The organism is Aurantibacter crassamenti, assembly GCF_016811105.1.
In the GTDB taxonomy this organism is placed as follows: domain Bacteria; phylum Bacteroidota; class Bacteroidia; order Flavobacteriales; family Flavobacteriaceae; genus Aurantibacter_A; species Aurantibacter_A crassamenti.
In genome coordinates this window covers 1,492,126-1,549,796 of sequence record NZ_JAFBGM010000001.1, presented here as the reverse complement: position 1 = coordinate 1,549,796, position 57,671 = coordinate 1,492,126, and the positions used below count along the sequence as shown (strand labels likewise).

Annotated in this window: 40 protein-coding genes, 4 tRNA genes and 2 rRNA genes (2 of these 46 only partly in view); 18 read left to right on the top strand and 28 right to left on the bottom strand. The window is 37.0% G+C overall.

Translation table 11 applies throughout. From position 1 onward, the window contains the following. Positions 1–523, top strand: partial view of a mandelate racemase/muconate lactonizing enzyme family protein gene (locus JQC67_RS06365; RefSeq protein ID WP_203251995.1) — the 3' end only. Its footprint begins 755 nt before the window's first position; 523 of the gene's 1,278 nt are visible here — the last part of the coding sequence; the start codon falls outside the window, past its left edge; its stop codon occupies positions 521–523. 11 nt (positions 524–534) lie between these two features. On the opposite strand, the gene JQC67_RS06360 is transcribed toward JQC67_RS06365, so the two are convergent. Continuing rightward, positions 535–1,482: an RraA family protein gene (locus tag JQC67_RS06360; protein WP_203251994.1), complete on the bottom strand. Its 948-nt coding sequence runs from the start codon at positions 1,480–1,482 to the stop codon at positions 535–537. A gap of 327 nt (positions 1,483–1,809) precedes the next feature. On the opposite strand from JQC67_RS06360, the gene JQC67_RS06355 reads away from it, so the two are divergent. Further along, positions 1,810–2,757: a sugar phosphate isomerase/epimerase family protein gene (locus tag JQC67_RS06355; protein WP_203251993.1), complete on the top strand. Its 948-nt coding sequence runs from the start codon at positions 1,810–1,812 to the stop codon at positions 2,755–2,757. Continuing rightward, positions 2,687–2,905 (top strand): hypothetical protein, encoded by a 219-nt coding sequence (locus tag JQC67_RS06350; protein WP_203253205.1) that lies wholly within the window; start codon positions 2,687–2,689, stop codon positions 2,903–2,905. Before JQC67_RS06355 ends, JQC67_RS06350 begins: the two co-directional genes overlap by 71 nt. A 256-nt stretch (positions 2,906–3,161) precedes the next feature. On the opposite strand, the gene JQC67_RS06345 is transcribed toward JQC67_RS06350, so the two are convergent. From JQC67_RS06345 to JQC67_RS06310, 8 genes are all read right to left on the bottom strand, one after another. Beyond that, positions 3,162–3,235: transfer RNA gene (locus JQC67_RS06345), tRNA-Arg, on the bottom strand. 35 nt (positions 3,236–3,270) lie between these two features. After that, complete coding sequence (locus JQC67_RS06340; protein ID WP_203251992.1) at positions 3,271–4,701, bottom strand: c-type cytochrome domain-containing protein; 1,431 nt, start codon at positions 4,699–4,701, stop codon at positions 3,271–3,273. 3 nt (positions 4,702–4,704) lie between these two features. Beyond that, positions 4,705–6,165: a DUF1501 domain-containing protein gene (locus JQC67_RS06335; protein WP_203251991.1), complete on the bottom strand. Its 1,461-nt coding sequence runs from the start codon at positions 6,163–6,165 to the stop codon at positions 4,705–4,707. A gap of 3 nt (positions 6,166–6,168) precedes the next feature. Continuing rightward, positions 6,169–8,511 carry a PSD1 and planctomycete cytochrome C domain-containing protein gene (locus tag JQC67_RS06330; protein ID WP_203251990.1) on the bottom strand — a complete coding sequence of 781 codons (2,343 nt, stop codon included), beginning with the start codon at positions 8,509–8,511 and terminating at the stop codon, positions 6,169–6,171. A gap of 203 nt (positions 8,512–8,714) precedes the next feature. Beyond that, entirely contained in the window at positions 8,715–9,905 is a 1,191-nt protein-coding gene (locus tag JQC67_RS06325) for a hypothetical protein (protein WP_203251989.1), read from the bottom strand. Beyond that, positions 9,902–10,435, bottom strand: coding sequence for a YceI family protein (locus JQC67_RS06320; protein ID WP_203251988.1), 534 nt, complete (start codon positions 10,433–10,435; stop codon positions 9,902–9,904). The genes JQC67_RS06325 and JQC67_RS06320 overlap by 4 nt, the downstream gene beginning before the upstream one ends. Before the next feature lie 14 nt (positions 10,436–10,449). Next, positions 10,450–11,781, bottom strand: coding sequence for a Gfo/Idh/MocA family protein (locus JQC67_RS06315; RefSeq protein WP_203251987.1), 1,332 nt, complete (start codon positions 11,779–11,781; stop codon positions 10,450–10,452). Beyond that, positions 11,774–12,838, bottom strand: coding sequence for a formylglycine-generating enzyme family protein (locus tag JQC67_RS06310; protein WP_203251986.1), 1,065 nt, complete (start codon positions 12,836–12,838; stop codon positions 11,774–11,776). The genes JQC67_RS06315 and JQC67_RS06310 overlap by 8 nt, the downstream gene beginning before the upstream one ends. Positions 12,839–13,008: 170 nt before the next feature. Between JQC67_RS06310 and JQC67_RS06305 the strand changes: the two genes are divergently transcribed. Then, on the top strand, positions 13,009–13,689 hold the full coding sequence (locus tag JQC67_RS06305; protein ID WP_203251985.1) for a head GIN domain-containing protein: 681 nt from the start codon (positions 13,009–13,011) through the stop codon (positions 13,687–13,689). A 72-nt stretch (positions 13,690–13,761) separates the two neighbouring features. Here the strand turns inward: JQC67_RS06305 and JQC67_RS06300 are convergent. From JQC67_RS06300 to nhaD, 6 genes are all read right to left on the bottom strand, one after another. Then, positions 13,762–13,836, bottom strand: a tRNA-Val gene (locus JQC67_RS06300). A gap of 73 nt (positions 13,837–13,909) precedes the next feature. Continuing rightward, positions 13,910–15,121: a bifunctional folylpolyglutamate synthase/dihydrofolate synthase gene (locus JQC67_RS06295; RefSeq protein ID WP_203251984.1), complete on the bottom strand. Its 1,212-nt coding sequence runs from the start codon at positions 15,119–15,121 to the stop codon at positions 13,910–13,912. Further along, positions 15,118–16,062, bottom strand: a complete 945-nt coding sequence (locus tag JQC67_RS06290) for an energy transducer TonB (protein ID WP_203251983.1) — start codon at positions 16,060–16,062, stop codon at positions 15,118–15,120. Before JQC67_RS06290 ends, JQC67_RS06295 begins: the two co-directional genes overlap by 4 nt. 104 nt (positions 16,063–16,166) lie before the next feature. Beyond that, entirely contained in the window at positions 16,167–16,553 is a 387-nt protein-coding gene (locus JQC67_RS06285) for an ExbD/TolR family protein (RefSeq protein WP_203251982.1), read from the bottom strand. Between the two features lie 9 nt (positions 16,554–16,562). Then, positions 16,563–17,255: a MotA/TolQ/ExbB proton channel family protein gene (locus JQC67_RS06280; protein WP_203251981.1), complete on the bottom strand. Its 693-nt coding sequence runs from the start codon at positions 17,253–17,255 to the stop codon at positions 16,563–16,565. A gap of 50 nt (positions 17,256–17,305) precedes the next feature. After that, complete coding sequence (gene nhaD / locus JQC67_RS06275; RefSeq protein ID WP_203251980.1) at positions 17,306–18,643, bottom strand: sodium:proton antiporter NhaD; 1,338 nt, start codon at positions 18,641–18,643, stop codon at positions 17,306–17,308. 313 nt (positions 18,644–18,956) lie between these two features. Here nhaD and JQC67_RS06270 point away from each other — a divergent pair, with 313 nt between their 5' ends. The 4 genes from JQC67_RS06270 to JQC67_RS06255 all read left to right on the top strand — a co-directional run bounded on the left by JQC67_RS06270 (position 18,957) and on the right by JQC67_RS06255 (position 29,196). After that, on the top strand, positions 18,957–20,099 hold the full coding sequence (locus JQC67_RS06270; RefSeq protein WP_203251979.1) for an acyl-CoA dehydrogenase family protein: 1,143 nt from the start codon (positions 18,957–18,959) through the stop codon (positions 20,097–20,099). A 205-nt stretch (positions 20,100–20,304) separates the two neighbouring features. Then, positions 20,305–24,813 carry a glutamate synthase large subunit gene (gene gltB, locus JQC67_RS06265; protein ID WP_203251978.1) on the top strand — a complete coding sequence of 1,503 codons (4,509 nt, stop codon included), beginning with the start codon at positions 20,305–20,307 and terminating at the stop codon, positions 24,811–24,813. 7 nt (positions 24,814–24,820) lie between these two features. After that, positions 24,821–26,287 (top strand): glutamate synthase subunit beta, encoded by a 1,467-nt coding sequence (locus JQC67_RS06260; protein WP_203251977.1) that lies wholly within the window; start codon positions 24,821–24,823, stop codon positions 26,285–26,287. A gap of 95 nt (positions 26,288–26,382) precedes the next feature. Further along, positions 26,383–29,196: a TonB-dependent receptor gene (locus JQC67_RS06255; RefSeq protein ID WP_203251976.1), complete on the top strand. Its 2,814-nt coding sequence runs from the start codon at positions 26,383–26,385 to the stop codon at positions 29,194–29,196. Positions 29,197–29,198: 2 nt separating this feature from the next. Here the strand turns inward: JQC67_RS06255 and JQC67_RS06250 are convergent, their stop codons facing one another. The 4 genes from JQC67_RS06250 to JQC67_RS06235 all read right to left on the bottom strand — a co-directional run bounded on the left by JQC67_RS06250 (position 29,199) and on the right by JQC67_RS06235 (position 33,721). Continuing rightward, positions 29,199–30,314 carry a ThuA domain-containing protein gene (locus JQC67_RS06250; protein WP_203251975.1) on the bottom strand — a complete coding sequence of 372 codons (1,116 nt, stop codon included), beginning with the start codon at positions 30,312–30,314 and terminating at the stop codon, positions 29,199–29,201. A gap of 73 nt (positions 30,315–30,387) precedes the next feature. Beyond that, positions 30,388–31,227: a sugar phosphate isomerase/epimerase family protein gene (locus tag JQC67_RS06245; protein ID WP_203251974.1), complete on the bottom strand. Its 840-nt coding sequence runs from the start codon at positions 31,225–31,227 to the stop codon at positions 30,388–30,390. A gap of 113 nt (positions 31,228–31,340) precedes the next feature. Continuing rightward, positions 31,341–32,591, bottom strand: coding sequence for an MFS transporter (locus tag JQC67_RS06240; protein WP_203251973.1), 1,251 nt, complete (start codon positions 32,589–32,591; stop codon positions 31,341–31,343). 245 nt (positions 32,592–32,836) lie between these two features. Next, the gene (locus JQC67_RS06235) at positions 32,837–33,721 is read right to left on the bottom strand and encodes an AraC family transcriptional regulator (RefSeq protein WP_203251972.1); all 885 of its coding nucleotides are present in this window, start codon (positions 33,719–33,721) and stop codon (positions 32,837–32,839) included. Positions 33,722–34,153: 432 nt separating this feature from the next. On the opposite strand from JQC67_RS06235, the gene JQC67_RS06230 reads away from it, so the two are divergent. The 10 genes from JQC67_RS06230 to JQC67_RS06185 all read left to right on the top strand — a co-directional run bounded on the left by JQC67_RS06230 (position 34,154) and on the right by JQC67_RS06185 (position 48,752). Further along, positions 34,154–35,203, top strand: a complete 1,050-nt coding sequence (locus JQC67_RS06230; protein ID WP_203251971.1) for a sugar phosphate isomerase/epimerase family protein — start codon at positions 34,154–34,156, stop codon at positions 35,201–35,203. A gap of 74 nt (positions 35,204–35,277) precedes the next feature. Then, positions 35,278–36,426 (top strand): Gfo/Idh/MocA family protein, encoded by a 1,149-nt coding sequence (locus tag JQC67_RS06225; RefSeq protein ID WP_203251970.1) that lies wholly within the window; start codon positions 35,278–35,280, stop codon positions 36,424–36,426. A gap of 56 nt (positions 36,427–36,482) precedes the next feature. Next, complete coding sequence (locus JQC67_RS06220; protein ID WP_203251969.1) at positions 36,483–37,595, top strand: zinc-dependent alcohol dehydrogenase; 1,113 nt, start codon at positions 36,483–36,485, stop codon at positions 37,593–37,595. A 54-nt stretch (positions 37,596–37,649) separates the two neighbouring features. Further along, positions 37,650–38,669: an NAD-dependent epimerase/dehydratase family protein gene (locus JQC67_RS06215; RefSeq protein WP_203251968.1), complete on the top strand. Its 1,020-nt coding sequence runs from the start codon at positions 37,650–37,652 to the stop codon at positions 38,667–38,669. Between the two features lie 60 nt (positions 38,670–38,729). Further along, a complete protein-coding gene (locus JQC67_RS06210) occupies positions 38,730–39,698 on the top strand; it encodes a Gfo/Idh/MocA family protein (RefSeq protein ID WP_203251967.1) in 969 nt (322 codons plus the stop codon). A 32-nt stretch (positions 39,699–39,730) separates the two neighbouring features. After that, the gene (locus JQC67_RS06205) at positions 39,731–42,880 is read left to right on the top strand and encodes a PVC-type heme-binding CxxCH protein (protein ID WP_238934500.1); all 3,150 of its coding nucleotides are present in this window, start codon (positions 39,731–39,733) and stop codon (positions 42,878–42,880) included. A 28-nt stretch (positions 42,881–42,908) separates the two neighbouring features. After that, positions 42,909–44,123, top strand: a complete 1,215-nt coding sequence (locus JQC67_RS06200; RefSeq protein WP_203251966.1) for a Tm-1-like ATP-binding domain-containing protein — start codon at positions 42,909–42,911, stop codon at positions 44,121–44,123. A 16-nt stretch (positions 44,124–44,139) separates the two neighbouring features. Beyond that, a complete protein-coding gene (locus JQC67_RS06195) occupies positions 44,140–45,009 on the top strand; it encodes a phosphoenolpyruvate hydrolase family protein (protein ID WP_203251965.1) in 870 nt (289 codons plus the stop codon). A 3-nt stretch (positions 45,010–45,012) separates the two neighbouring features. Continuing rightward, positions 45,013–45,414, top strand: a complete 402-nt coding sequence (locus tag JQC67_RS06190) for a cupin domain-containing protein (RefSeq protein ID WP_203251964.1) — start codon at positions 45,013–45,015, stop codon at positions 45,412–45,414. Between the two features lie 23 nt (positions 45,415–45,437). Further along, the gene (locus JQC67_RS06185) at positions 45,438–48,752 is read left to right on the top strand and encodes a PVC-type heme-binding CxxCH protein (RefSeq protein ID WP_203251963.1); all 3,315 of its coding nucleotides are present in this window, start codon (positions 45,438–45,440) and stop codon (positions 48,750–48,752) included. Between the two features lie 35 nt (positions 48,753–48,787). Here JQC67_RS06185 and JQC67_RS06180 read toward each other — a convergent pair whose 3' ends face one another. From JQC67_RS06180 to JQC67_RS06140, 9 genes are all read right to left on the bottom strand, one after another. Continuing rightward, complete coding sequence (locus JQC67_RS06180) at positions 48,788–50,206, bottom strand: sodium:solute symporter family protein (RefSeq protein WP_203251962.1); 1,419 nt, start codon at positions 50,204–50,206, stop codon at positions 48,788–48,790. Continuing rightward, positions 50,196–50,417, bottom strand: coding sequence for a hypothetical protein (locus JQC67_RS06175; RefSeq protein ID WP_203251961.1), 222 nt, complete (start codon positions 50,415–50,417; stop codon positions 50,196–50,198). The genes JQC67_RS06180 and JQC67_RS06175 overlap by 11 nt, the downstream gene beginning before the upstream one ends. A gap of 7 nt (positions 50,418–50,424) precedes the next feature. Further along, positions 50,425–51,195, bottom strand: a complete 771-nt coding sequence (locus JQC67_RS06170; protein WP_203251960.1) for a 3-ketoacyl-ACP reductase — start codon at positions 51,193–51,195, stop codon at positions 50,425–50,427. Next, positions 51,192–52,634 carry an oxidoreductase gene (locus tag JQC67_RS06165; protein WP_203251959.1) on the bottom strand — a complete coding sequence of 481 codons (1,443 nt, stop codon included), beginning with the start codon at positions 52,632–52,634 and terminating at the stop codon, positions 51,192–51,194. Before JQC67_RS06165 ends, JQC67_RS06170 begins: the two co-directional genes overlap by 4 nt. Then, on the bottom strand, positions 52,634–54,019 hold the full coding sequence (locus JQC67_RS06160; protein WP_203251958.1) for a glycoside hydrolase family 88 protein: 1,386 nt from the start codon (positions 54,017–54,019) through the stop codon (positions 52,634–52,636). The genes JQC67_RS06165 and JQC67_RS06160 overlap by 1 nt, the downstream gene beginning before the upstream one ends. Before the next feature lie 141 nt (positions 54,020–54,160). Beyond that, positions 54,161–54,272, bottom strand: a 5S ribosomal RNA gene (gene rrf, locus JQC67_RS06155). A gap of 145 nt (positions 54,273–54,417) precedes the next feature. After that, positions 54,418–57,257, bottom strand: a 23S ribosomal RNA gene (locus JQC67_RS06150). A gap of 200 nt (positions 57,258–57,457) precedes the next feature. Continuing rightward, positions 57,458–57,534 (bottom strand) — tRNA-Ala (locus JQC67_RS06145). 131 nt (positions 57,535–57,665) lie between these two features. Continuing rightward, positions 57,666–57,671: transfer RNA gene (locus JQC67_RS06140), tRNA-Ile, on the bottom strand (it continues 68 nt past the right edge of the window).

The following is a 57,671-nucleotide window of genomic DNA, read 5'->3' as shown; positions in this document are numbered from 1 at the left end:
TGAACGGGTTGCAAAAGTATTAGAACCTTTAAACATGATGTGGTTGGAAGAGCCAATTCCTGCAGAAAATGTAGAAGCCTATAAAAAGATTACTGAGTCGACCAGCACGCCAATTTGTGCTGGCGAAAATCACTATTTAGCTCATGGTTTCAGACCATTATTAGAGGCAGGAGCAGTTGATGCTATCATGCCCGATCTTCAAAAAGCAGGAGGTCTAGGCGAAGGTCAACGCATTGCAAATCTGGCTAACTTGTATTACGTGCCATTTGCTCCGCACATGGTGGCTTCATATTTAGGCGCCATGGCTTCTTGTCATGTATGTGCTTCGGTTCCTAACTTTATGATCTTGGAATGGCAGATATATTTCCACAAAGATCCTAAATTCAAAGAAATCGTAAGTTATGACGGCCCCATGGTAGAAAATGGTTTTATTACTCTTTCTGAAAAACCAGGAATTGGCGTTGAAATTAATGAAGAAGGGATGCGAAAATATGCTGATAAAAACGTTCCTTTTTTTAAATAAAAAGGAACTATTTACCAAGTTCGTGTTTTAAGCAATTCTTTGATTTGCTCTTTTGAAACTGGAAGTTCGTCTATATGAGCATTCAGCCATTGCGAAAAATCTTTTTCGATTTCATCGGACCATCTAGTGTCAATTTGACCGGGTGTATATTTTTGCTCACGCAATCGCAAATGGCCAAACATATCACGTAGACGAACTACTTCAGAAGTTTTTACAACTTTTTCTGCTAAATGCGGTGGAATAAATATAACACCACCATCTCGTCCGAGAACTACATCACCTGGCATCACTGTCGCCATACCTATTCGTGTTGGAGTATTAATACCTACCAAAGTTGTATTCAAATCACCATCAGGATTATTCAGATGATGTGAAGGATGATACGTTCGAAAGAATGATGTAAATGAACCAATTTCCTTTAAGCCATCAATGTCTCTTATAGCGCCATCATAAACAATACCGTTACCAGTCTTAGCAAAAATTGAGTTACCTAAATTATCACCTATGGTGGGGCCATCTACATGTGCACCAAATTGATCAACAACATAAACATCGCCCTTAATTAGCATATCAATAGTCCAAGCATTTTGAGATTTTATACGGCCATCTTCGTTATGACCTCTTTCATCAATAACCCTATGAATATCTGGTCTACCTGGCATAAAAATGGCGGTTACCGCTCTCCCAACTAAAACACTATCCGGATTTATAGTATGCCAATCTTCCGCATATTGGTATTTAAAATTTGCACCTTTCAATACCGACCAAGCTTCTTCGAGAGTAACCCCTTTCATTCGTTTTAAAATATCATCTGACACATACGGACGACCATTTTCGGTACGCTCCCCTTTCCATTCAGGAGTCAAAAAAACAAGCTCATCTTTAGAAATTTCTTGTGAATACGTTGAAAAAGTAAAAAATAAAAAGAGTAAAGCAAAAGCTGGTTTACGTAATATCATGACATAGTTTTATTAAAGTACATTTTGAGTTTTACATTCAAAATACACTTATTAATTGCACAATTAAAATACTAAAAAATCAGAAGAAATTTCACTGATATAGTGCTTATTTTAAGCGTTTAATACAAAAAATAGTTATACTCTTAACAATTGTTTTTCAAGCTGTTTTTCCATATTTTTAAATAATCTTCCTTCACATCTTGAAGATAATAGTTTAGTCGGCTCAAAAACTCTCACCGACTTATTATGCGATAAGTAAATTGAGCTTTATTCAAATATAAATATTCATAAAGCAGTAGAAAATAAAAACACGAAACCAATCTAATCATGAAATCTAATACGCGAAGAAAATTTCTTAAAAATGCCGCCATTCTGCCCATTGGCATGACCTTAGAAAATGTACCATCTCAAAACACAAACGAATCAAAAAAAATTCATTCAGCTGCTTCAAATGCCAAAATCAAATTAAGCCTTAATGCATGGTCATATAACGTACCACTATACAAGCATATAAATGGCGAAGAAGGTGGGATGAGCCTTTTTGATATGTTAGATGAGTGTGCCCGACTAGACTTCGATGCTGTAGACCCAACAGGATATTTTTTTCCTGGCTATCCAGAAGTGCCAAAAACCAAATTTATAAACGAATTTAAACGAAGAGCTTTTCAACTAGGTCTCGCAATTAGTGGTACAGGAATTAGAAACGATTTTGCATCGGCAGATAAAGTTAAAAGAAATGCTGATATAGCCTTAGCTAAACGATGGATTGAAGCAGCAGCACAAATGGGTGCCCCGGTTTTGCGTGTCTTTGCAGGTACGCAGCCTAAAGAACATACTTGGGAAGAAACGGCAAGCTGGATGTCGGATGCATTAGCTGAATGTGCAGAACATGGTGAAAAACATGGTGTATTTGTAGGGGTACAAAATCATGGAGGCATGCTAAAAAGTGCTGATGAAGTTTTAAAAATTTTAAACATGGTTCAATCTGATTGGTTGGGTACAATTGTCGATACTGGTTATTTTTTGACTTCGGATCCGTATGACGACATTAAACGAGTAATTCCACATGCTGTGAATTGGCAAGTGAAAGAATTACTAAAAGACAGAAAGGGTAGTGAAATTGACTTGAATAAACTGGTCGAAATTATTCGTGCATCCAACTATAGGGGCTACGTGCCTATTGAAACGCTACCGATGATTGGTGATGAAGATAATTATGATGCATATGCCCGAGTACCTGAATTTCTTGACAAATTACGCAAGGCGGTTAAGTAAATTATTAAACGGCGGTCATGATGATGAGAAAGCTGCAATAAACATTAATATCTATCAATGGTATATTGACAATAATGTTGATATTATTCAAACCGACAGACCAGAATTATTAATAAACTTTCTCAGAAGTAAAGGTTTGCATAATTAATACACAAAGATTGCTATTCTGCATTATAGCATCTAAAAAGTAAAGCATAAAAAAACCGTTCATAAATTGAACGGTTTTTTTGTTTATTAAGTGATGGCACTAGGATTATATATCCTAACAGCAATCTCCTTTGCAAATAAGAAACAATATACTTTCGTATTTGTTTTTAGTTTTATAAAAAGATTTTGAACAAGTTCAATCTTTGTATAAAACTAAAGAACCATCCACTAAGAGGCGGATGGTTTCTTGAGTGAAGTGATGGCACTAGGATTCGAACCTAGGACCGCCTGCTTAGAAGGCAGGTGCTCTATCCAGCTGAGCTATGCCACCATTTTTCAAATGTGGGTGCAAATTTAGTAAAAATTCTAGATTTTCGGCACCGAATCTTTAGCTATAAAAAAAGTTTCTACTTCTTGGTCAATTCCATCACTTATATAGATGGCTGGATTTTCAATTTTAAGATTATTTATTGCCCCTTTTGTAAACGCACTTCTCCCTATATAAAGGCTTTTCAAGCTAGGTAAGCTTGAAAGTGATTCTAAGCTTTTATCTGTTATGTTTGTTTCAAAAACTTTTAAAAAATTTAAACTGCTAAGTGTATTTAGTACTAAAATTTCAGCATCACCTACAGGAGTTTTGTCAATTTCTAACCTTTCAAGGTTTTTACAAGTTGCTACAAACTCCATTTCTTCCATTGACAATGGCAGACTGCTTAAATCAAGTTCAACTATATTTTCTGCCACGCGTTTTAAATTCGTAACTAAGCTAGCGTCATATGTTGGTGGTTTAAACACATCAACACTTAATGCATTTACATTACTCGCAATTCGGCGGATGGTCAAATAATCTGACGAAATATTTTGCAAGGTACTATCAGCTATTTCAGGCAATTTTTTCCATTTCTCTGCTCGATCAGGCTGCATTAGACCAGTTATTAAACCTGCAAGTGATTCTGATTTTGGCAATTGTTCAAATCTTAAAGTATCTGAAGCCCCCAATGCTATCCAACGCTCTAGGATTTGAATTTCATTAGAATTTAATTGCTTTTTGCCTTCAGGAGGCATATGTTCTTCATCTTCTAATGACAAATGCAATCTTTTAATAAATTCACTTTCATCTACATTTCCCGGTATAACAGTATTCCCTACTTCACCTCCAGCCATAATTCCGTCTAAAGATGTTAATAACAATTCACCTTTTTTCTTATTCGGATTATGACATGAGACACATTTATCATCTAATATTCGACTTACAACATCCTTATAAATCAATGGATTTTCTGGAATTTTCTCTTGCCTTTTCTCTATAGGTAGCGCTAAGAAATCTTCACCATGCGTAACCATTCCACCATAATGACCAGTAAACAACACAAAACCAATGATAACAACTTGTATAACTTTAAGAATAATTTGATTATTGATTGTAATGCCATCCAACCAAAACCAGAATGCTGCTGACAATGCCAATGCCCCACCTAACCATTGATGCCACTGTAACAAATCACCTTTTACGCCTGATTCCTTCCCAAGAAAAAAACCAGAAATGGCTGTTATCAATGTTAAAAGCACCGTTACTGTAAACAATAGATTTGGTATTTTCTTATTAGCTAATCCTAAGAAAACACAAATAGATAAGAGCACTATTGGAAAATGTAACACCAGAGGATGCCATCGACCAACCCATGCTACTAGTCGTGGTAGTACGATATATGAATCAAAAATCAAACAAAAAATCAGAAACAGCGAAAGGCCAAAAATGACATAATCAACCCATTTATTCTTAGCGAAATCTATCATTAGTTATGCTAAAAGATCTTTAATAACATTACCTGCAACATCAGTCAAACGAAAACGCCGCCCTTGATATTTGTATATAAGTTGTTCATGATTAACACCCATTGTGTGCATTAATGTGGCGTGAAAATCATTTATGTGAACAGGATTTTCTACTACATTATAACCAAAATCATCTGTTTGACCATAATTGAGTCCGGGTTTAATTCCGCCACCAGCCATCCAAATACTAAAGGCTCTTGGGTGATGATCTCTACCATAATTTTCAGGATCAAACTTACCTTGAGCGTAGTTACTTCTGCCAAATTCTCCGCCCCATACTACTAAGGTATCATCTAACATACCGCGTTGTTTTAAATCTAAAATAAGAGCTGCTGAAGCTTGATCTACGTCTTTAGCTTGACCTTTCATTTCGTTATGTAAATTACCATGCTGATCCCAACCTTGATGGTACAATTGTATAAATCGCACACCATTTTCTGCCAGTCTACGTGCCTGTAACGCATTTGCGGCATATGTACCAGGCACTTGACAATCTTCACCGTACAAATCTATTATTGATTGAGGTTCTTTAGAAATATCCATCACATCAGGCACCGACATTTGCATGCGATACGCCATTTCATATTGTGCAATTCGAGATTCTATTTCATCATCACCAGTATCTACATGATGCAGTTTATTCAATGAAGATACATGATCTAATAAATGACGTTTATCAGAACGCGACAGTCCGTCTGGATCATTTAAATAGAGTACTGGATCTTTCCCAGAACGCAAAAGCACCCCTTGATGTTTAGAATCTAAAAATCCGCTTGACCATAATTTTGAATACAAGCCTTGGCTATTTCCCTTACCACGCGAGGTTAGCACAACAAATGAGGGTAAATTCTTGTTTTCACTTCCTAAACCATAACTCATCCAAGAACCCATACTTGGTCTGCCTGATATTTGACTTCCGGTTTGAAAAAATGTGATGGCAGGGTCATGATTTATAGCTTCTGTATGCATACTTCGCACCACAGTAATTTCATCTGCTATTTTTGCTATATGTGGAAAGAAATCACTAATCCAAGTTTGACTTTCACCGTGTTGTTTGAAACCAACTTTAGGCGGCATGAGGGGAAACTTATCTTGCCCCGAAGTCATACCTGTTAATCGCTGACCATTTCTAATTGAATCGGGTAAATCTTCACCCATACGTTCACGCAAAACTGGTTTATAGTCAAATGTTTCGAACTGAGATGGTGCACCCGCTTGAAATAAATAGATAACTCTTTTCGCTTTGGGCGCATAATGTGGAATACCCAAAGGTTGTGATAAAATATTGTCAGTTGACCCCTTAAATAAATCTGGAATCAACAACGAACCCAAGGCCAATGAGCCCACACCAACACTCAATTGCGAAAAAAAATGTCGCCGGTTAACTTTTAATGGATCTTCAGATTTGTTTTTATCCTTCTTCATAATCTATTCTTTGGTTATGGTTTCATCTAAATTATAAATTACCTGAGCAGTTAACATCAAGGCAGCTGTTTTTGCTGGGTCAACTTTTAATTGCTCATATTCGCCCAATGATGCTAATTTTTCAGCATCCTCTAAATCATTTGTATAGACCTCAACGGCATCATAATAATATTTGTTCAAAGTCAACAATTCTTCTTCTTTGGGCGAACGAACTAATATTCGCTGAAACAACTCTTTCACCACCTCTGGATTATCTTCTTTTTCAACAAGCGAACGCTGTGCCAAAACTCGAGCTGCTTCTAAAACCTGTATATCGTTTTGTAGGGCTAGTGCTTGCAGTGGTGTATTGGTTTTTTGTCTTCTAACTTCGCAAAAGTCACGATTAGGTGCATCAAAAATTGTCATTGTTGGTGGGGGCAATGTCCGTTTCCAGAGCGTATACAATGATCGTCGATATAGGTCTTCGCCTTGATCCTGAACATACCGTGTTAAGACTCCCCTATTTTCACCAGCATTGGTTTCAGCCCATAGACCATCAGGCTGATAAGGCCTAACACTTGGCCCACCTACTTCGGTATTCAACAAACCACTTGTTGCTAAAATATAATCACGAATCATTTCACCACTCATTCTAAATCGCGAGGCTCTTGCTAAGAACTTATTTTCAGGATCTGACAGTTCTAAATCGGGTCTCAAAATAGATTGCTGCTGATAGGTAGCTGATAGCATTATTTTTTTTAACAAATACTGAATGTCCCAGTTATGCTCCATAAAATCTACCGCGAGCCAATCTAAAAGTTCTGGATGAGTGGGCAAACTACCTTGCACTCCAAAATCTTCTGAAGTCTCCACAATTCCAGTACCGAAAAGCATGGCCCAAACTCTATTTACAAAAACCCGAGCGGTTAATGGATTGTTTTTATCTACTATCCACTTTGCTAAACCTAATCTGTTTTTTGGCAGTTCTTCTGAAAAAGGATATATGATTTCAGGTGCATTGGGTAGCACCGAATCTGCAGGTTGATCATACTCTCCCCTATTTAAAATAAATGCTGTTCTAGGTGCTGAATCATTCATCACCATCACATTTACCTGCTCGCCTTCATCTAAATTGACAAAATCAAGCACACCACTCACCTCTTTCTCTGTCAATGTAAGATAAGGGGGATCCGCAAAAAACTTTCTATTCTTTGCCTGTACGGCATCCATTTGCAAGCCTTTTTCATTTACCTGATTGAAAAATGAAAAGAATTCAAAATAGTTCTCTTGCGATAATGCATCGTATTTATGATCATGGCAACGAGCACATTCTAAGGTAAGCCCTAGAATTCCCTTACCTAGGGTATTGGTCCGATCCAAAACATAATTGGTTCGGTATTCTTCTTGAATCACACCACCCTCTTGTGTTATGGGGTGATTTCTATTAAAACCAGTGGCCAATATTTGTTCTAAGTTTGCATCAGGCAGTAAATCGCCAGCTAACTGCCAGGTCAAAAATTCATCATAGGGTAAATTCTCATTGAAAGCATGTATGACCCAATCACGCCAGGGCCACATTGTTCTATAACTATCATCTTGATAGCCATGAGAATCTGCATACCGCGCCACATCTAACCAAGTTTGTGTCATGCGTTCACCATACGCTGGTGAAGCAAAAAATAGGTCAACAGCTTTCGAAATTATTTCTTCTTCAGGTAATGCTAATAGTTCTTTTGTCTGTTCTAATTTAGGAGGAAGACCAGTTAGGTCTAAACTAATACGCCTTATCAATATTTCCTTTCCTGCTCTTTCAGAAGGCTCAATTCCCTTCTCATTAAGCTTTTTAAGAATAAAGCCGTCAATTTCATTTTGCACCCACTCTGCAGCCTCTATTTTAGGAATCTCTTTTTTCTTAGGAGGAAGATATGCCCAGTGCTTTTCAAATTTAGCTCCCTGATCAATCCATTTTTCTATTAATCTCTTTTCATATGAATTCAGACTCAACTTTGAATCAGCCGGAGGCATTATCTTGTCATTATCATCTGTAATTATAAGTTGATACGCCTTACTTTTATTTGGATTTCCCGAGACAAAAGCATGTTGACCTGGACTTTCTTTTAATTCTTTAAATGCAGCCTCTTCTGTATCAAGCCTTAACTTCGCCTTTCGTTTATTAGCATCGGGGCCGTGACAGGTATAACAGTTATCTGATAATATTGGCTTTATATGAAAATTGTAATCGACTTGCTCTGGAAGTTCAATATTTGCATAGGAGTCTTCAGCTGAATTAAAAACTCCTGAATTAATCGAATAAATCAGTAAAATTAAGACACCCAAAATGGTTACTAAAGCAACGATTTTTTTCATACAATTTAAATAAGTTGTACAAAGCTATACTTCTCAGTGTTCTGAAATTTCCTTTATTTTGCTAAAAGACGACACTTAATTGTCAATTACATAAATATTCAACACTAAAATTGACTATTTATGAATATCTAGAAAAGATTTAACCTTCTATTGTTCCCTTTAATGTAGTGAATTTTAAAATAACTTGAGAAGAAATAGCTAGTCTAACCTGGCAATACTTCAACCTTTAGCGGATTTTGTAAACAGTTGTAATAATGTAAAATTTCCTTTTCTGGATTATCTGGATCTACCGAGAAAACTAAATATGCATTTTTCTCATAGTATTTACTACCTATAGGAAATGTTTGAATTGTATCTGATAAAACACGATTCCAATATCTACCATTATTTGAAGACCTAGTTATCTTAGTATAGGGATTATGCACTGGCGAGGGCTTGCCATCTACATTTGTATTATCATAGCTCAAACGAATTGAACCAAAACCATAGCCTTTTTCTGCATTATAAAAAGCCAACCATTTTGTATCATCAGCCATATGATCCTCTTCTAAAACGTTCAACTCATCTGAATACATATTTAATTGTGCTACTGAACCATCTTTCTGAGCATATATAAGGTGCGTATAAAGACTATCCATAGTCATTTCGTCATTGCGTAACAGATTTAGTTCCACCTCTTGTTCAACAGTCATGGTAGACTCAAATAAAAAATAAGGCAAGTCAGCATAAAATTCATATCTACCTTCAATTTTAATTTCAGGAACGCTATCAGTTACACCTGATCGTTCTTTTACCACCCGATATGATTCATTCTTCACAAGGTTTTTCGAACCTGCTTTTAAATCTTCTAAATTGAAATAATAATCTGAGCTAGTTTTTGAAAAATTAGGCGCCCAATGCATCGCAATATGGCCTCTTTTCAATAATTGATTATCAAAATTTTTCAATTGAATACCGTTTACTTGACCACCTCGTTTATCATCTTCGCTACTAAAAGTAGCTTTATAAAATTCATTCTCAACAGCAAGATTATCTTCTGAAAGTTTCAGTTGATTGGTTTGAGAACTTGGTTTTTTCTCTTGAATACTTACACTAAACTTTTTGGTTTGATTAGCTGCGATTGCTACTGGAAATACAATAGTATATTCAAATTGTTTATCATTCTGAATTAAATTCACCTTATCAGTCGAAATCACAGAACCATCCTCAACATTTGTAATCATCAAGCTTTCATTCTCAGATAACTCACGACCTAAATCAACGTTAGCATTTATATATTCTAATTGACGTTCAAAACCTGCTGTTTCAGAGATGACAATTGCTGGTATGTTCTTTGTTTTTGAACAGCTCGTAAACAATACTGCTAAAACAAATAATTTATAAATTGAATTCATTCTTTCGTAAAAACTAAATTAAACTTTACCGTCACATCTGGACCGACAATCACTTGGCCAAACATGGCAGTTGGTGGCTCAATTTCATAATCTTTAAGTGCTAGACCATGTTCACCAGTTATACTAATTTTATCAGTAGACACATCAAGTTTTCCAGTTATTTCTACTTTTTGAGAATTCCCGCCAATAGTCAATGTACCTACCAAAGTTGATTTATCTTTAACTTCAATTAAGTTGAATAAAACCTGTGGATGCGAATCTTTTTGCAACGCTGCGTGCATTTTTTTATCCATTGTAGCACCACGTTCACTTTTAATATCAGCAACCGCAACTTGGAAATCTATTTCTTTAGGAGAATCTGCATCCGCCTTTAAACTTCCTTTTAAAGTGTTCGCAGTTACCGTCCAATCATGCACCGTAGAAGTACCATCAATGGTAAGTTTACTATTGTTTGACAAAGTATAAGAGTCTTGGGCAAACCCTGTAATTGTTACACCAAGAACTAAAAGTATGAGAACTATTTTTTTCATTTTTCTTTTTTAATTTACAAAACTGGTATTCCGGGTTTCGGAATTACATAATTACCATCTTCTAGTGGGGCATTGGGCATTTTCATATCCCAAGAGAGCTCTGAAGGCACAATGCTTAAATTAGAAGCCTTCGCATCTTCTAATTCAATAATCTTGCCAGATTCAATAGCCATTCTTCCCATTATAGTGGTCATCGTACTTTCTGCACCATATTCAGTATTATTTACATAGGGCTTATCTCCTAACACTGCACCTACAAAAACGTCTTGTTCAATCTGCGATGAAGATGGATCATCTTTATCACGGTAACGCCAAAGTGAATTCCCTTTTAAATCAACTATTTGAAAACGTTCATCAGCCCTAGCTTTAGAACCCTGAATATTAAAGCCCATTCTATTGGTACAATTATCCATTTGTCTGCATTGTACATGAAATTTCGTACCATCAGCATACTCATATTCAACATAGTGATGATCGAATATTTCGCCATGGTCAGGACCATTTAGCACAGCCCTACCTCCCATTCCGCTTGCCTTAATTGGGTAATCTTGCTTAATCCAATTCACCACATCAATTTGGTGTATCGCTTGCCCAGCAAGTTGACCACCCCACAGCCAATTGAAATAATGCCAATTACTAATTTGATATTCTAATTCAGTTTGATTTGGTTTTCTTGGGTGCACAGTTGCAATACCAACATTATAATACACATCCATAGAAAGCACATCTCCAATATCACCTGCATGAATTTTAGCCACCATTTCATTAAGTGCTATTTCATATCGAGACTGCAAGCCAACTACAACGTTTAATTTCTTCTCTGTTGCGGCCTTACCTACTTCTATTATTTTTCGATATCCAGGGCCATCAACTGCCAATGGTTTTTCCATAAACACATGCTTCCCTGACGCTATGGCATATTCGAAGTGTTCAGGTCTAAAACCTGGTGGCGTAGCTAAAATCACCGCATCACACTCATCTATAACATGCTTATATGCCTCAAGACCTAAAAATTGACGCTCGCGGGGTACATCTACTTGTGATGTAAAATCATTAGACACTCTTTGAAAACTATTATCAAGCTCATGTTGAAAAACATCTCCCATGGCCACAAGCTGCACCGATTTTGATGCTGTTAATGCTTGAAAAATTGCTCCTGTACCACGACCGCCGCAGCCCACTAGGCCTAATTTTATTTTTTGTTGCCCTAAAACATTAGCATTTGAAAAAGCAGGAAGGTGACTGAACACCATACTTGCAGCAACTGTTTTAGATGTTTGTTTTATAAATTTTCTGCGTGGATTCGTCTTCATAAATTCTTTTTCTTTATTCAAAAATCTATTCATCTAAAACTGTTTGCCAGAACTTTTTCTGATCTTCAGGTGAGGGCTGCACTTTTGGACTAACCAAACGGAAACCAACAAAATTACTATCTGTAAACCACCAGAAACTTTTAGGAATCTGTGGGTCTCTTTTTTGCAACTTTTTACTAGATGCCGTTCTTGCTGCTGAACGTAATTTATCTGGATCATCATCCCAAGAACCACCTCTAATTACACGCGGATGAATTACCATTGGTGTAATCCAAGGATTTTTTTCTTCTGAATTTGCATAAGCATCTGCTTTGTATTCATCCAGTGTCCATTCTGCAACATTACCATGCATATCATAAAGACCCCAAGCATTCGGAAGCTTGGTTCCTACTTTTGCTGACTTATTATTCGAATTTTTATAGTATACGGCATACTTATCCAATTCTTCTAAAGAATCACCAAATGAATATGCTGTTGTACTACCTGCTCTAGCCGCATATTCCCATTCAGCCTCTGTAGGTAATCTATAAAATTTTCCAGTTACTGTACTCAACCATTTACAGAATACAAGTGTTGAATATGTTGACATACTTATGGCCGGAAAACCTTGTTTACCCATACCGTAAGAAGGATCTTCATAGGGTGGACTTGGTCTACTAATTGCATCAATTTTAACTACTTTCTCATTATCTAGCTTAACAAAAAGCTCTTGATTTTGTTTAAAGAAAAGCTCAAAAACATCCCAAGTCACTTCATACTTTCCAATATAAAAACCGTCTAAGGCAACTTGATGTAATGGACCTTCATCAGATTTTCTATTGGCCTCACTTTCTGGACTACCCATAGTAAAACTTCCTGAAGGTATTTCTACCATTTCAAAAGCTACTTCTGTTTCAGGAACTTTTTGCGTATATCCTTCAAGCGCGGCACTTTCAACAGTAGGTTTTACTACACTTTCTGGCGTAATAGTTTTTGTAGATTTACAGGAGATAAATAATAACAATAACAGACCTGTGAGATAGAAATTATTTGAATTTTTGAAAGTTGATTTTTGAAGGTCATCTGTCACGACCCATTTCTTTTTTATCATCAAAATTTATTTAATAATTATAGTTTGTGAAACAAGGGTTTAAGATATGCAATACAGACATAATGTGAAAATTTAAATCAACTATCCATATATTTAATCGACAAAAAAGCATATCACTAAATAACATTACTTTTGAATGCTATTATTTGAACAAATAAACTCCATTAAATATGAAAAATATAATATTATTCTGCGCAATACTAATTACTTCCTTCTCAACAAGAGCACAAAAAAACATAACTACTGACCTTGAAAAATTCACCGAATTAAAAGCATTTGACCAAATACAAGTCACCATTATAAAGAGCGACAAAAACCAAGTAATTTTAACAGGCGAAGATATAAGTGACGTGAACATTGACAACAACAAGGGGCTCTTAAAAATAAAGATGGACTTTGAAAACCATATGGATGGTGGAGATATTAAAGCAACCTTATATTACACTGAAAATTTAGTGCTTTTAGATGCCAATGAGAATGCGAAAATATTCTCAGAAGGCACTTTCAAAGGAAAAGATGTGAAAATTGCTGCTCAAGAAGGTGGAGATATTGAAATGAATGTTGATATAGAAACCCTTTACGTGAAATCAACTTCTGGTAGCGAAATAATTTTAAAAGGAACAGCAAAAACGCAAGAAGTAGTTGCCAATGCAGGTGGTAAAGCTTACAACAAAGATTTAAGCACTGAACAAACTAAAGTTACAGTAAATGCCGGAGGCACTGCAGAAATTAAAGCTTCACAAAAAGCAGATGCTAAAGTTCGCGCTGGAGGCTCCATAACTATTTATGGAAATCCGAAGGAAGTCAATAAAGACAAAGTTTTTGGCGGAAAGATTAAAGTGATTGAATAAATCAAGTTTTCCAATTTGTTTAAAAAGTAAAAATCCCGATAGAAAATTTTCTATCGGGATTTTTTATTTAAGTGGGCAATGAGGGATTCGAACCCCCGACCCCCTCGGTGTAAACGAGGTGCTCTGAACCAACTGAGCTAATTGCCCTTTCGCTTAATTAGCTTAAGAGGGTGCAAATATAAACTAGTTTTTGAGATGCCAAAAGAAAAAAATGAAAATATCATATAACTTCTGCTACAACAAAGGTACTTCCACCCACAAAAATGCAATCATCTACTGATACATTGCGCTTTGCACAACTAAAAGCCTCGATTACAGAATTAAATATTTTTCCATTGAGTCCATATTTTTCAGCCATTTCTTGCAATAAATATGCATCAAGACCTCTTTGAATCATTGGTTTTGCAAAATAATACGTCGCATTGTTTGGAAAAAGTGGAAGAATTAATTCTAAATCTTTTTCTTTCACAAAGCCTAAAACAATATGTAGTTCATTGCACTTATGCTGCTTAAGCTGATTCATTACCAATGACAATCCTTCTTTATTGTGTGCCGTATCACAGATTATGGCCGGATTTTCAGACAACACCTGCCAGCGACCCATTAATCCGGTATTAGCAATCACATTAACCAATCCCTTTTCAATATGACTTTCTGTAATATTAAACCCCTTTAATTCTTTAATTGTTGCAACAACACCTTTTACGTTTTTCGATTGATAGTTACCTAACAATGAAGTTTCGTATTCTTTTTTAATTATTGAATCGGCAAAAACAACACTCGTTTTTCTTTCTTTGGCTATGGATTCAAATGTTGCTGAAATCTCATTTTGAAATTCTGAAACTACAACAGGAATTTCCTCCTTAATAATTCCAGCCTTTTCAATCGCTATTTTCTCTAAAGTATCACCTAACATATCTACATGGTCAAAACCAATGTTAGTGATTAATGATACTTCAGGTCTAATAATATTAGTTGAGTCTAGTCTGCCTCCTAATCCAACTTCTATAATAGCAATATCTACCGTTTTCTGTGCAAAAAAATCAAAAGCCATACCCACGGTCATCTCAAAAAATGAAAGTTGGTTTGATTCTAAAAAATCTTTGTGTTTGGCAATGAAATTAATTACAAAATCTTTATCAGCAGACCTACCATTTATTCGAATACGTTCTCGAAAATCTTTTAAGTGGGGTGAAGTATATAGCCCAACACTATAGCCTGCTTCTTGAAGAACAGAAGCCAACATATGACTACTTGAACCTTTGCCGTTAGTGCCAGCAACATGAATACTTTTAAATTTCTTTTCAGGATTGCCCAAATAATTAGCAAAAGCGATGCTTTTATCTAGTTTAGCATTAAAAGCACTTTTACCTTTTTGCTGATACATTGGAAGCTGAGCAAACATCCAATCTAAGGTTTCTTGATAGGTCACTCTCCTAACTTAAAATTCACTACTACAAAACCAACTTGTTGACTTGGCGCGTTTGAATCTAAATTCCATTTATGCTTAAACGCTGTCTTTTTAGCGGGCTCTAATAAGCAAGCGCTTGTATTAGTTGTACCCTTAACACCTGGCGTGGCACTAATAACATTACCATTTTTATCCACAACAATTTTCACCACTACTCTACCAGCTTCATTACACTGTTGTGCTACTTTACCGCGACTGACCAATGATCTACCGTTTAAGCCATAGCCACCTGTACCACTTCCAGAACCTGGACTTCCATAATAACTTGTAGCATAGGGATCACCATCAGGCGAACCTTTATCTCCGGCTCTATTATCTTCACCTTCAGAACCAGATGCATTACCATCAGATTTATTTAAGCCACCCATTAATTCATCGAGCTTCTTCTTTTTGGCTTCCTGTTCTTTTCTTGCCTTTTCTTCAGCATCTCGCTTCTGTTGTGCAATTTTAGCAGCTTTTGCTTTTTCTCTTTTTAGAGCTTCTTCTTTTTGCTTTTGGGCTAATTTGGCTGCATTATCAGCTTTTATCTTTGCTTCTTTAGCCTGCTTGATTTTTATCGCTTCCTCACTTTCTTGCGTGAGTACTTTCTCTGAAGGCGCTTCTTTTTCAGCAACCGCTTCAGGTTCTTCTTCCACAACTTCTTCAACTACTTCCTCAACAACCTCTTCTTGTTTCGTTGGTTCAACTGGGGGAGTGTCTAAAGGTTCTGATCTGATTTTTTCTTTAGGCTGTACGTTGCCCATACCATAATCTGTAGTTCCGAAGTTTACAGAAATTCCCATTTCTTCAGGTGGATCCATATAGGTCATCCCTATATAAAATAGAAAAAGCACAAGCACACTCAACAAAGCTGTTGTTAATGTAAATGATTTTTTCTTGTGTCTCGTATCTAATATAGGCATGCGACCAATTTATTTTATCAATTTCAAATCAAAAATACTGCCAAAATAAATAAGGCATTAAAAAATTGTAGCGTGTAGGTAGGATGTGGGCGTAAACTTATAACTTAATTGGGTCGAACAGCTAATATTACTTTGTAATTATTTCGATTAGCAATATCCATGACATTAACAGCTTCCTTAATAGCAACACTTTCTTCTGCCCTAAGAATTATTGTTGGCTTGTCTTGACCTTGCAATGCCTTTTTCAATTCAACTTCAATATAGTCTCCGTTAATTCTTTCATTATTTACAAAATACTGCAGATTTTTATCAATACTTACTGATACATTCTGAGTATTTGTAGATTTCCCCTTTGCCTTTGGTAAAAGTAAATCTAAGGCATTAGGTGAATTCGCTGTTAACATGAAGAATATTAATAGCAGAAAAACGATATCAGTCATTGACGACATACTAAAATCTGGACTGACCTTATTTCTTCCTTTCAATTTCATAAACAGCTACTAAAGTGGTTCGTTCAAAAGGTCTAAAAATTCAACTGCGTTGGCTTCCATTTTATGAACAACCTTATCTGTTCTATTTACCAAGTGATTATAACCTATATAAGCAATAATACCTACTATTAGACCAGCAACAGTTGTTGTCATCGCTGTATAAATACCTGAAGCCAATGAGCCCATTTCTGCCTGACCACCACTGGTTGCCATTTCATGAAAGGCTAAAATCATACCAATTACAGTTCCTAAGAATCCAATCATTGGTGCAGCACCTGCAACAGTAGCCAAAACACTAATGTTTTTTTCAAGCTTATACACTTCTAAAGTACCTGCATTTTCAATTGCTGTATTTATATCATCTAAAGGTTTACCAATTCTAGAAACACCTTTTTCAGTCAACCTCGCTACGGGAGAATCAGTTTGTGCACACAACATTTTTGCTGCATCAAGCTTACCTGTAGTAACATAATCACGAATTTGATTCATGAAATTCTTATCTATTTTAGAAGCCGCTTTAATAGCAAAAAGCCTTTCAAAATAAATGTAACAAGCAACAAAAAGCAAAATGAACAGCACACCAATAATTAGTATACTACCAGTACCTCCACTGAAGATTAAATCGATAACCGAAAGTGTTTTTTCTTCGGATAATGCCTCACCCATTGCTGGGTCTTGAGTTAGGTCTTGAAAAATTGACATATATATTCCCTTTGATTAGTTGCTTTAATAACGGTTGTTTATCGATTAAATTATGCGTTTAATATGAAATCTCTCAAGAAAACAAAAGTTATTGCACCAGCAACAAAACCAATCAGCGCCAACCAAGCTATTTTCTTAAGATACCAAAAGAAATCTATCTTCTCCATTCCCATAGCTACAACTCCCGCAGCAGAACCAATAATTAACATACTACCTCCCGTACCAGCAGAATAGGCAATAAAATGCCATAGCGGACTATCCATTGGCTCAGAGAACATACCTAAACTTGCAGCCACCAATGGCACATTATCAATAACCGCAGAACCAACGCCAAATAACATAACAACTATATCCGTATTCGGAATTGCTTCATTTAAACTTTCTGCATAATGAAATAAAATACCCAAAGATTCTAATGCCGCAACCGCCAATAATATCCCCAAGAAAAATAGAATACTTGGTAATTCAATTTTTGATAATGAACTATGCACAGGACTGTGATGCCCAACTGAATCATCACCTTCACCATCAACATTTGACATCGTAAATTTCGAATTACTATAGATTTCAGCAAAAGTTGCCACCACAGCTAAAGACAACATCATACCAACATAAGGTGGTAAATGTGTTACTGTTTTAAAAAATGGAACAAACACAATTGCACCTAAGCCTAAATAAAGCATTGTGGCGCCGTACTTAGATTTTGATTCTTCAAGCTTACTTACGTCACTTTCTATATTACCCTTAAAGGCCTTAAAACGACTCGCTATCAACACAGGCACCACCATACAAACTATCGACGGTATTAATACGTGCTCAATTAATTGCAAAGCAGAAACTTTGTTGGCAATCCACAACATTGTAGTGGTAACATCACCAATTGGCGACCAGGCACCACCAGCATTTGCGGTGATAATTATCATACCAGCAAACCACAATCTTGTTTCGCGATCATTAATTACTTTTTGAAGTATTGTAATTAAAACAATTGTAGCCGTTAAATTATCTATAATGGCAGATAATATAAATGCCAAAATGGAAAACAACCATAATAATTTACGTTTACTTTTTGTCTTAATAAATCCTTTTATGGTAGCAAAACCGTCAAAATAATCTATAATCTCAACAATAGTCATCGCACCTAGTAAGAACACTAAAATCTCTGCTGTTTTACCCAGATGATGCAACAATATTTCTTCTAAATGGGTTGGTTCAAGCTGCCTAAGCTCAGTATTAACATTAAAAACATCCATATGAGTCAATGCAATAATTGCCCATAGCAAAGCCATCATAGCTAATGCAGGAATCAGTTTATCAATTTTTAGATTGTGCTCAAGTGTAATTGCAAGATATCCCGCTAGAAATACGATGATAATAATGGTCTCCATAATTCAAATTTAAGTTTTGTTGTAAGTTCTGTTTGTAATAAAAAAAATCTCCTATTTAGCTAAAATTAGTCTAATTCTGATATTCGCTAAATATATTCAAATTTGCCATTCTAATTGTAGAAGATTGGTCTTTTAATAATAAATTATAATTCATGGTTTACTAAAAAGGTTTTTGACGCCTCTTACTTTTCAAAAAAAAGACCAAGGCTGCAGTAAGCAAATATAAAAATTATCTTAGATCAAGTGATCAAATAACTAATAATTGGCAATTGCCTTGTATCTTTGTTAGATACCACTTTAAATCATTACAAATATGGATTTTTCACTTACCGAAGAACAATTAATGATCCAACAAGCGGCAAGAGACTTTGCCCTAACAGAGCTTTTACCTGAAGTTATTGAGCGCGATGAGGCGCAGCGATTTCCGAAAGAAGAAGTTAAAAAAATGGGAGAACTTGGATTTCTAGGAATGATGGTTGATTCAAAATACGGAGGAAGCAGTTTAGATACTATTTCTTATGTTTTGGTGATGGAAGAACTTTCTAAAATTGATGCTTCTGCTTCGGTTGTGGTATCCGTTAATAATTCATTGGTATGCTGGGGATTAGAAGCTTATGGAACTGAAGCGCAAAAAGAAAAATATTTAACACGTTTAGCCACAGGCGAAATAATTGGTGCTTTTTGCCTTTCAGAACCAGAAGCTGGTAGCGATGCTACATCACAAAAAACGACAGCAATTGATAAGGGCGACCACTATATTTTAAATGGCACTAAAAATTGGATTACCAATGGTGGAACAGCTGAAGTATACTTAGTTATCGCCCAAACAGATAGAGAAAAAGGCCATAAAGGCATTAATGTTCTTATTGTTGAAAAGGGGATGGAAGGTTTTGAAATAGGACCAAAAGAAAACAAACTTGGCATAAGAGGTAGCGACACCCATTCATTAAATTTTAACGATGTAAAAGTTCCTAAAGAAAATAGAATTGGTGAGGATGGTTTCGGTTTCAAATTTGCAATGAAAACTCTAGCTGGCGGTAGAATTGGTATTGCAGCCCAAGCTTTAGGAATAGCTGCGGGCGCTTATGAATTAGCCAAAAAATATTCAAAAGAACGAAAATCATTTGGCACTGAAATAGCTAACCACCAAGCTATAGCATTTAAATTAGCTGACATGCATACCCAAATAGAAGCAGCCCGACATTTGGTTTACAAGGCCGCATGGGACAAAGATCAAGGTAAAGATTACGACCTTTCAGGCGCCATGGCAAAATTATATGCCTCACAAGTAGCAATGGACACAACCATTGAAGCCGTACAGGTTCATGGTGGCAATGGTTTTGTAAAAGAGTATCACGTTGAGCGATTAATGCGCGATGCCAAAATCACCCAAATTTATGAGGGTACTAGCGAAATTCAGAAAATTGTAATCTCAAGAAGTATATTGCGTGATTAAAAAGAGTTACTTGCAAGAATAAAGGTTTTGATAATCCTTTTTAAGTTTTACCCATTATCAATATCTCAATTTAATAGGGTTAAAATTTAGATATTTCATTTATTTTAAGCTTTTATCACCAGCCTTGCTTTTTTTATTCGATTATCGCCAAACTATTGCTGATAATTCAGCAAAATTGATATTTTTGATTAAATACCTCAATAACATGACGTTGAAAAAACAGGGGCTTTATTCGCCCGAATTTGAGCACGATAACTGCGGAGCAGGATTCATTTGCAGCCTAAAAGGAAATAAATCAAACGATATAATCCACAAAGCACTTGAAATTCTAGATAAACTAGAACACAGAGGCGCGGTTAGTGCTGATGGAAAAACAGGTGATGGCGCTGGAATACTTGTAGATATTCCACATGAATTTTTTCAAGAGACTTGTAATTTTGAACTTCCAGCTGCAGGAGAATATGCGGTTGGAAATATTTTCTTGCCTCAAAAAGAAAATCAAAGAAATTTCTGTGTTTCTATATTTGAAGAAAATATTAAAAAACAAGGCCTAAAACTTTTAGGTTGGCGTGATGTACCTGTGAACCGTTCGGTTCCAGGACGAATTGCCATGGAAACAGAACCGTACGTTAAGCAACTTTTTATTGCTAAAAGTTCTGACGATCAATCTTATTTTGATTTCAATCTAAAATTATATGTAGTTAGAAAGACAACCGAGCATAGTATCAACGCTTCTAAAATGTCGGAAAGCAAATTCTTCTACGTACCAAGCCTTTCAACTAAAATTATAATTTTTAAAGGGCTTTTAATGCCTAAAGACATTAGTCTTTACTATAAAGACTTAATGGACCCAAGAGTAGTAACACGTTTAGCATTGGTTCATCAACGCTTTTCAACAAACACATTCCCTACGTGGGATCTTGCACAACCATTTAGATACATGTGTCACAACGGAGAAATCAATACTCTTCGGGGCAATGTTTCTCGAATGAAATCTCGTGAAGAACTTTTAAAAAGCGACTTGTTTGGTGACGAAATAAAAAATATTTTACCGGTAATTCTTCCTGCTAAATCAGATTCTGCAACTATGGATATGGTTGTTGAATTATTACTTATGACTGGCAGATCTTTACCAGAAGTCATGATGATACTTGTTCCAGAAGCATGGGAGAAAAACCCTGAAATGTCTGCAGCGAAAAAGGCTTTCTATGAGTACCATTCATGTATGATGGAACCATGGGATGGACCTGCATCTATTCCTTTTACTGATGGAAATTATATTGGTGCTGTTTTAGACCGTAACGGTTTACGTCCTTCTCGTTACTCTGTAACTAAAGATGGTTACGTTATTATGTCTTCTGAAGTTGGTGTAGTAGACATAGAACCTGAAAACGTTGAAATGCACGGTCGTTTAGAACCTGGCAAAATGTTTTTAGTAAATATGGAGGAAGGTCGAATCATTAATGATGAAGAGATCAAAGAAGAAATTGCACAAAGAAATCCATATAAAAAATGGCTTGATAAAAACTTGGTGCATCTAGCAGACATTCCGTATAATGACTGTCCGTTATTTTTAGGTGAGGCATCATTAGAAAAAAGAAAATCAGCCTTTGGTTACACCCTAGAAGATATCAATACGATAATACTTCCGATGGGCAAAAGTGCCAAAGAACCTATTGGCTCAATGGGGTCAGACACTCCTATTGCTGTTTTATCAGAAAGACCTCAACTGATTTATAATTATTTTCAACAATTATTCGCTCAGGTAACAAATCCACCTTTAGATGGTATCCGCGAAGAAATGATTACTGATATTAGTTTAACTTTAGGTCAGGATCGCAATATTTTTGAATCTACTGAATTACATTGTCGAAAATTAAAAATTAAAAATCCTGTTATTTCTAAAGAGGATTTAGATAAAATCAAGAACTACGATGTTAGTCCTGATTATAAAGTTGTATCTATTCCTATTCTTTATCAAATTAAAAAAGGATTAAATGGTTTGGAAGATGCTTTAGCTAGCATTCTAGATCAAGCATCAAAAGCCATTGATGATGATGCCAACATTATTATATTATCAGACCGTAATTTAAGTAAAGGCCTAGCACCAATTCCGGCACTTTTAGCATGTTCATTTGTAAATAGTGGATTACAGAAACTTGGCAAACGTTCTCAGTTGAGTATCATTATTGAATCAGCAGAACCTAGAGAAGTGCATCATTTCTGTCTTTTATTTGGTTTTGGCGCAAGTGCTATAAACCCATATTTGGTAAATGAAATTATTGCTGAGCAAATTGAAGAGCATGATATAACAGAATACTCTTTTGAGGATGCTGTTCAGAACTACAACAAAGCAATTGGCAAAGGTATTCTTAAGGTGATGAACAAAATAGGAATTTCAACTTTGAATTCTTATCGTGGCTCACAACTTTTTGAATGTATTGGTATCAACACCAAAGTTGTGGATAAATATTTTCCGACTACTCCGACAAGAATTCAGGGTATTGGACTTTATGAAATAGAAAAAGAAATTGCCAAAAGACATCAAAAAGCTTTTACTGAAACAGAAATTGAAGCAGAGCTTGATTTAGAAGTTGGCGGTGAATACCGATGGAGACGTGATGGTGAAAAACACATGTTCAACCCATTAACTATTGCCAAGTTACAAAAGGCGGTACGTGGTAACGAACCAGACACCTATAAAGAATATGCTAACATGATTAATGAGCAATCTAAAAACTTGCTTACTATTCGTGGTTTGTTTGAATTCTCTAATTATGACCCAATTCCAATAGACGAAGTAGAACCTTGGACCGAAATCGTTAAACGATTTAAAACCGGAGCCATGTCTTACGGGTCTATTAGTAAAGAAGCGCATGAAAACTTAGCCATTGCAATGAACCGTATTGGCGGTAAGAGCAATTCAGGTGAAGGTGGTGAAGACGCTGAACGCTTTTATAAGAATGCTTCTGGTGATTGGAAAAACAGTGCAATTAAACAAGTAGCATCAGGTAGATTTGGAGTTACCTCTAATTACCTAACCAATGCTAAAGAAATACAAATTAAAATGGCACAAGGTGCCAAACCTGGAGAAGGTGGACAGTTACCTGGACCAAAAGTAAATCCGGCAATTGCCAAAACAAGAAATTCAACACCATACGTTGGATTAATATCACCTCCTCCACACCATGATATTTATTCTATTGAAGATTTATCACAGTTGATTTATGATTTAAAATCAGCAAATAGAGAAGCAAGAGTTAATGTTAAACTTGTTTCTGAAGTTGGCGTTGGTACCGTTGCAGCTGGTGTTTCTAAAGCAAAAGCAGATGTGGTTTTAGTATCTGGTTTTGATGGTGGAACAGGAGCTTCTCCTTTGACTTCACTTAAGCATGCAGGACTTCCTTGGGAGCTTGGTATTGCTGAAGCACAGCAAACTTTAGTAATGAACGATTTAAGAAATAGAATTGTTCTTGAATGTGATGGCCAGCTAAAAACTGGTCGTGATGTTGCTGTTGCTTGTCTTTTAGGCGCTGAAGAATTTGGTTTTGCAACAGCACCGTTGGTAGCTTCTGGTTGTATAATGATGCGTGTATGTCATTTAAATACCTGCCCAGTAGGTATTGCAACTCAAAACCCTGAACTGCGTAAAAAATTCGCAGGCAAACCAGAACATGTAGTTAATTACATGTACTTTGTAGCCCAAGAGTTAAGAGAAATTATGGCGCAACTCGGTTTCAGAACTATAAATGAAATGGTTGGTCAAGTTCAAAAATTAGATCGCAAAAAAGCCATTGAACATTATAAAGCTTCTGGTATTGACTTGAGTCCTATTTTACATCAAATTGATGTTCCGGCAGGCACAAAATTATACAACACCAAAAAGCAGAAACACAATATTGAAAAATCAATTGAATTTGATATTATTAAAAAAGCGAATCCATCTTTATTTAGAAAAGAAAAGCTAACGCTTGATTATCCAATAAAGAATACAGATCGTGCAGTTGGTGCAATTATCAGTAATGAGATTTCTAAAACCTACGGAGCGGAAGGTTTGCCTATAAATACGCTTAAAATTAATTTTAAGGGATCAGCGGGTCAAAGTTTTGGAGCATTTGCAACAAGAGGCTTAACTCTAACGGTATACGGAAACACGAATGATTACTTAGGTAAAGGCCTTTGCGGTGCAAAACTAATTATCAAGGTGCCGGAAAAAGCAACTTTTGTACCTGAGGATAATGTTATTACCGGAAACGTTGCGTTATATGGTGCCACGGCAGGTAGAGCTTATATCAATGGTAAGGCTGGTGAACGTTTTTGTGTGAGAAATTCAGGCGCAAAGACAGTAGTAGAAGGTATTGGTGATCATGGTTGTGAATATATGACCGGTGGTGTTGCTGTGATACTTGGCGAGGTTGGTAGAAATTTTGGCGCAGGTATGAGTGGTGGTATTGCCTATGTATTTGACCCAAACAAGACCTTTGAAAAGAACTGTAATAAAGAGTCTTTAAATCTATTGCCGGTTGAAGAGCAAGAAGACATCAAACAATTGAAAGAATTAATCGAAAGCCATTATAATTATACAATGAGCCCATTAGCTCAACGTATCTTGGAAAACTGGGAGAAAAGTTTACCTAAGTTCGTGAAAGTATTCCCTGAAGAATACAGACAAGCACTTATTAGAATGGAAGAAGAAAAATTACAAAGCATATAGTCGAGACATGGGAAAGATAACAGGATTTTTAGAATTTGAAAGAAAGATCGAAGGCTATGAGCCAGTCGAAGAGCGTGTCAAAAACTACAATGAATTCACAAAACCGCTCAAAGAAAAAGATTTAAAAGATCAAGGCGCTAGATGCATGGATTGTGGTATTCCTTTTTGCCATAGTGGTTGTCCCTTAGGCAATTTGATTCCCGATTTCAACGATGCGGTTTATCGTGGGAAATGGGAAAAGGCAGCAGCCATTTTACATTCAACAAACAATTTTCCTGAATTTACAGGTAGACTTTGCCCTGCACCTTGTGAAGAAGCTTGCGTACTAGGTATCAATGAAGACCCTGTAACTATTGAGAATATTGAAAAAAATATTGTAGAAACTGCCTTTGAAAAAGGATGGATTACAGCAAAACCACCCAAAGAACGCACAGACAAAAAAGTTGCAGTAATTGGATCAGGACCTTCAGGCTTAGCTGCTGCACAACAATTGAACCGCGCAGGACACACTGTAACTGTTTTTGAAAGAGACGAAAAAGCTGGTGGATTATTACGCTATGGAATTCCAGATTTTAAAATGGAAAAACATGTAATTGACAGAAGATTAAAAGTCTTAGAAGAAGAAGGCATAATATTCAAATGCGGCGTACATATTGGAGTTGATATCAAAGCTGATGCATTGAAAAATGACTTTGATGCTATTGTTTTATGCGGTGGCGCAACGGTTCGAAGAAACCTACCTATTGAAGGAGCTGATTTGAACGGTGTTGTGCAAGCAATGGATTTTCTACCTCAAAATAATAGACGTGTTGACGGAGTGAAAAAGTTCGACAAGGAAATTATGGCTACCGATAAAGATGTTGTGGTAATAGGTGGTGGTGATACAGGCTCTGACTGTATCGGAACCTCTATCCGTCATGGGGCAAAATCGGTTTCAAATTTTGAAATCATGCCAATGTCAACAACAACAAGACCTAAAGATCAACCTTGGCCTTTCTGGCCAATGCGCTTGCGTACTAGCTCATCACACAAAGAAGGTGCTGATCGATTTTTTAGCATCTCAACCAAAAAATTTATTGGAGATAAAGACGGCAATTTAAAAGGCCTAATTACTTCAGAAATTGAATGGATTAAAGAAGCTGGCAAGCGACCTATGCTTAAAGAAGTTGAAGGCACTGAAAAAGAATGGAAGTGTGAATTAGCACTATTAGCATTAGGTTTTACTGGATCTGAAATGACAATTGCAGAACAACTAGGGCTTGAAGCTGATCCTAGAACCAATATTAAAGCATCTGAACAAGACTACAAAACAAATGTAGCTGGTGTTTTTGCCGCAGGTGACCAAAGACGAGGACAATCATTAATCGTTTGGGCCATTTCAGAAGGACGACAAGCAGCGCATCATGTTGATTCTTATTTAATGGGATCCTCACATTTACCTTTAAAAGGAGAAGGTGATTTACCAAGAGTTTAAATAACTAATATCTGTTCATTAGGAGTTTTTTTTACTTGCAAAGTATAAATCTTATTAAATAAGCACGTTATATTTGCAGTTCCAAACAACTTTTGATGAACAAATATTACGCAATACTGTTTATAACAGTATTTTCTATTGTTAGTAATTCACTGTATTCGCAAATCACAATTAGTGGTGAGCTGAAAGACAATCAAGGCAACCCATTAGCTGGGGCTAACGTAAACCTATCCCCCACTAACCAGAATACAATTTCTAATATGCAGGGTGCATTTGAAATACCCGGCATAAATTCTGGCACTTATGAAATTACTATTTCGTATATCGGCATTAAAACTCATAAAGAAATTTTAGAGGTCACAAATGAAAACATATCATTAACAACGACCTTGTTTGATGACCCATTAAATCTGCAAAATGTTGTTGTTACAGGTAATTTTGACCCAAGACTTCAACTTCAATCTAGTACAGCAGTTACAACACTTGACGCGAAAGCAATTCGGCAAACCACTCAAAGAGGTACTGCAGATTTGCTACAAGCAATTCCAGGCACGTTTACCGACCCATCCGCTGGTGAAGTTTTTACCAAAGTATATTCCAGAGGTATTTCAGCATCAGCAGAAGATGACATGGGTTGGTATTATATTTCTTTACAAGAAGATGGCTTACCTGTTAGCCTTGTTCAACATTCGTACTACGGGCCCGATTTATTTCACAGAGTAGACATCACTACAACCAAACTAGAAGCGGTTAGAGGTGGCAATGCTTCAATAACCGCCTTAAACGGACCAGGAGGCATTTATAACTTCATTTCACAGACAAAAAGAGAAAATTTTGGCGGAGAAATTCAACTTCAAGGTGGAGTTCAAGGTGAAAGTAATTTAAGCTCAAGAATTGATGGTACTATTGGAGGCTCATTTGGCAACAACTGGTATTACAACATCGGAGGCCACTATAGAAATGACGAAGGCGCACGTAATACAGATTACACTTTTAGTAAAGGTGGCCAAGTAAAATTCAATCTTTTAAAAGAACACAGCAAAGGCTACATAAAGTTTTATGGTAAAATTTTAGATGATTTCACTAATAGATATACCGGTGTTGCCGCAATTAACTGGGAACAGCCTGAGGCAGCGTTTGGTCAAAACTTCAGATCTACAGCCCTAATGATGCCTGCTTTTAGCGCAAATGTACCCGATGGAAGACGTGTTGACTCAGGCGCTACAAATAACTTTGATCCTTCGCAAGGTGCTCATGCGCAAGACCACGCTTTCGGCGTAGACTTATTACACGACTTAGGCAATGATTGGTCTGTTCGTTTTAATTTAAAACATTCCGACAAAAGCGCAAATTGGCAAACTGCTATTAGCAACTCATTTGTTTCTTTAAGTAACCCTCTAGCCTATTTTATTACAGGAGCTCAATTTCCTGTAGGACAAATTGTTTTCAATGATGCAGTAACTCAAAATGAAGTTGCACGTGTTGACAATAGTGGAATTTTAATAGGACAACCTTTTAACTACATTTCAGGCAACCTACCTAATGATGCAATTATGGGAACAGCCTCTTGGTTAAAACAAAATGAATCTGACGAATGGATGAATCAAATTACAATTCGAAAGAAGGCTGAAATGCATGATCTTAATATAGGTTTTGCTGGTGGCTTGTCTTCAACATCACTATACACACAAGGTAATTTTGGTTTTGTAACATATGAACCCAATCCCAGAATGTTACACGTAACATTACAAAACCCAGATCAACCAATTATTGAGCTATCCGACAAAAATGGCTTAAGTAATTATGGGGGGTTATTTTTTGACAATTCACGTGCAGATGTTACACAACTAGCTTTTTTCGCTAATGACAACTGGAAGCTAAATGAACGCGTATATGTTGATTTAGGGGTGCGATATGAAACTATATCACACAAAGGAAGTAAAGACCAATCTGCTCCATTAGAACGATCAGGCGGAGTTGATGGTAATCCTCTAACTGATTACGACAATGGTTTACTAATACCAACGGGTGAACAAGATAGTTTTGATTTCAACTACAATTACGTATCATATTCAGGAGCTATAAACTATAAAGTAACCGATAATGCAGCCCTATTTGCTCGATACTCTTCAGGAAACAAGGCACCAGAACTAAATTATTATTTCAACAATTTCTCAAATGTACCCATTAATAAAGCTGGTGAAGTACAAAAAATAAACCAGGCCGAAATAGGTGTTAAATTATCTAAAAACAATTTCTCTGCTACCGCAACTGCATTTTACAGCACACTTACCAATATTGGCGTAGCTGACTTTGCATTTGATGGAGACTCAAATAGTGTATTTTACACACCGATTCAGTTTAACGACTCAAGAACTATTGGTGTAGAATGGGAAAGCGCTTATTCGGTAACCTCCAATTTAACCTTTAGATTTAATGGTACCCTTCAAAATGGAAAAGCCACCAAATGGACGGTATACAACTCCGCTGGCTCAATAGATACTGCCGACGATAGCACCGTTGATTATTCAGACAACAAATTACCTTTCAACCCTAATCTTATGTTTAATTTAGGTGCTGAATATGACAATGAAGTTTTTAATGGATTTTTCAGATGGCAATATATGGGCGAGCGCGAAGGCAATATTGCGAATGCTTTTCAATTATCAGCATACAGTATTTTCAATCTTGGTTTAGGTTTTAATGTTAGCGAAAATGTTACTCTCAATCTATTAGTAAACAATCTTTTTAATTCTGATGGTTTGGCTAACTTTTTTGGAGCCAATGAATTTGGTGCTAGTGCAAATCAGGTAACCAAAGAATCTATATCTGAAAATCCAGATGCCAGTTTTGTAGTTGTACCAGTACTACCAATTAGCTCTATGATAAGAGTTGGCTATCGGTTTTAAAACTATTCTAAATCAGAAATTTTTAAATTTTTATCTAACCAATATTCATTGGTTTGGAATCCATATGCTGATGGTTTAAAATCACCAACCAAATCAACATTAGCCTTTTCAGGCACTGTTTCACCCATAGTCCAAAAAACACTATTTACTATTAATCGACGAACACTTTCATTTAACATATCAGTTGCTGCTCCAATTGTAGAAGTAAAAGCTTTACCTTTTTTTCCTCCTGGTAGCTGATAACTTTTTGTCCATGAAATTGGCATAAGTACATCGTTCACTTTCAAGCCTGTGTTATTTTCTGTAGCCAATTCAGTATCTGAAGATTTCATACCAAAAAGTACATCATCTTCATTATATTCACCTGCTCTATTAATAATTTGACCTAAAATAATAGGCGCACTATCATCAGGTAATGGTAGGCGCACCCCATACACATCTGTAGGACCCCAAATTTCTCCACTTACAATTCCGTTTGTTATCGGATGTGCTTCCGCTCCTTTAGCAAAAACACCTCTTGTACTTTGATGTTTGTGATGCCCATGATGGGTTTGCCAGTTTTCACCTAAAACTAATCTTCCAAAACCGTCAGTCCATTCGGCTAAATCACCTTTATAATAATTGCCGTAATTTTTAAATAAAGAAACATCTTCTTCTTTAAAATTAAAGGCATGGGTTGCTGTTCTTAAGCCAACTACTGGTTTCCCTGATTTCAAATAATCATCAATGTGCTGCATTTGATCATCAGGCAAAGCTCTAAAACGTGTTAAAATCACCATCATGTCAGCAGAATCAAGAGCGTCTAGACCTGGAATATTATTCACATAATTTGAATTTACTATACCTGGTTTAGCAGGATCTTGAGCAAATAGAACTGTACATTTAAAACCATGATGTTTTGAGAGAATCTTTGCTAATTGCGGTAACGCTTCTTCAGAACGATATTCTTCATCACCAGAAATAAGCACAATGTGTTTTGAATCATCACTACTACCTTCATAATTCAACCATTGTTTTGGAGCCTCAACCTCTGTAACAACTTCTTTTTGTTCTGACTTTTGTTCTTTACACGCAAATAGTGTTGCACATAATAATATCAGCAAATATGTATTTTTCATTTTAAGCTTTTTTGTTCTTTTATTCTATTGAAATTATAAAGCACTATTTTATACACGCATCAGATACGAGAAATTAAATCCCCATTCCCTCTTTAATTAACTGTAGTCCTTTGGTATAAATTTCTTCTGAATCAGAGTAATTACGCCAAACATTAATTGCATTCGCAAATTCAGGAATGATGGTGCTAAAAGCTTCAATGGTCAACCATCCATCATAATTAATTTCCTTTATTGTTGGAAAAACATCATTCCACTGTACTTGTCCACTACCAGGTGTACCTCGATCATTTTCACTAATATGAATATGTTTCAAAACAGGTGCAATTGTTTTTAAAGCACTAGATTGACTTTTTTCTTCTATATTACTATGATGGGTATCATACATTGCTCCCAAATTAGGATGATCAACTGCCTCTACCATCTTTTTCAAATCAGCCATAGTATTATACAAATAACACTCAAACCTATTTACGGCTTCTGGCGCGAGAATTATATTTGAATGCTCTGCATACTCTGCTGCCTTTCTTAACATCTCAGCACTCCATTGTTTCTCTTCTATAGTTGGAGGTTGTCTTGTGAAATAGGCAAATGTAGAATGAAAAGGACCACATATCACTTCAACATTCGCAGCTGCGGCTACATCAATTGACCATTTAAGTTTATCTAAACCAGCTGCCCTATACTTTTTATCAGCACTTGCTATATTTTCTTCAGGTGCCAAGGCTGCAACAGCGGTCACACCCATTTTTGTATCAGCAAAATACCTGCCTAATTTTGAATAATGAGCTTCATTGCCTTCACCTAAAAATAATTCAACTCCATCATAGCCCGTTTTCTTTAAAGTATCTACAATGGGAAAATGTTCTTCTGTTACATGATTTGTCCAGAGTAACATATTCATACCAATTTTCATATATAATCATTTAGTCATATTCTTGATAGCCAAGAATTAATTAAACCTTACTAGTAAAACCAAACAATCCCCTCCTAGTTTAGGTAGGGGATTGTTTATAATCAAATAAATTATTAATGTGCAGCTGCAGTTGCTACATCATCACTTTTTTTGTTTTTCATCCAGAAATAAAGTATTGTAAAGAGAACTATAAGTATTGCTGGAAATAACACCATTGTACCCATGGTTTCCTGTCCAGCAACTAATTCCAACTCATCACCAGTTAAACCTTGCGCAGAAGCAGCGGCTCTATCTGAATCAATCCAACCACCAATTATGGATTGAAAAATTGATGTAGAAAACATACCTATCGCACCTATAACTGACATACCTAATGCCCCACTTTTAGGAGTTTTAGTTGCCACCAAACCAATCATATTTGGCCAAAAATAAGCAATACCCAAAGCAAAAATAATGGCTGCAACATATGCCATACCTCCTGTTTGCGTACTAAATAAGTAAATACCAATAGTTGCCAAAATAGCTGACCCTAATAGCACACCTGTCTGATCAAATTTCTTAACCATATCTCCTCCAAAATACCTTGCAACAGCCATTAAACCTGCCGTTAAAGCAAGAATTAGCATTGGTTGTGCTCCGCTTTTAGATAATATTAAACTAACCCATTGATTAGGTCCGAATTCAGAAATTGCGGTTAGAGCCATACATGCAGCAATAAAAAGAAAGAGCGGTGTAAACATTGCTTTTATGTTGCCACTTAATGTAGCTGCCTCTTGTACTTTAGCTTTAGGCCAAGACTGGCCGTAAAATAAATAAGCATAAATAATAGCTGGTATTAATAAGATCCAAACTTGATTTTGCCCAATTATTCCAATATTCGTCATTAAGCCTGACAATAAACTACCAACAGCAATACCACCGGGGAACCACATATGAAAGCGATTCAACATCTTACTCATCTTATTACCCTGATAAGCATCTGCTATCATAGGATTACAAGCTGCCTCAGTACATCCATTACCTAAACCAATAAGCAGATTCGCAACTAAAAGACCAATATAATTGCCTGAAAATATGAGCATTAAAATACCAACTGCATGAGCAAGAAATGCAAATTGCATTATTATCTTACCTCCAATTTTGTGATATATTAGTCCCCCAATAACCATAGAAATTGGGAAGCCTAAGAACCACATCGAACTTATTAAACCAGCTTGTTCTCCTGAGAGAGCTAGTTCTGTTTTTAATTGATCTAATATTCCAGCAGCAATACTAAATGAAAAGGCGGTAGTAATTAAAGCGAAACAACTTCCATAAAAGAGTCTGTTCGCATTTGAAGCACCTACAGTTGCATTTGTTTCCATAATTTTAAATTTTAATAAGGTTTTTAACTTTGGTATATCTAGTTGTTTGAGCCTATAAGTTTACTATTTTTTTTGAGATAATTATAATTTATATCTAAAATCATTATTAAATCACTCATTAGCAATGGCTTGTTTTAAAAATACGGCAAAAAAACTACCAATAAAACCATAACTACACAAAACTATAGTAAAAGGCTCTTTCAAGATTCCTATATTTTGTAAAAAGATGACACTTTTTTGTCTTATTAGGATAGACTTGATTTAATATTTAAAAACAATCTTCGATATTCATGCGGACTCATATCAGTAATCGCTTTAAATTGTCTGTTAAAATTTGAGAGCGCATTAAAACCACATTCATAACTAATTTGCGATATATTAAGGTTGTCTTCTAAAAGTAGTTTACGTGAATGCCCTATTCGAATCTCATTAACAAAACGTGTGAAAGTTTTGTTTGCACGCGGCTTAAAATACCTACAAAATGACGTAGTTGTCATATTCAACAACATTGCAGCTTCTTCTAATGAAATTTTTGTTTTAAAATTATTCATTACATATTCATAAATCAACCGCATTTTCTCTGCATCATCACCTTTGAATACATTTGTATAACCAGGACTAGCTAACAAATTGTATTCTTCACTAGTGGCTAGAACATCAAGTATTTCTAATAATTTAATAATTCGTTGAAACCCTCTTTCGTTTGATAAATGCTCAAGCAAACTTCTTATTTTTTTTCGCGTTTCTCCGTAAAACTCTATACCCCTGCTAGCGTTTTCTACCAATTTTTTAAGATTATAAAATTCTTCTCTATCCAAAAGTGATTCACTGAAAAGCTCTTGATCAAAATAAATAACTAATCCCCTGGTAGACAAGGTGCTATTTTTTTCAAAATACAAATCATCACTACGCCATAAATGAGGTAGACTTGGCCCTGTAATCACCAAATCACCTTCTTCAAAACTATGAACGTTATCACCAATAAAACGAGTTCCTTTGCCTTCAACAATAAAAGATATTTGATACTCAGAATGAAAATGCCATTGTGGATTGAAATAGGGACCAACAATATCCTTAAAGATAAAAGTCTCTTTTGTGGTAAGCGTTTTTTCAATATTTGGACTACTCATAAATTTCCATTTAAATAACAAAACATCCAAATATATGACAAAAAAGTATCATCATTTAGCAAGATAAAGGAAATATCAAAACACTTAGTAGTATAGTTTTGTACAGCTATATTTTAATTGTCTAATTTTAATGAAACAATTTTAAGAATAGTGCATAAAAAGTGAGAATAAATTTAGATATTGACAGGTGAAATCACTTAAAAAATGCACAGGTATTTAAATTCATTTAACCTTGAATTAAAAATAAGCGGAAGCACATTTTTCATTCAAATTATAATTACTTAGTAAAGTTTATTGCTTTGCACATAAAGGTTACTTTGACAAAGCGTTTGTTACGAATTTTATACTAAACCATTTTCAGAACAACATCGAACCGCAATATAAGCGGACAAGTATTTTTAAAGAATTAAGTAATAATTAAAAACAACTGTTATGCCAGATAACAATTATCCAAAACTTCATAATGCTTCATGGCCAGGCGTGGTTGGTAAAGGTCCAGACTCTGAACCGCCTATTGATTTAGACACCATACTCGAATTGACAGCAAATGCCGAGGTCAATGGTAAAAAATTTGACGGAATCGATTTATTCTTAGCAGACCCTCACGTGAGCATTGATTCGTCTGACGACGATTTAAAAAAGTTAGTAGACAAAGTAAGTTCTTACAATTTAGAAATTGGAAGCTTCGTAGCTCCAATATGGGCCGGTACTGGCGGGGGTTCTGCAATGGGCTCTACTGAAGACCGAAAGAATTTTGTAACACAAGTGAGAAAGGCTTGTGAAATAGGTAAAAAATTACGTGATATTGGAATTCGTCCTAATGGAATAATTCGTATTGACTCTTCTATAGATCCTGAAACTTGGGCAAAAGACGAGGTTGCCAACACCAAATTAATTGCGCAAACCTTTCGTGAAGCTTGTGATGTAGCCGCAGGTTACGGAGAATCATTAGCGGCTGAAGGTGAAATTTGCTGGGGCGGAATGCACGGATGGAAAACAATGTTGACTACCTTAGAAACTGTTGACAGACCCAATATTGGTTTTCAAGCAGATATGGCACATACCCTTTTGTATTTATTAGGATACAACAAAGAAGATGAGCGAATATTGCCACAAGATTTTGATTGGAACGATAGGGCAACATTAACTGAAGGATTAAAAACCTTGACGGCTGCACTCCGACCATGGACTATCGATTTTCATGTAGCCCAAAACGACGGTACTGTTTTCGGCGCAGGTTCACATGACAAAACGGGTAGACATTGCCAAGCTACTGACCCGAATGGTAAGTTAGATATCGCTGTAGATGCCGGACATTGGCTAAGAGATGAAAACGGAATATTAACCAAAAAGTTTAAACACATTTGTTGGGATGGATGCATGTTTCCGAATGATGTAATGATGCAACCTAAAACTTGGAATGATATTTTAGGAGCATTGTTAAAAGTTCGTGAGTTACACGGATGGTATGAAGCAGAATAATTGTCTAAAAAATAAGTACAGAATACATTTTAGCACGATTCACGCCCAGGCATGAATTACAATATAATTATAAGATGAAGAAAGAATTAAGAATAGGCTTAGTAGGTTATGGCTTTATGGGTCGAACTCACTCAAACGCTTACAAAAGAGTAGGAGATTTTTTTCCTGATTTAAAATACAAACCTGTTTTAAAAGCAGTTTGCGCAAGAAACAAAGAACGCGTGCAAGCCTTTGCTGATCAATGGGGTTATGAATCTATAGAAACTGATTGGCGCACTTTAATTGCTCGTGATGATATTGACGCAATAGATATTTGCACACCTAACAATATGCACGCAGAAATTGCAATTGCAGCTGCTGAAGCAGGTAAAATGGTACTTTGCGAAAAACCTTTAGCCAGAACGGTTGCTGAAGCGCAACCGATGGTTGATGCAATTGAAAAAGCGGGAGTTCCGAATACTGTATATTTTAATTACCGAAGAATACCAGCCGTAACACTGGCAAAGCAAATGATTGATGCTGGTAAATTGGGTAAAATCTTCCACTTCCGTTCTAACTTTTTACAAGACTGGACCATTAGTCCAGAATTACCACAAGGTGGCGAAGGCCTTTGGCGTTTAGATAATGACGCTGCTGGCTCTGGTGTAACTGGAGATTTATTAGCCCATTGTATTGATACCGCAATGTGGTTGAATGGAGGAATTACAGATGTTTCTGCAATGACCGAAACCTTTATTAAAGAAAGAATTCATACCGGTACTGGCGAAAAACAAAAAGTCACTATTGATGATGCATGTCTATTTCATTGCCATTTTGACAATGGTTCACTAGGCCTTTTTGAATCAACAAGATATGCGCGTGGTCATAAAGCCTTATTTACATTTGAAATAAATGGCGAACATGCATCTATAAAATGGAACTTGCACGATCTTTCTCGTTTAGAATATTTTGACCATAGAGATGAATCACAAGAAAGAGGATGGCGTACCATTCATGTAACTGATGGTGATCACCCATATATGGACAAGTGGTGGGTTCCAGGACTTTCAATAGGTTACGAACATAGTTTCGTACACCAAATCGCTGATTTCTTAAAAAACTTAGGAGAAGGCAAACCATGTTCACCAACATTTAGAGAAGCTCAAGAAACACAAAAAGTATGTGAAGCAGTATTAAATTCTGCCGCATCAAAGAGTTGGAAAGACACTGGTGTGAATTGGTAATATCCAATAAGATTTCTAAAGAGTAAGCATTCAAGAACAAACAACGATTAGAAAGAATGAGTGAAACAATAAAAGGCTTTTGCCTTCAAGGAAAAGAAAAAATATATCCGAACTCAGGTGTATCAGTTACAAGCAATGCTGAAGTTGTAACAATGGATATCCCTGAATTAAAAGAAGGTGAAATACTAGCAAAACCGCTATACACAGGCATTTGCGGATCTGATAATAGTGCCACAATTGCAAAAGCTAATTTTGATTGGGTACAACGCCCAAGGGTAATCGGACATGAGTTTAGTGCAGAAGTTTTAGAACTAGGCCCTGGTGATCACGGCGATGTGAAAGTAGGTGATATTTTCACACCCCTTGCAATGTTAGGTTGCCAAGAAGAAGATTGCCCAGCATGCAGTGTATCAAAATGGAATCTTTGTGCGAAAAAAGAAATCATAGGTTTTCATAGAAATGGAGGATTCGGTCAACGTGTAGTTCTTGAATCTGATCGCGTTGTTCATTTGTTAGATGGATTAACCCCAGCACAAGGTGCTCTTGTAGAGCCTCTGTCAATAATTACAAATGCTTTGTATAATAAATGTAGTATCAAACCTGGTCAAGATGTTGTCGTAACTGGTTGTGGTATTATTGGATTAATGTCTGCGGAAGTTGCACGAGCTTCAGGTGCGCGAGTTGCTGTTACTGGTCTTGCCCACGATAGAGATATCCGGTTGAAAAAAGCTAAAGAAAGAGGATTTATTACGCTAGAAGTATCTCCAGAAAATTCACTTACTGCTCAATTACAAAATGGAATAACTGATGCAGATGGTATTCCATTTGGTACCAACGGAAAAGTTGATTTAGTGATAGAATGTTCAGGCGTGCCGCCAGTACTTAGTGAGGCAATTGAAGTGGTTCGACCTGAAGGTGACATTTGTGTAATTGCAACTTACGGACAAGAAGTAGCAATTAACGCAACACATTTGACTAGAACTTCTTTAAATATGCGTGGATCTATGGGTTCTTGTAGAGAAGATTATATGTCTGCCATGAAATTGATGGTGACTGGCGTATTTCCTGCAGAGCATTATACAGACCTTTATGAATTTGAAAATGTCACAAAAGCCTTTGAAGATTCTATAAAAGCCTTAAACATGAAGGCCGTCGTAAAAATGAATTAGTACCAAGTTCAATAATTAAAAAGTCTAAATTCAAAAGACTATTATCTTATCAATATGAACAAAATTTTCATCACTGGCGGAACAGGTTGTATTGGCTCTGTCACTATATATAAACTTTTACAATCTGAACACGTAGATAAAATTGTAGTTGCTTCTCGCTCAAATAACGCTGAGCCACTAAAACTATGGCTTGGTAAAGATTTAGACCCGCGCATTGAATTTGTAACGCTTGATGTTTCTAATTATTCAGAAATAAAAAGAGTTCTATTAGAAGTAGACCCAACACATATTATTCACCTAGGAGCTTATCAAAGTCCAGATTGTTCTAACGACCATATTGGTGGCATGGAAATTAATACTGGTGGCACCATGGCTTTGTTTGATGCTGCGGAAAAGCTTACCAATTTAAAACGATTTGTATTCGCTAGCTCGGCTGCCGTTTATGGCATGCGATCTATGTACCCTCAAGAAACTATTTCAGAAGATGTACAACTTGCACCACCAAATCACTACGGAATCTGGAAATTAGCAGGTGAGCATCTAGCACGTTTGTTCTATGATAACACTAAAGTACCGACTGTATGCTTGCGAATAAATACTACTTATGGAAAAGGTCGAGATAAAGGAAAAACATCTGCACCAACAAACGCACTAAAAGCCATTGTTTTAGGAGCTAAGAAAAAAGAGCTAATGCCTTTCGCAATGCCCTATCAAGGTAGAGAAAATTATCATTTTGTAGAAGATGTAGGAGCACAATTCGCAGCTGTAACTACACAGGATTTTGAAGGTTTTGGCGCATTTAACATTCAAGGGGAAACTATTCCTATTCAGTCGTATTTAGACTTAGCTAAACAAGAAGCTATAGCCTTAGGTTTGGGTGATTATGTTTCACTTTCAATAGTAGAAAATGCACCACCTAATCTTTTTGTTTGTGACCTAGACCACACAAAAATAGCGAGTACTTTTTCTAACCTCCCTTTGTGTAAAATATCAGAAGGAATTAGAAATTCTCTTATTGAATTTAAAGCTATGGCCGAAAAAGGTGCCTTAGAATATTCAAAACCTGCGTCGTAGATTGAGATTAAATTTTATAGAAACTAAATATTTCTGACCAAATTAATAGTTACAAAACAAATGAAGACCATAGGAATAGGATTTATTGGCGCGGGAGACATTGCTGATTTGCATGCAGAGGCAATAAATGACTTACAGGGAGCTGAGCTTATTGGAATTTGGAATAGGACTACCTCAAAAGCCGAAGTAAAGGCTGCAAAATTTGGATGTGATGTTTATTCAACCGTTGACGAATTATTAGCAGATCCAAAGATTGATGCTGTCTTCATTTTAACGAATATGGAAACGCACTGCGAGTACACTATAAAAGCAGCTTCATACGGAAAACATATTTTAGTTGAAAAACCAGCAGCTTCAAGTATTGCTGAACTTAATAAAATGCAAGATGCCATTGACAAAGCTGGTGTTACTTGTATGCCAGTACATAATTATATTTATGAACCCGGAATCATGCGTGCAAAACAGATGATTGAATCTGGTAAACTGGGCGATATAACTCAGTTTTACATGATGTATAATATTCATCATGCAGATGAAATTCGCGCAAGATATCCTGGAGTAATTCGACAAATATTAACGCATCATAGTTACACCATGCTCTACTTAGCTGGCAACCCGAAAACCATATCCTGTTTAAAAAACACAGTAGACGACACCTTGGCTCCACAAGAAAATATAGCCATGGCTACAATTCAAATGCAAAATGGCACCTTAAGTCACTTATGTGCAAGTTTTGCAAATGACGACCATTCAGGAGATCCGTGGAGCTGCATTATAAAAGTTATTGGAACAAAAGGAAGCACGCGATATAGTTATAGAGATTTTGTAATCAACGCTAGAAATGGCGCACATTCGCAAACCTATCAATGTTACCCTGAATCAATAAAAAATACCGCTACTCATTTTATAAACCAAGTTTTACGACAAGGTGAAAAACCACTATCGAGTATTGAAGATGCGATAACTTGTCAAAAAATTATTGAAGCTTGTGAACAATCTGTAGAACAAGGAATACATGTACAATTTTAATGAATAATGTCACTTTTAGGATGATAGAAAATATGAAGAATTTTTTTAGAGTGTTATTTGTAGTAGCCATTTTAAACATTAGCTGCACCAATAAAAAAGAAGGTGCAATCAAAATACAGAAGGACGACCACATTGTACTTATTGGCAACAACCTTGCTTCTAGAATGTTGAATTTTGGACATTTTGAAACTGAAATGCAATTACGATACCCTGACAGTACTTTGTTTATTCGTAATATGGCTGACCCGGGTAACACCCCAGGCTTTCGTCCACATTCTTCACGTAAAGAACCTTGGGCATATCCAGGAGCCGAGAAGTTTCATACAGAATTAGCCAACAAATCAGGTAGTATTGGTTTTTTCCCTACAGAAGATGAATGGTTAACCGATTTAAAAGCCGACGTTGTTATTGCTTTTTTTGGATATAACGAATCGTTTAAAGGTGAGGCTGGATTAGAAAATTATAAAAATGAATTGCAAGGTTTTATTGCTCACACTAAATCTCAAAAATACAATGGAAAAACCGCTCCAAGATTAGCTTTGGTATCGCCTATTGCATTCGAAGATTTGTCCTCTAAAATGGATTTACCAAATGGTATTGAAGAAAACAAAAACTTAAAGCTTTATACTGAGGCTATGCGTGAAATAGCAGCCAAAGAGAATATAGCTTTCTTAGATGCTTTTACACCAAGTAAAGATTGGTACGATACAGAATCTGAAGATATAACTGCAGATGGTTTTCAATTGAATGACTTAGGCTATCAAAAATTTGCAAAGCTATTAGCAGATTCTTTTTTCGGAGAAGAAAATGCAGTTGATTCCAATAGAAAAATAGTACATGACGCCGTAGCTGAAAAGAATTGGTATTGGCACAATGTAATTAAATTACCCAATGGCGTTCATGCTTGGGGAAGAAGATACGATCCTTTCGGACCTGATAATTACCCTTACGAGAAAGAAAAAATCAGTCAAATGGTCAAAATTAGAGATACCGCTATTTGGGAGGCTAATCTTGGCAGAACGATGGATTTAGCTACAGCAGATGAAAATACAAGAACGCTGCCTCCAGTAAAATCAAATTACGATGATGGCATGGGTGATGTAGAACAAGGATATATTACCGGTGAAGCATCCATAGATAAATTTACAGTTGCAAAAGGTTACAAAGTTGAACTATTCGCCTCTGAAGAAGAATTCCCAGATTTAGCAAACCCTAATCAAATGTCCTTTGATAATAAAGGGAGGCTTTGGGTAGGTGTTATGCCAACATATCCTGCATACAAACCAGGTGATAGCAAACCCAATGACAAGCTAATTATTTTGGAGGATACGGATAATGATGGAAAAGCTGATAAGCAAACAACATTTGTTGATGATTTATATCTAACTATTGGTTTTGAATTTGCTCCTGAAGGTGTTTATGTTTCACAAGGTACCAATCTTGTTTTATTAAAAGACACCGATGGTGATGATAAAGCAGATGAAAGAGAAATAATATTAAGCGGATTTGATGATCATGATACGCACCATACCGCTGGCGCTTTCGCTGCCGACCCATCAGGTGCAATTTATATGGGTGAAGGTGTTTTTCTACATACTAATATTGAAACTGCTTATGGTCCCGTTCGTGCAACTAATGGTGGGTTTTATCGCTATAGTCCACAACGTCACCATTTAGAACGCACTGCTCAATTACCTATACCAAATCCATGGGGAATTGCTTTTGACGAATGGGGACAACCATTTTTTGCTGATACTTCAGGACCAGACATGACCTGGATGACTCCTGGATCAATTTTACCACGTTATGGACAAGCTTCGCCTAAACCTAAAAACCTAATTGAAGATGCCCATAGAGTTCGCCCAACATCTGGATTAGAGTTTATTTCAAGTCGTCATTTTCCTGAAGAAGTTCAAGGTGATATTATCATTAATAATACTATCGGATTTTTAGGCACCAAACAACATACTATTGTTGATGACCCAAATAGCTCAGGTTACATTAGTCGTCACCGTCTAGATTTAATCCGCAGCAGTGATACTAATTTCAGACCCGTTGATATGGAGTTCGCTCCCGATGGATCATTATATGTAATTGACTGGCAAAATATTTTAGTTGGTCATATGCAGCATAATGCTCGTGATCCATTACGTGATCATGTACATGGTAGAATTTATAGAATAACCTATCCTTCAAGACCTCTAGTAGCGCCAGCAAAAATTGTAAATGCAAGCATCGAAGAGTTATTAGAAAATTTAAAACTGCCAGAATTTCGCTCACGTTACCGAACAAAGCGAGAGTTACGAGCAAGAGACGTTTCAGATGTATTGTCTAAAACAAAACTATGGGTTGAAGGCTTAGATAAAAACGACCCAAAATATGACCATTATATTTTAGAGGCTTTGTGGGTAACTTGGGGACTTGATGCTGTTGACAAAGACATTTTACAACAAGTTTTAAATGCTAAAGATTTTAGAGCACGTACGGCCGCTGTAAAAGTATTGCGTTACTCAGGACATCAAATTCCAAATCAAGCAGATTTACTTATGGCAGCAGCCAAAGATGAAAATCCTCGTGTTCGACTTGAGGCTTTTGTAGCTGCATCATGGCTTGAGAAAGAAATTGGTCTACCTATTATTGAAACTGCAGGTGAAATGCCATTAGATAAATGGATGGAAAAACCTTATGAAGCTGCAATTGCACATATTAATGATGTGAATGTCGGTCAAGACCCAGAAACTAAAGGAACAAAAACTGACTTAAAAGGTGCAGAAAAAGAACTATTCGTAAAAGGTGAAGAAATTTATAATCGTGAAGGTTTCTGTGTTACTTGTCACCAACCTGATGGTAAAGGTTTGAGCGCATCGCAGTTTCCTCCTTTGACTAAATCAGAATGGGTTACAGGCAATGAAGAACGACTAATAAAACTTACGTTGCATGGTTTAATGGGACCTTTTGAATTACAAGGCAAATCGTATTCAGGACAAGTTCCTATGACACCTTTCGGAGGAATGTTAAACGATAATGAAGTTGCTTCTGTACTAACATTTGTTCGAAATGCTTTTGATAACAAAGCATCTGCCATTTCACCTGAAAAAGTAAAAGAGGTTCGTGAAGCTACTAAAGACAAAGAAGGTTTCTACACGCCTGCTGAGTTACTAAAAATGCATCCGATGAATTGATTTTCTAATATTTTTTTTAAAATAATTAATGTCTAAAAGCGTACTCATTGTTGGTTGTTACGACACTAAAGGTGAAGATTTCAGTTATCTTCATTCATGTCTAATAAAAACTGGTCTTGAAGTACTAACGCTGAACACGGGAATTTTCGATTCCCAAGCAACTTTTAAAATAGATTTTGATTCAGACGATGTAGCAAAAGCTGGTGGTTCAAATATAATGCAACTACGTAAAGCTATAAAGCGAAGCGAAGCCCTCGATATAATGGGTGCTGGTGCTGCTAAAATTATCACCAAACTCTGCTCTGAAAAAAATATAGACGGAATTATTGGAATGGGTGGCGGTGGTGGTACATACATGGCCATAACCGCCATGCAGGCAGTTCCTTTTGGAATTCCGAAATTATGCTTAAGCACATTGGCAACCAAAGATTTATCTCAGGTCATTGGCGCCAAAGACATCACTTTAATGCCCTCATTAGTAGATATTAATGGCTTAAATTCAATAAGCAGAATCTTGATTCAACAAGCTGCAGGAGCTATTTCCGGAATGATTAAGTCCACTTTAACTGACCCAAAAACCAATTCTGGAACTATTGCTATTAGCGTTTTTGGTAATACTTCATTATGTGCAGAACGATGTACCGAACTATTAAAGGCGAAAAACTATGATGTACTTTCATTTCATGCCGTAGGAACTGGAGGTAAAACTATGGAGTCTTTAACATTAGATGGTTGTTTTGATGCCATTCTAGATTTGACAACCACTGAATTAGCAGATGATTTGTGCGGCGGAATTTGTAGTGCTGGGCCTAATCGATTAGAATCAGCAGCCAAGATTGGAATTCCCCAAGTAGTAGCACCTGGCTGTTTAGACATGGTAAATTTTGGAGCATTAGATACCGTACCGCAGAAGTATAAAAATAGACACTTATTTAGTTGGGCTCCAGATGTCACATTAATGCGAACAAATGAAGAGGAGAATGAAATATTAGGCAAAACTTTTGCAGAAAAACTAAATAAATCAACTGCCCCAGTTACGGTAATATTACCCTTAGGAGGCACTTCCAAAATTAGTGCTGCAAAAGGCGCTTTCTGTCGCCCTGACATAGATGCAGTTTTATTCAACTCAATAAAGAAAAATCTTAATGAAAAGATTCAGGTTATAGAGGTTGAAGCAAATATAAATACAATTGATTTTGCTGAACATGCTATAAAATCAATGCTAGAACTATTAGAAAAATAATCTAAAAAAATAGATAATGCCAAATCAATGGACAGGAATAGGTAACCCCTACACCAAACAAGAAGTTAGAGATCGCTTACAAGCCACTTTAGACAAAAACAAGGCAATAATTGCCGCTGGAGCCGGAACTGGCATTAGCGCCAAATTTATTGAAAAGGGAGGTGCCGACTTGCTTATTATTTATAATTCAGGAAGATTTAGAATGTCAGGACATGGATCTACTGCAGGAATGATGGCCTATGGTGATGCAAATGCTGTGGCTATGGAAATTGGCGAGTTTGAAGTGCTTCCTGTAGTTGAAGAGATTCCGGTTATCTGCGGAGTTCATGGCAGTGACCCCCGTAGAAGAATGTGGCATTTTTTAGGAAAAGTTAAGGATATGGGGTTTTCTGGTGTCAATAATTTTCCAACTCATTCCATTATAGATGGGCATTTTAGAAATGTACTTGAAGAAACCGGTATGAGTTTTCAAAAAGAAGTTGATATGATTCGATTGGCTACAAAAATGGATATGTTTTCTATTGTTTATGTTGCCAAACCAGAAGAAGCGGTTCAAATGGCAGATGCTGGTGCAGATGCCATAATAGCGCATGTAGGCACTACAGTAGGTGGTTCTATAGGTGTTACTGGTGCAACCGTTTCTATGGATGCAGCTTTAGAGCGAACCCAAAATATAGTTGATGCCGTAAAAAAAGTAAATAACAACACCTTTTTTTTAGCACATGGCGGACCAATAAATACTCCTGAAGATGTACGTTATGCTTTAGAACACGTAAACGGACTGCATGGTTTTGTGGGTGCATCATCTCTTGAAAGAATGGGTGTAGAAGCTTCTCTTACCAATTTAACAAAAGAATTTAAGTCATTGTCTCTCAACCAAAAATAGATCATGAAAAAGGGCTGGACATTTATGAAAAAAGATGACCTCATGTACGAAAAAGTATTTGGGCGAGAACACTTTTGGCATTATCACCCTGAATTGATTAAACAGGGTGATTGTTACATGGTGAAAGTTATTGTAAAAGAAGGTGAAGGTCATACTTTTCATAAGCATCCTAAGATGAACGAAATTCTATATGTCTTAAATGGAACTGCTGAACAATGGGTTGAAAATGAAATGCAACTATTGAATGCTGGTGAATCCATTTTCATTCCCTCAGATGTAGGTCATGCGACTTTTAATGGGGGAAAGGGCGAATTAGAGTTTCTAGCAATTTTGTCACCACCTGAAGGTTGGGAAGAAGGAACAGTAGATATTAGCAAAGAATTACCGTACTCAAATTACAGATAAGAAACAGTATAAATCATATTCTCATGAATTCAAACTTCTACAAATCAGTGTTCTTTTTTATTGGATTACTTCTAATTGGGTGCTCGCAAACCAAAGAGAAACCTCCAGTTTTGACGTTCACAGGTGATGAACCAAGAATTCAAAATCCGTTGAGCCCTGAAGATTCACAAAAGCACATACAACTTCCTGAAGGTTTTGAAGCAGAATTGTTTGCGGCCGAACCTAACATCATAAATCCGATTGCTTTCACTTGGGATGAAAGAGGTAGGCTTTGGGTAGTACAGTCACAAGATTACCCACACGGCTTGAATAATGATGTGGGTGGAGACAGAATTACTATTTGTGAAGACACCAATGGCGATAGCAAGGCAGACAAGTTTACTGAATTCGCAACTGAGCAAAGTCTTACCACAGGAATTACCAAAGTAAAAGGGGGAATTATTGTTGCTCAAGCCCCAAATATGGTTTTTCTTGAAGACACTGACGGCGACGATAAAATGGATAAAAGTACTATTCTTTTTAATGGATTTGGCACTTGGGACACCCATGCTGGACCCTCAAGTCTAAGATACGGTATTGATAATATGATTTGGGGTTCGGTGGGATACTCTGGCTTTGAAAATCAATTCGAAAATAATAGTGTAAACTTTAAAATGGGGGTGTACCGTTTCACTAAAGACGGTTCTTATTTTGAACCAGTTGGGCAATTCAACAACAACACTTGGGGACTCGGATTTAATGAGAGTTTCGAAATATTTGGTTCTACAGCAAATAACAATCATGCTTGTTACGTAGGTATTCCTTTAAAACACTATAGTTATTTAGATAAAAAACCATCTTGGGCCATTGATTCAGATTTCATTCAAGGGCATTATGAGATTTTTAGCCCTGATTCTATTCCTTTGCAACAAGTTGATGTTCGAGGCGGTTATACTGCTGCTGCAGGAGCAAATTTCTACACTGCAAGAAATTATCCTGAAAAATATCAAAACCAAATGTATGTTAATGAGCCCACAGGTCATTTGGTACATATAGCTAAAATTGAAAAAGAAGGAGCCGGCTATGTAGAAGTTGACGGCGGAAATATTTTTGCTAGTACGGATGCATGGACAGCACCAGTATTTACTGAAACAGGACCTGATGGAAACTTATGGGTTGCCGATTGGTACAATCCTGTAATTCAACATAATCCTGATAAGAGAGGCATGGAAAACCAAATTTGGAACGATAATAAAGGTGAAGGTAATGCTCATTTAAACACTAACCGTGACAAAGGCCATGGTAGAATCTACATTATTAAACATGAAAATGGAGATGATTCTGATATTGAAAATTTGAATTTATCAGATAATGATGCCTTATTAGAAGCGCTACAAAGTGACAATATGTTTTGGCGAACAACTGCTCAAAGATTAATTGTAGAAAATAATAAAATTGACCTTATTCCTGATTTAATCCAACTAACTAATCATAGCGAATCGGCTCTACATGCCTTATGGACACTCGATGGATTAAATGTATTTAATGGCAATAATAAAGAAGCAAACAGTGCCGTAGTTAATTGTTTGTCCAAAGGTAATTATGCGGTCAAACGAGCAGCTTTAGCGCTTTTACCAAACTCGGATGAAGGAAGTCAGCAGTTGTTGAATTCAAATCTTTTGACGAGCAGTAATTTACAATTGCGACTGGCTGCATTATTGAGAGCTGGAGAATTACCTGAAACAAATGCTTTATCAAAAGCAGTAACACAAATGTCACATGATGATGTAAATACTACTGACAAATGGTTAAATGCGGCATTAAAGGTATATAACAAAGAATTGAATAATGAAATAATAGACCCAAAGTCAGTTACTATACTAGTCACGTCAAGTGAGGAAGGAAAAACGAGTTGGACGTATACTGAAGAAAAACCAGCAGACAATTGGACCTCTGAAGATTTTGATGACTCAAAATGGAACAAAGGACCTTCAGTTTTTGGGGGAGCAGACACCAAATCAGCAAAAACCAAATGGACGAAACCTAATATATGGATGCGCAGAGTGGTGAACATCAACGAAGAAATTACAGAGCCTATTATTAAAATTTTACATGATGAAAACTATGAAATTTATGTAAACGGAAAGTTATTATTGAAAGGAGAGGGTTACACAAGTACATATAAATATCTAAAACTAGATTCTGAAAAAGGAAAGCTCTTTAAAAAAGGAAAAAATACAATCGCGGTATTTTGTCATAACGAAAGTGGGCAACAGCATATTGATGTTGGGATTGGAAAAATTGGAAAAGTCGTAGCTGATGTGCAATTCACCCTAAATACTGTAAATCAAAAAATGGCTTATGACAAAAAAGTTCTATATGCTACTGCAGGTCAAACGGTAGAATTAGTCCTGAATAATAAAGATCAAATGCCACACAACTTAGTTGTTTTACAAAAAGGCAGTTTAGAGACCTTTGGTAAAGTTGTAGATGAATTTTTAAAAGATCCAGAGGCCGCAAAAATGGAATATGTTCCAAACTCACGTTATGTCTTGGGTTCTACAAAAATGTTAGACCCAGGTAATACAGAATCTATCATTTTCAAATTACCTGATGCTCCAGGTCGCTACCCATTTGTCTGTACCTTTCCAGGGCATTGGCTTATGATGCAAGGAGTAATTATTGTAAACGCGCCTGGCACTTATCTTTCTCACGATGAAAATGCACCAAGAATTTCAATGATGGGAGGAAATGGGTCCCATGATTTTTTAAAGTTCTTCGGAATTCAAGATGGAAAATTGCTGAGTGAAAATGGGAATAACACAGTTACCTATACAGAAATTTCGGCTGAATTTGGATCATGGATTTCTGACACTGATATATTATACCTATGTAATAATAAACCTCTAGATCAAAATACTAGAGATGCTATTATGACAAGGGTTAATGATGGAGCTATGAATATGCTAATATATCACCCAAGCACATGGTATAATTGGCCTGATTGGCCCGAATACAACAAACAACTTGTTGGCGGGGGGTCTAAATCTCATGAAAAGTTGCAAGAATTTGAAGTCCGAGTGATAAAACCAAATCATCCTTTAATGAAGGGCGTACCATCTAAATTTAGAATTGTGGATGAGTTATATCGATGGAAAAAAGATCCTGAAGGAACTGAAATTGAGGTTTTAGCGATAGGAAAAGGATTGGAATCAAGCGAAGAGTTTCCAGTTGTTTGGATAGTAAAACATCCTAAAGCAAAAATTGTAGCCAATACATTAGGTCACGACGAGCGTGCTCATGATTTAAAAGCATATCAAACACTCGTAAAGAATAGTATTCAATGGGTTAAGAAGTAATTATACAACTTCTATCTACGAATATATATTATTAGCTATGAATTAGATTCTACGCTAGTCTTAGTTGAACGAAGCAACTTTACTTCAATTATAGCAGCTATAGCTAAACTTATAAATAGTACTAGTTCAATTTGAAGCATCCCTATTTTTGTAGGTAACACACCTAACTTTGCCAATATAAAAATTAACAAGGCTGACAAAGTAACAATTGGCATAAGTTTAGTTAGTTTCTTAGAACTCAAAATACCTACAAGTATCATCGGTGCCATCATAGCTGTACCCGTAAAACTAGTTCTTGCTAATAACACCAAATGTTCCGTGCTAACTATTGAAAATATAAGAGCAAGAATTCCAAATACAAATATAAATACACGAGTTATAGAAACTGCTTTCTTATCATCAATTGAAAGTAGTGATCGCAATTCAGAACCTAATGCAAATATTTGCGAATCTGATGTTGAAATTGCAGCCGCAATTAAACCAACCAATCCGAGAGCAGCAATACTTGAGGCTTGGTCATGTAATAAAACATGTCCGATAAAATCTTGCGTTGATGCGTCAGGATATAAAACAGCCCCATACATACCCATAAACATTGTTGGCAAAATAATAAGTATAGCCACAACACCAAGACCAATTGCCATCTTACGTAAAGCTGAACTACTTCGCATAATTACAACACGTGTTGAAATTTGGGGTTGCGTAAAGGGCAGACAAATAATTGCAATTGCTGACACCAATAAAAATTGAGGTGAAAAAAGTCCTTTAGGCCCTGGTACCGATAATAATTCTTTGTTGACAGTTTCTACTTTTTTAAACATTGATTCAACACTTCCAAAATGCTCAATACAGTTCCAACCAACAATCCAAATCATTATAAAAAGTAAAATTCCTTGTAAAGTATCATTATACATAATAGCACGTAGACCACCAGTCTCGCTATAAAGTATCATAATTGCAACAATTAGCAAACTCCAACCCCAAACAGGAATCGCCTCTGGAAAAGCGGCATTTAGAAAAATAGAAATCCCACTTATCTGTACGGCGATATACGGAATTAAAAAAACCACAGCACCACCAAATGCTACGTAACCAGCTAACTTAGTTTCGTAAGTTGTCGCCATTAAACCTGACATACCTTTAAAATCGAGCTTGCGTGCTTTTCTTCTTAGAAGTTCACCTACACGAATAAGTCCATAGACCATCATAGCGTCTGAAACCGCTAAAAATATCCATGCACCAATTCCATGAGTTCTAAAAAAATCAGGCATTCCAATAACGGTAAAGGCGCTGAATAAAGTTGCGGCTGTGGTGAATAGGCCTATTACAAAACCTACATTTCCACCTCCTAATAAATAATTAGATGTTGTTTTTTCTTTTACGCGAGTAATCCTGACAAGAAAAATCAAGATTGCAAGATATACCGTACCGGCAATAATGAATTTAGTCAGCATGCTCTATTTCTTTATTAACTAGTGAAACCAAAAAAGCCAGAATTACAAAAAGCACACTGACCAATAAACCTGTAAACATGGTATATGAAACCCCAAATATAAAAGGATCAATTTCACCTGCCGGTATTACAAAAGGACTAAAAGTAGCAGCAAATAATAGCACAGCTAGTATATCTATAACTACTAATAATTTATTACGTTTCGTTTTCATAGTATTTTTAAAATCTAGGTATTGATAGTCCACCATCTATATTTAAAACTTGACCGGTTGCATAAGGAATTTGCCCTTTTACTAGTGCTGTAACCGCTAAAGCAACATCTTTCGGCAGACCCATTCTCGGTTCAACCGTTAGACCTTCAGTCACTAATTTTTGATACTTTTCTTGAACACCTGCTGTCATATCAGTTTCAATTACACCAGGTCTCAATTCATAAACGGGTATATCATACTCGCCTAATCTTGTAGCAAATAATTGAGTCATCATACTCATACCCGATTTTGATATACAATATTCGCCTCTCTCTATTGAAACCATTGTTGCGCTAACTGAAGACATATTAATTATTTGTCCTTCAAAATTTGGATTATCAATTTTACATGACACCATATGATTTGCAACTTTTTGTGTCAAAAAAAAAGCTCCTTTCAAATTAACACCCATCACTCGGTCATAACTATCTTCGCTGGTTTTTAATAGATCAACGCGTTCCTTTGGTCCAACTCCTGCATTATTTACAAGTACATTGATATTCTTAAACTCGCTTATAGTTTTTGCAACTATACTATCCCTGTCCTTTGCAACCGCCACATTTCCCTGGCAATAAATAACCTTAGTGCCATATTTTTTTAGTTCATTCAATACTGCTTGAACTTGAGATTCATCTCTTACTCCATTGATTGCGATGTTACAACCATCTTCTGCCAGAGAATGGGCAATACCTAAACCAATACCTCTAGAACCGCCTGTAATTAAAACGTTTTTTATCATAGTCGCGCTTCCTTCTTGTAGGTTTTAACTGCAGTAGCTTCTGGCATTTTTTTATAGTAGGCATCCAATGGAAAACAACCTGACAATAAGCCAATTCTAGGTCCTGTGGTGCAGTCTGAAAATGTTCTACAAATTTTACCTCGTTCTAAAGTTTTACCATTTAAAATATCTTCTGGCAAATTCGGATAACTCAAAACCATTCTTCCAATACCTACAAAATCAGCCATAGATTTATCTACAACAGCTTCACCTACATTTGGTAACCATTCTTGCAAATATGAATAACCAGAACCTATTATTGCTAGGTTTGGAAATCTACTTTTCAATTTTTGAGTAACGTCTATATGTCTTGCAACCCCAACCAATGGATCTTCTGGTGGCAAGTAACCATCTGAAGGAGGAAATATAGCAGGACGTGTTAAATGCGGATTATAATAAGGACTGCCGGCAGTAATACAAACCATTTCAATTCCCATGTCCTCAAAACTTTGAAGAACTTCATAAACTTCAGAAAGGTCTATACCAGTACCTGTTTGATCACCCCCAAAGGCCTCCATATAAGAACCATTAATTTCTGATGGTATTCCATAATTGGTTTCGTCTTTTTTATAAGGAACGAAATCAAAAGCACTCAATCGTACTCCAACCGCAATACCGCTCGTCGCATTGATTCCTTCAACAATTGACCTTAAAAAACGCAACCTATTCTCCAGTGAACCTCCGTATTTTCCAGTGCGATTTCTCGCACTTAAAAATTCATGACCTAAATATCCGTGGCAGTGTTTAATATCTACAAAATCAAACCCTGCTTCTTTGGCAAGGCTAGCTGCTTTTATAAAATCGGCCACCAATTCATCAATTTCATCATCAGTCATTGTACAATGATCTTTTGACAAATTAAATTTGGTATCTAAAACAGAATGTTTGTAAAGTGTTTTTGGTTCTCTTTCTCCTTTTTCGTTTGGTACTGAAAATCGACCAGAATGTGTTAATTGAAGTCCAACCATTAAATCATCGGCATTTCCAAACTTTTCTTGATGATCCGTTATTAGCTGTGAGTACAAGTTTTTAAATACTGGAAGATGACTTTCTTTCATCAACAGTTGATTCGGATTCGCTCGTCCATCATGACGTACTGCTACAGCCTCACAACCCCATAATAATTTAGCACCACTAATAGCAAAATGATGCCATCTTCGTTTTGTATGTTCACTTGGCAAGCCATCGTTAGTACCATCCCATCCCTCCATAGGAAGAATACAAAATCGATTGCCAATGGTTTTACCTGATTTTAATTTATAATCTTGACCTAAACTTGATTGACCTAATTCACTTAAATTTTCTTTAAAAGGTATGTCAGTTTTTAATTCAGAAAGATGGTTTAAAAAATCGTTAGCTGTTTTTAGTTGAGCTACTCGTGTTATTTTCTTATTGGCCATTATTTAGATATGATGTCTTTAAAAAATGTGTAATATGAATCACCTTTAATTATCCCATTTAAATAGTGTGCTAATTCACGTGCATGGTAATCACCCCACATACAAGCTTCACCATTTGGAATTTTACTATTTTCTGGTTGGAAATCCCATCCATTAGGTTGATGATAAATACTATGTAATATTAACCCCTGATGTTCTAGATTTGAACTCAAATATGGATTATCAAATAAAGTGTTTGCAACTGTAAGACCAGCAGACCAATATTTATCTGCATCTGGTGAATTTATTTCTTTAAGATAATTACCCAAACGCAATAAACCTTGTGCTCCTATAGCTGCAGCTGAACTATCAATAGGTTCATAATCATTAAATGGATTTGATTTTTCGCTTTTATAATTGGGTAAATTTGTCAATCCAGGAGCACCAGTATCCCAGTATGGAATTCCATCTAGGGCAGTATTTTCAATATAAAAATCACAAGTTGCTTTTGCGGCCTTAAGAAAAGTTTCCTCCAAATATTTCTTTCCACCTAGCTCATCTAATTCTGGCAGCTCTCCTTGACTTTGCAAAAATTCTAATTGTTCAGCAAAACCAAGCATTGCCCAACTTAAACCACGGGTCCATGTTGAAAACCCACTATAACCCTGTTGGGTTGAAGCAGATCTAAAATTACCATCATTTGTATTAAAAATAGCTTCATGTGCCGTTCTACCCCATTCATCATATGTGTCACGACCTTCCCCGTAATAAACAGAATATTTAGCCGTAGCTAAAGCATGTTGATAAGCTCTTTTAAGTAAATTAATCTTTATATCATTTTCACCTGAAGAATGATGGCCTAACAAATGACCAACTACTAAAATTCTGATAGTTCTTATAGTATCAACAAACAAAGAATGAGGTCCATTAAAAGAATAGATATATCCACCCTCAGGTAAAGCTGTCCAACGTTCTGCCTGAACCGAAGCAGAGAGTTTTAAAGCCAATTCACAATAATCTTTTAACCAAGGGTCATTTGGTACTTTTCCTTCATTTAAAAGCCTTAATAGATTACCATAAGTACTTAGGTTGTTGAAGCCATGATCATGTACACCAAAATGACTTACATGCGATGTCATTTTTGTTTTAATATTTTCTATGGATAGGTTTAAGAAATATGAGTCATCTGTTGCATCAAACTGAAACAGTTCTGATCCAAACTGAAACCCTTGAGTCCAATCAGTCCAACTTCTTGGTTCATATTTACCTTTTATTGTAACAACTGGTGAACCTGATGAACCTTTTAAAGTAGCGGTCATACTTTTTAACTTGACACCTGAATATGACCACAAATTCTCAAGTTTAACGGTGAGATCTTGCGGTTTTAGCTCTGTATTTATTTTCATTTAATAGATAGAATTGTAAGGTTTGGTTGAAGACACTAAACTTGCAGCCTAAATATATGAAAATATGAAATATTATACGGTTTAGTTTTGATAAAATCTTAAACAAAAAAAGTCCCCTCCACAAAAGTGAAGGGGACTCAAGAAAGGCGACGACCTACTCTTCCACCCTTTCGGGCAGTACCATCGGCGCTGGTGGGCTTAACTTCCCTGTTCGGAATGGAAAGGGGTGGGCCCCACCGCCATGGCCACCTAAATTTTAATATTGATTTGCATCAACATCTAATTTTATAAATGACATAATAAAGGGACAGTTTTGTAAAAAGAAATGAGTTTTTTAAGTAAAAATGCGTTTCAAATAAGAAAGGTTGTCGCCCTCCGCCGAAACGGAGGGACTTATATTGCGCAAGCTTGACGGGCAATTAGTACTACTCGGCTGCGTACATTGCTGCACTTGCACCTGTAGCCTATCAACGTGGTAGTCTCCCACGGCCCTTTAAAGAAATCCCATCTTGTGGCTAGTTTCGCGCTTATATGCTTTCAGCGCTTATCTAATCCCGACATAGCTACCCGGCAATGCTCCTGGCGGAACAACCGGTACACCAGCGGTCAGTCCGACTCGGTCCTCTCGTACTAGAGTCAGATCCACTCAAATTTCTAACGCCCGCAGTAGATAGAGACCGAACTGTCTCACGACGTTCTGAACCCAGCTCGCGTGCCACTTTAATGGGCGAACAGCCCAACCCTTGGGACCTTCTCCAGCCCCAGGATGTGACGAGCCGACATCGAGGTGCCAAACCCCCCCGTCGATATGAGCTCTTGGGGGAGATCAGCCTGTTATCCCCGGCGTACCTTTTATCCTTTGAGCGATGGCCCTTCCATGCGGAACCACCGGATCACTATGCTCTTGTTTCCAACCTGATCGACCTGTATGTCTCTCAGTCAAGCGCCCTTGTGCCATTGCACTCTACACACGATTGCCGACCGTGTTGAGGGCACCTTTAGAAGCCTCCGTTACTCTTTTGGAGGCGACCACCCCAGTCAAACTACCCACCACGCACTGTTCTCTCATAAGAGAGTTAGGCTTCAGACAAGCAAAGGCTAGTATTTCAACAACGGCTCCACCACGCCTGGCGACGCAGCTTCAAAGCCTCCTAGCTATCCTACACATTGCTTGACCGAAGTCAATACGAAGCTATAGTAAAGGTGCACGGGGTCTTTTCGTCCCACTGCGGGTAACCGGCATCTTCACCGATACTACAATTTCACCGAGCTCATGGCCGAGACAGTGTCCAGATCGTTGCACCATTCGTGCAGGTCGGAACTTACCCGACAAGGAATTTCGCTACCTTAGGACCGTTATAGTTACGGCCGCCGTTTACTGGGGCTTCAGTTCGATGCTTCTCCGAAGATAACATCTCCCCTTAACCTTCCAGCACCGGGCAGGTGTCAGGCCCTATACTTCATCTTTCGATTTTGCAGAGCCCTGTGTTTTTGATAAACAGTCGCCTGGACCTCTTCACTGCGGCCCCCCCAAAGGGGGGCGACCCTTCTCCCGAAGTTACGGGTCTATTTTGCCTAGTTCCTTAGCCATGAATCTCTCGAGCGCCTTAGAATACTCATCCCAACCACCTGTGTCGGTTTACGGTACGGGCCGCATAGTTTGCTTTTCTTGGAAGTCGATACGCTGGATTATCACCTTGGCCGTAGCCTCGGTGTACTATCGCGGTGTTACCACTCGCTTCAACGTGCAATTCCGTCTGCACGCACCAACTTCTCGCCTCCGTCGCTTTTAATACTATGCGGGTACGGGAATATTAACCCGTTGTCCATCCACTTCCCCCTTCGGGTCTGCGTTAGGTCCCGACTGACCCCCAGCTGATTAGCATAGCTGGGGAAACCTTGGTCTTTCGGCGTGCGGGTTTCTCGCCCGCATTATCGTTACTTATGCCTACATTTTCGTTTGTAGCTCCTCCAGCATCCCTCGCAGGTACACCTTCAACGGCACTACAATGCTCCCCTACCCCTTGTATAAATACAAAGCCATAGCTTCGGTGGTGTGCTTATGCCCGATCATTATCCATGCGGAATCGCTCGACCAGTGAGCTGTTACGCACTCTTTAAATGAATGGCTGCTTCCAAGCCAACATCCTGGCTGTCTGGGCAATTCCACCGCGTTTGTTCAACTTAGCACACACTTTGGGACCTTAGCTGATGGTCCGGGTTCTTTCCCTCTCGGACATGGACCTTAGCACCCATGCCCTCACTGCGTTACATCATTTTATAGCATTCGGAGTTTGTCAGGAATTGGTAGGCGGTGAAGCCCCCGCATCCAATCAGTAGCTCTACCTCTATAAAACTAATAACACGCTGCACCTAAATGCATTTCGGGGAGTACGAGCTATTTCCGAGCTTGATTGGCCTTTCACCCCTACCCACAGGTCATCCCAAGACTTTTCAACGTCAACGGGTTCGGTCCTCCACTATGTGTTACCACAGCTTCAACCTGCCCATGGGTAGATCGCACGGTTTCGCGTCTACTACTACTAACTATGGCGCCCTGTTAAGACTCGCTTTCGCTACGGCTCCGCCCCTGAAGGGCTTAACCTTGCTAGTAAAAGTAACTCGTAGGCTCATTATGCAAAAGGCACGCCGTCATCCACCAAAGGCGGACTCCGACCGCTTGTAAGCGTATGGTTTCAGGATCTTTTTCACTCCGTTATTCACGGTTCTTTTCACCTTTCCCTCACGGTACTGGTTCACTATCGGTCTCTCAGGAGTATTTAGTCTTGGCGGATGGTCCCGCCGGTTTCATACAAGGTTTCACGTGCCCCGCACTACTCAGGATACCACTACATGTACAATCTTTACCTATACCGGGCTATCACCGTCTATGGCTCCTATTTCCAAAGGATTCTAGTTCATTATGCACACGATATTGTGGTCCTACAACCCCGATTTTGCCGAAACAAAATCGGTTTGGACTAATCCAGTTTCGCTCGCCGCTACTCCCGGAATCACTTTTGTTTTCTCCTCCTCCGGCTACTTAGATGTTTCAGTTCACCGGGTTTGCTCCCGCCTTACGGCGGGTACTATGTCTTCAACATAGTGGGTTGCCCCATTCGGATACCTGCGGATCATATCGTGTGTGCCGATCCCCGCAGCTTTTCGCAGCTTATCGCGTCCTTCATCGCCTCTGAGAGCCTAGGCATTCCCCATACGCCCTTTTCCAGCTTGTCGCCAGACCTTTTATATTCTAATTCGTACTTCTTACTTAAAAAATTCGTGTTTCTTTTTTCAAAATAATATTAATCACCTAAATGATTTATATATTCTGTCCCAATATGTCAATGAACGTTGTGGTGAGTCACCACTAATATTTAAATTAGTGACTTCTCTATGCAATACGATGGAGATAAATAAATATCTCCAGGCATTGCCTGGTGGAGAATATCGGAGTCGAACCGATGACCTCCTGCGTGCAAGGCAGGCGCTCTAGCCAGCTGAGCTAATCCCCCATTTTCTATAAGTTGGCAGTTGCCAGTTTATAGTTGACAGATCACAACTTCTAGAATTTCCAATACTTTTATTCTCAATGAACGTTTTTCAAATCTAAACTCAAACCAATGAACTAACAATTTGAAAATTGTAGTCC

Excerpts from the sequence above, each read along its gene's own strand:
- JQC67_RS06360 (WP_203251994.1), bottom strand. The coding sequence starts at position 1,482 with ATGATATTACGTAAACCAGCTTTTGCTTTACTCTTTTTATTTTTTACT.
- JQC67_RS06355 (WP_203251993.1), top strand. The coding sequence starts at position 1,810 with ATGAAATCTAATACGCGAAGAAAATTTCTTAAAAATGCCGCCATTCTG.
- JQC67_RS06350 (WP_203253205.1), top strand. The coding sequence starts at position 2,687 with ATGAAGATAATTATGATGCATATGCCCGAGTACCTGAATTTCTTGACA.
- JQC67_RS06340 (WP_203251992.1), bottom strand. The coding sequence starts at position 4,701 with ATGATAGATTTCGCTAAGAATAAATGGGTTGATTATGTCATTTTTGGC.
- JQC67_RS06335 (WP_203251991.1), bottom strand. The coding sequence starts at position 6,165 with ATGAAGAAGGATAAAAACAAATCTGAAGATCCATTAAAAGTTAACCGG.
- JQC67_RS06330 (WP_203251990.1), bottom strand. The coding sequence starts at position 8,511 with ATGAAAAAAATCGTTGCTTTAGTAACCATTTTGGGTGTCTTAATTTTA.
- JQC67_RS06325 (WP_203251989.1), bottom strand. The coding sequence starts at position 9,905 with ATGAATTCAATTTATAAATTATTTGTTTTAGCAGTATTGTTTACGAGC.
- JQC67_RS06320 (WP_203251988.1), bottom strand. The coding sequence starts at position 10,435 with ATGAAAAAAATAGTTCTCATACTTTTAGTTCTTGGTGTAACAATTACA.
- JQC67_RS06315 (WP_203251987.1), bottom strand. The coding sequence starts at position 11,781 with ATGAATAGATTTTTGAATAAAGAAAAAGAATTTATGAAGACGAATCCA.
- JQC67_RS06310 (WP_203251986.1), bottom strand. The coding sequence starts at position 12,838 with ATGATAAAAAAGAAATGGGTCGTGACAGATGACCTTCAAAAATCAACT.
- JQC67_RS06305 (WP_203251985.1), top strand. The coding sequence starts at position 13,009 with ATGAAAAATATAATATTATTCTGCGCAATACTAATTACTTCCTTCTCA.
- JQC67_RS06290 (WP_203251983.1), bottom strand. The coding sequence starts at position 16,062 with ATGCCTATATTAGATACGAGACACAAGAAAAAATCATTTACATTAACA.
- JQC67_RS06285 (WP_203251982.1), bottom strand. The coding sequence starts at position 16,553 with ATGAAATTGAAAGGAAGAAATAAGGTCAGTCCAGATTTTAGTATGTCG.
- JQC67_RS06280 (WP_203251981.1), bottom strand. The coding sequence starts at position 17,255 with ATGTCAATTTTTCAAGACCTAACTCAAGACCCAGCAATGGGTGAGGCA.
- nhaD (WP_203251980.1), bottom strand. The coding sequence starts at position 18,643 with ATGGAGACCATTATTATCATCGTATTTCTAGCGGGATATCTTGCAATT.
- JQC67_RS06270 (WP_203251979.1), top strand. The coding sequence starts at position 18,957 with ATGGATTTTTCACTTACCGAAGAACAATTAATGATCCAACAAGCGGCA.
- gltB (WP_203251978.1), top strand. The coding sequence starts at position 20,305 with ATGACGTTGAAAAAACAGGGGCTTTATTCGCCCGAATTTGAGCACGAT.
- JQC67_RS06260 (WP_203251977.1), top strand. The coding sequence starts at position 24,821 with ATGGGAAAGATAACAGGATTTTTAGAATTTGAAAGAAAGATCGAAGGC.
- JQC67_RS06255 (WP_203251976.1), top strand. The coding sequence starts at position 26,383 with ATGAACAAATATTACGCAATACTGTTTATAACAGTATTTTCTATTGTT.
- JQC67_RS06250 (WP_203251975.1), bottom strand. The coding sequence starts at position 30,314 with ATGAAAAATACATATTTGCTGATATTATTATGTGCAACACTATTTGCG.
- JQC67_RS06245 (WP_203251974.1), bottom strand. The coding sequence starts at position 31,227 with ATGAAAATTGGTATGAATATGTTACTCTGGACAAATCATGTAACAGAA.
- JQC67_RS06240 (WP_203251973.1), bottom strand. The coding sequence starts at position 32,591 with ATGGAAACAAATGCAACTGTAGGTGCTTCAAATGCGAACAGACTCTTT.
- JQC67_RS06235 (WP_203251972.1), bottom strand. The coding sequence starts at position 33,721 with ATGAGTAGTCCAAATATTGAAAAAACGCTTACCACAAAAGAGACTTTT.
- JQC67_RS06230 (WP_203251971.1), top strand. The coding sequence starts at position 34,154 with ATGCCAGATAACAATTATCCAAAACTTCATAATGCTTCATGGCCAGGC.
- JQC67_RS06225 (WP_203251970.1), top strand. The coding sequence starts at position 35,278 with ATGAAGAAAGAATTAAGAATAGGCTTAGTAGGTTATGGCTTTATGGGT.
- JQC67_RS06220 (WP_203251969.1), top strand. The coding sequence starts at position 36,483 with ATGAGTGAAACAATAAAAGGCTTTTGCCTTCAAGGAAAAGAAAAAATA.
- JQC67_RS06215 (WP_203251968.1), top strand. The coding sequence starts at position 37,650 with ATGAACAAAATTTTCATCACTGGCGGAACAGGTTGTATTGGCTCTGTC.
- JQC67_RS06210 (WP_203251967.1), top strand. The coding sequence starts at position 38,730 with ATGAAGACCATAGGAATAGGATTTATTGGCGCGGGAGACATTGCTGAT.
- JQC67_RS06205 (WP_238934500.1), top strand. The coding sequence starts at position 39,731 with ATGAAGAATTTTTTTAGAGTGTTATTTGTAGTAGCCATTTTAAACATT.
- JQC67_RS06200 (WP_203251966.1), top strand. The coding sequence starts at position 42,909 with ATGTCTAAAAGCGTACTCATTGTTGGTTGTTACGACACTAAAGGTGAA.
- JQC67_RS06195 (WP_203251965.1), top strand. The coding sequence starts at position 44,140 with ATGCCAAATCAATGGACAGGAATAGGTAACCCCTACACCAAACAAGAA.
- JQC67_RS06190 (WP_203251964.1), top strand. The coding sequence starts at position 45,013 with ATGAAAAAGGGCTGGACATTTATGAAAAAAGATGACCTCATGTACGAA.
- JQC67_RS06185 (WP_203251963.1), top strand. The coding sequence starts at position 45,438 with ATGAATTCAAACTTCTACAAATCAGTGTTCTTTTTTATTGGATTACTT.
- JQC67_RS06180 (WP_203251962.1), bottom strand. The coding sequence starts at position 50,206 with ATGCTGACTAAATTCATTATTGCCGGTACGGTATATCTTGCAATCTTG.
- JQC67_RS06175 (WP_203251961.1), bottom strand. The coding sequence starts at position 50,417 with ATGAAAACGAAACGTAATAAATTATTAGTAGTTATAGATATACTAGCT.
- JQC67_RS06170 (WP_203251960.1), bottom strand. The coding sequence starts at position 51,195 with ATGATAAAAAACGTTTTAATTACAGGCGGTTCTAGAGGTATTGGTTTA.
- JQC67_RS06165 (WP_203251959.1), bottom strand. The coding sequence starts at position 52,634 with ATGGCCAATAAGAAAATAACACGAGTAGCTCAACTAAAAACAGCTAAC.
- JQC67_RS06160 (WP_203251958.1), bottom strand. The coding sequence starts at position 54,019 with ATGAAAATAAATACAGAGCTAAAACCGCAAGATCTCACCGTTAAACTT.